This window comes from Rhodanobacter soli, from assembly GCF_040548735.1.
Lineage (GTDB): Bacteria > Pseudomonadota > Gammaproteobacteria > Xanthomonadales > Rhodanobacteraceae > Rhodanobacter > Rhodanobacter soli_A.
The window spans coordinates 341,193-397,697 of record NZ_JBEPSD010000001.1 but is presented as its reverse complement, the minus strand read 5'-3'; the positions used below and the strand labels follow the sequence as shown (position 1 = coordinate 397,697).

At 66.8% G+C, this 56,505-nt stretch carries 53 protein-coding genes, 2 tRNA genes, 1 other RNA gene and 1 pseudogene (1 of these 57 cut by a window edge); 50 read left to right on the top strand and 7 right to left on the bottom strand.

The genetic code is table 11. The features are described 5' to 3' along the window. Positions 1–150: 150 nt before the first annotated feature. The 3 genes from hisS to ABIE04_RS01810 are packed head-to-tail and all read left to right on the top strand — an operon-like array spanning position 151 to position 3,921. Complete coding sequence (gene hisS / locus ABIE04_RS01820) at positions 151–1,524, top strand: histidine--tRNA ligase (protein ID WP_354546873.1); 1,374 nt, start codon at positions 151–153, stop codon at positions 1,522–1,524. 53 nt (positions 1,525–1,577) lie between these two features. Next, complete coding sequence (locus tag ABIE04_RS01815) at positions 1,578–3,494, top strand: HAL/PAL/TAL family ammonia-lyase (RefSeq protein ID WP_354546872.1); 1,917 nt, start codon at positions 1,578–1,580, stop codon at positions 3,492–3,494. Positions 3,495–3,522: 28 nt separating this feature from the next. Continuing rightward, positions 3,523–3,921 (top strand): DUF6165 family protein, encoded by a 399-nt coding sequence (locus ABIE04_RS01810; protein ID WP_354546871.1) that lies wholly within the window; start codon positions 3,523–3,525, stop codon positions 3,919–3,921. Positions 3,922–3,928: 7 nt separating this feature from the next. Here the strand turns inward: ABIE04_RS01810 and ABIE04_RS01805 are convergent, their stop codons facing one another. Then, positions 3,929–4,972, bottom strand: a complete 1,044-nt coding sequence (locus tag ABIE04_RS01805; protein WP_354546870.1) for a glycosyltransferase family 9 protein — start codon at positions 4,970–4,972, stop codon at positions 3,929–3,931. Between the two features lie 35 nt (positions 4,973–5,007). On the opposite strand from ABIE04_RS01805, the gene ABIE04_RS01800 reads away from it, so the two are divergent. The 8 genes from ABIE04_RS01800 (at position 5,008) to ABIE04_RS01765 (ending at position 9,918) form a co-directional block, all read left to right on the top strand. Beyond that, entirely contained in the window at positions 5,008–5,739 is a 732-nt protein-coding gene (locus ABIE04_RS01800; RefSeq protein ID WP_354546869.1) for a 3-deoxy-D-manno-octulosonic acid kinase, read from the top strand. Next, entirely contained in the window at positions 5,736–6,494 is a 759-nt protein-coding gene (locus ABIE04_RS01795; protein ID WP_354546868.1) for an MBL fold metallo-hydrolase, read from the top strand. Before ABIE04_RS01800 ends, ABIE04_RS01795 begins: the two co-directional genes overlap by 4 nt. 92 nt (positions 6,495–6,586) lie before the next feature. Beyond that, positions 6,587–6,676 (top strand) — tRNA-Ser (locus ABIE04_RS01790). Between the two features lie 82 nt (positions 6,677–6,758). After that, positions 6,759–6,855, top strand: an RNA gene (gene ffs, locus ABIE04_RS01785) — signal recognition particle sRNA small type. An 83-nt stretch (positions 6,856–6,938) separates the two neighbouring features. Next, positions 6,939–8,615, top strand: a complete 1,677-nt coding sequence (dnaX, locus tag ABIE04_RS01780; RefSeq protein ID WP_354546867.1) for a DNA polymerase III subunit gamma/tau — start codon at positions 6,939–6,941, stop codon at positions 8,613–8,615. After that, positions 8,615–8,938 (top strand): YbaB/EbfC family nucleoid-associated protein, encoded by a 324-nt coding sequence (locus ABIE04_RS01775; RefSeq protein WP_027485554.1) that lies wholly within the window; start codon positions 8,615–8,617, stop codon positions 8,936–8,938. The genes dnaX and ABIE04_RS01775 overlap by 1 nt, the downstream gene beginning before the upstream one ends. 13 nt (positions 8,939–8,951) lie before the next feature. Then, positions 8,952–9,551: a recombination mediator RecR gene (recR, locus tag ABIE04_RS01770; protein ID WP_354546866.1), complete on the top strand. Its 600-nt coding sequence runs from the start codon at positions 8,952–8,954 to the stop codon at positions 9,549–9,551. A 22-nt stretch (positions 9,552–9,573) separates the two neighbouring features. After that, a complete protein-coding gene (locus tag ABIE04_RS01765) occupies positions 9,574–9,918 on the top strand; it encodes a histidine triad nucleotide-binding protein (protein ID WP_354546865.1) in 345 nt (114 codons plus the stop codon). Between the two features lie 63 nt (positions 9,919–9,981). Here ABIE04_RS01765 and ABIE04_RS01760 read toward each other — a convergent pair whose 3' ends face one another. The 6 genes from ABIE04_RS01760 to ABIE04_RS01735 are packed head-to-tail and all read right to left on the bottom strand — an operon-like array spanning position 9,982 to position 15,594. Beyond that, positions 9,982–10,569, bottom strand: a complete 588-nt coding sequence (locus tag ABIE04_RS01760) for a Slp family lipoprotein (RefSeq protein WP_214554896.1) — start codon at positions 10,567–10,569, stop codon at positions 9,982–9,984. Between the two features lie 48 nt (positions 10,570–10,617). Then, positions 10,618–12,597 (bottom strand): transglutaminase TgpA family protein, encoded by a 1,980-nt coding sequence (locus ABIE04_RS01755; protein WP_354546864.1) that lies wholly within the window; start codon positions 12,595–12,597, stop codon positions 10,618–10,620. Then, positions 12,594–13,547, bottom strand: coding sequence for a DUF58 domain-containing protein (locus ABIE04_RS01750; RefSeq protein WP_354546863.1), 954 nt, complete (start codon positions 13,545–13,547; stop codon positions 12,594–12,596). The genes ABIE04_RS01755 and ABIE04_RS01750 overlap by 4 nt, the downstream gene beginning before the upstream one ends. Beyond that, complete coding sequence (locus ABIE04_RS01745) at positions 13,547–14,488, bottom strand: AAA family ATPase (RefSeq protein WP_354546862.1); 942 nt, start codon at positions 14,486–14,488, stop codon at positions 13,547–13,549. Before ABIE04_RS01745 ends, ABIE04_RS01750 begins: the two co-directional genes overlap by 1 nt. Positions 14,489–14,545: 57 nt before the next feature. Beyond that, complete coding sequence (locus tag ABIE04_RS01740) at positions 14,546–15,142, bottom strand: Maf family protein (protein WP_354546861.1); 597 nt, start codon at positions 15,140–15,142, stop codon at positions 14,546–14,548. After that, positions 15,139–15,594, bottom strand: coding sequence for a hypothetical protein (locus ABIE04_RS01735; RefSeq protein ID WP_354546860.1), 456 nt, complete (start codon positions 15,592–15,594; stop codon positions 15,139–15,141). The genes ABIE04_RS01740 and ABIE04_RS01735 overlap by 4 nt, the downstream gene beginning before the upstream one ends. Positions 15,595–15,779: 185 nt before the next feature. Between ABIE04_RS01735 and ABIE04_RS01730 the strand changes: the two genes are divergently transcribed. The 39 genes and pseudogenes from ABIE04_RS01730 to ABIE04_RS01540 form a co-directional block, all read left to right on the top strand. Continuing rightward, a complete protein-coding gene (locus tag ABIE04_RS01730) occupies positions 15,780–16,253 on the top strand; it encodes a YceD family protein (protein WP_354546859.1) in 474 nt (157 codons plus the stop codon). 69 nt (positions 16,254–16,322) lie between these two features. Continuing rightward, complete coding sequence (gene rpmF / locus ABIE04_RS01725; protein ID WP_149365336.1) at positions 16,323–16,517, top strand: 50S ribosomal protein L32; 195 nt, start codon at positions 16,323–16,325, stop codon at positions 16,515–16,517. A 161-nt stretch (positions 16,518–16,678) separates the two neighbouring features. Continuing rightward, on the top strand, positions 16,679–17,653 hold the full coding sequence (locus ABIE04_RS01720) for a beta-ketoacyl-ACP synthase III (RefSeq protein WP_354546858.1): 975 nt from the start codon (positions 16,679–16,681) through the stop codon (positions 17,651–17,653). A 144-nt stretch (positions 17,654–17,797) separates the two neighbouring features. After that, entirely contained in the window at positions 17,798–18,745 is a 948-nt protein-coding gene (gene fabD / locus ABIE04_RS01715) for an ACP S-malonyltransferase (RefSeq protein ID WP_354546857.1), read from the top strand. Between the two features lie 42 nt (positions 18,746–18,787). After that, positions 18,788–19,531, top strand: a complete 744-nt coding sequence (fabG, locus tag ABIE04_RS01710; protein ID WP_354546856.1) for a 3-oxoacyl-ACP reductase FabG — start codon at positions 18,788–18,790, stop codon at positions 19,529–19,531. Between the two features lie 201 nt (positions 19,532–19,732). After that, a complete protein-coding gene (gene acpP, locus ABIE04_RS01705; RefSeq protein WP_007805185.1) occupies positions 19,733–19,972 on the top strand; it encodes an acyl carrier protein in 240 nt (79 codons plus the stop codon). A gap of 238 nt (positions 19,973–20,210) precedes the next feature. Beyond that, entirely contained in the window at positions 20,211–21,449 is a 1,239-nt protein-coding gene (gene fabF / locus ABIE04_RS01700; protein ID WP_354546855.1) for a beta-ketoacyl-ACP synthase II, read from the top strand. 2 nt (positions 21,450–21,451) lie between these two features. Beyond that, positions 21,452–22,798 carry an aminodeoxychorismate synthase component I gene (locus ABIE04_RS01695; protein ID WP_354546854.1) on the top strand — a complete coding sequence of 449 codons (1,347 nt, stop codon included), beginning with the start codon at positions 21,452–21,454 and terminating at the stop codon, positions 22,796–22,798. Further along, positions 22,798–23,625: an aminodeoxychorismate lyase gene (gene pabC, locus ABIE04_RS01690; protein ID WP_354546853.1), complete on the top strand. Its 828-nt coding sequence runs from the start codon at positions 22,798–22,800 to the stop codon at positions 23,623–23,625. The genes ABIE04_RS01695 and pabC overlap by 1 nt, the downstream gene beginning before the upstream one ends. Continuing rightward, on the top strand, positions 23,622–24,659 hold the full coding sequence (mltG, locus tag ABIE04_RS01685; protein ID WP_354546852.1) for an endolytic transglycosylase MltG: 1,038 nt from the start codon (positions 23,622–23,624) through the stop codon (positions 24,657–24,659). The genes pabC and mltG overlap by 4 nt, the downstream gene beginning before the upstream one ends. Further along, positions 24,656–25,297 carry a dTMP kinase gene (gene tmk / locus ABIE04_RS01680; RefSeq protein ID WP_354546851.1) on the top strand — a complete coding sequence of 214 codons (642 nt, stop codon included), beginning with the start codon at positions 24,656–24,658 and terminating at the stop codon, positions 25,295–25,297. The genes mltG and tmk overlap by 4 nt, the downstream gene beginning before the upstream one ends. Continuing rightward, complete coding sequence (gene holB, locus ABIE04_RS01675; protein ID WP_354546850.1) at positions 25,294–26,229, top strand: DNA polymerase III subunit delta'; 936 nt, start codon at positions 25,294–25,296, stop codon at positions 26,227–26,229. The genes tmk and holB overlap by 4 nt, the downstream gene beginning before the upstream one ends. Then, positions 26,226–27,212 carry a PIG-L deacetylase family protein gene (locus ABIE04_RS01670; RefSeq protein ID WP_354546849.1) on the top strand — a complete coding sequence of 329 codons (987 nt, stop codon included), beginning with the start codon at positions 26,226–26,228 and terminating at the stop codon, positions 27,210–27,212. The genes holB and ABIE04_RS01670 overlap by 4 nt, the downstream gene beginning before the upstream one ends. Before the next feature lie 173 nt (positions 27,213–27,385). Beyond that, positions 27,386–30,235, top strand: a complete 2,850-nt coding sequence (locus tag ABIE04_RS01665) for a bifunctional diguanylate cyclase/phosphodiesterase (protein WP_354546848.1) — start codon at positions 27,386–27,388, stop codon at positions 30,233–30,235. 115 nt (positions 30,236–30,350) lie between these two features. Beyond that, positions 30,351–30,707, top strand: a pseudogene (locus ABIE04_RS01660) (PilZ domain-containing protein); the annotation flags it as partial. A gap of 269 nt (positions 30,708–30,976) precedes the next feature. Beyond that, a complete protein-coding gene (locus tag ABIE04_RS01655; protein ID WP_214554867.1) occupies positions 30,977–31,333 on the top strand; it encodes an NADH-quinone oxidoreductase subunit A in 357 nt (118 codons plus the stop codon). Then, entirely contained in the window at positions 31,324–31,881 is a 558-nt protein-coding gene (locus ABIE04_RS01650) for a NuoB/complex I 20 kDa subunit family protein (RefSeq protein WP_214554866.1), read from the top strand. The genes ABIE04_RS01655 and ABIE04_RS01650 overlap by 10 nt, the downstream gene beginning before the upstream one ends. A 25-nt stretch (positions 31,882–31,906) precedes the next feature. Continuing rightward, positions 31,907–32,641 (top strand): NADH-quinone oxidoreductase subunit C, encoded by a 735-nt coding sequence (locus ABIE04_RS01645; RefSeq protein ID WP_354546847.1) that lies wholly within the window; start codon positions 31,907–31,909, stop codon positions 32,639–32,641. 26 nt (positions 32,642–32,667) lie between these two features. Then, on the top strand, positions 32,668–33,897 hold the full coding sequence (locus ABIE04_RS01640; protein WP_354549750.1) for an NADH-quinone oxidoreductase subunit D: 1,230 nt from the start codon (positions 32,668–32,670) through the stop codon (positions 33,895–33,897). 21 nt (positions 33,898–33,918) lie between these two features. Then, positions 33,919–34,446 carry an NADH-quinone oxidoreductase subunit NuoE gene (gene nuoE, locus ABIE04_RS01635; RefSeq protein WP_354546846.1) on the top strand — a complete coding sequence of 176 codons (528 nt, stop codon included), beginning with the start codon at positions 33,919–33,921 and terminating at the stop codon, positions 34,444–34,446. Positions 34,447–34,450: 4 nt separating this feature from the next. Next, positions 34,451–35,776 (top strand): NADH-quinone oxidoreductase subunit NuoF, encoded by a 1,326-nt coding sequence (nuoF, locus tag ABIE04_RS01630; protein ID WP_354546845.1) that lies wholly within the window; start codon positions 34,451–34,453, stop codon positions 35,774–35,776. Continuing rightward, the gene (gene nuoG / locus ABIE04_RS01625) at positions 35,773–38,097 is read left to right on the top strand and encodes an NADH-quinone oxidoreductase subunit NuoG (protein ID WP_354546844.1); all 2,325 of its coding nucleotides are present in this window, start codon (positions 35,773–35,775) and stop codon (positions 38,095–38,097) included. Before nuoF ends, nuoG begins: the two co-directional genes overlap by 4 nt. Positions 38,098–38,102: 5 nt before the next feature. After that, a complete protein-coding gene (nuoH, locus tag ABIE04_RS01620; protein WP_354546843.1) occupies positions 38,103–39,131 on the top strand; it encodes an NADH-quinone oxidoreductase subunit NuoH in 1,029 nt (342 codons plus the stop codon). A gap of 8 nt (positions 39,132–39,139) precedes the next feature. Next, positions 39,140–39,631 (top strand): NADH-quinone oxidoreductase subunit NuoI, encoded by a 492-nt coding sequence (gene nuoI / locus ABIE04_RS01615; RefSeq protein ID WP_354546842.1) that lies wholly within the window; start codon positions 39,140–39,142, stop codon positions 39,629–39,631. An 8-nt stretch (positions 39,632–39,639) separates the two neighbouring features. Further along, positions 39,640–40,284 carry an NADH-quinone oxidoreductase subunit J gene (locus tag ABIE04_RS01610; RefSeq protein ID WP_354546841.1) on the top strand — a complete coding sequence of 215 codons (645 nt, stop codon included), beginning with the start codon at positions 39,640–39,642 and terminating at the stop codon, positions 40,282–40,284. After that, a complete protein-coding gene (gene nuoK / locus ABIE04_RS01605; protein WP_108471346.1) occupies positions 40,281–40,586 on the top strand; it encodes an NADH-quinone oxidoreductase subunit NuoK in 306 nt (101 codons plus the stop codon). Before ABIE04_RS01610 ends, nuoK begins: the two co-directional genes overlap by 4 nt. A 4-nt stretch (positions 40,587–40,590) precedes the next feature. Beyond that, the gene (nuoL, locus tag ABIE04_RS01600) at positions 40,591–42,633 is read left to right on the top strand and encodes an NADH-quinone oxidoreductase subunit L (RefSeq protein WP_354546840.1); all 2,043 of its coding nucleotides are present in this window, start codon (positions 40,591–40,593) and stop codon (positions 42,631–42,633) included. A 13-nt stretch (positions 42,634–42,646) separates the two neighbouring features. Beyond that, positions 42,647–44,155 (top strand): NADH-quinone oxidoreductase subunit M, encoded by a 1,509-nt coding sequence (locus ABIE04_RS01595; RefSeq protein ID WP_354546839.1) that lies wholly within the window; start codon positions 42,647–42,649, stop codon positions 44,153–44,155. Between the two features lie 12 nt (positions 44,156–44,167). Beyond that, entirely contained in the window at positions 44,168–45,622 is a 1,455-nt protein-coding gene (nuoN, locus tag ABIE04_RS01590; protein WP_354546838.1) for an NADH-quinone oxidoreductase subunit NuoN, read from the top strand. A gap of 94 nt (positions 45,623–45,716) precedes the next feature. After that, a tRNA-Met gene (locus ABIE04_RS01585) sits at positions 45,717–45,793 on the top strand. Positions 45,794–45,995: 202 nt separating this feature from the next. Next, on the top strand, positions 45,996–46,529 hold the full coding sequence (rimP, locus tag ABIE04_RS01580; RefSeq protein ID WP_354546837.1) for a ribosome maturation factor RimP: 534 nt from the start codon (positions 45,996–45,998) through the stop codon (positions 46,527–46,529). A gap of 102 nt (positions 46,530–46,631) precedes the next feature. Continuing rightward, the gene (nusA, locus tag ABIE04_RS01575; protein WP_214554738.1) at positions 46,632–48,137 is read left to right on the top strand and encodes a transcription termination factor NusA; all 1,506 of its coding nucleotides are present in this window, start codon (positions 46,632–46,634) and stop codon (positions 48,135–48,137) included. 132 nt (positions 48,138–48,269) lie between these two features. Then, the gene (infB, locus tag ABIE04_RS01570; protein WP_354546836.1) at positions 48,270–51,086 is read left to right on the top strand and encodes a translation initiation factor IF-2; all 2,817 of its coding nucleotides are present in this window, start codon (positions 48,270–48,272) and stop codon (positions 51,084–51,086) included. Positions 51,087–51,183: 97 nt separating this feature from the next. Continuing rightward, entirely contained in the window at positions 51,184–51,567 is a 384-nt protein-coding gene (gene rbfA, locus ABIE04_RS01565) for a 30S ribosome-binding factor RbfA (protein ID WP_354546835.1), read from the top strand. Between the two features lie 28 nt (positions 51,568–51,595). Then, positions 51,596–52,522 (top strand): tRNA pseudouridine(55) synthase TruB, encoded by a 927-nt coding sequence (truB, locus tag ABIE04_RS01560; RefSeq protein ID WP_354549748.1) that lies wholly within the window; start codon positions 51,596–51,598, stop codon positions 52,520–52,522. 166 nt (positions 52,523–52,688) lie between these two features. Continuing rightward, entirely contained in the window at positions 52,689–52,958 is a 270-nt protein-coding gene (rpsO, locus tag ABIE04_RS01555; protein WP_007513234.1) for a 30S ribosomal protein S15, read from the top strand. Between the two features lie 84 nt (positions 52,959–53,042). After that, the gene (gene pnp / locus ABIE04_RS01550) at positions 53,043–55,148 is read left to right on the top strand and encodes a polyribonucleotide nucleotidyltransferase (RefSeq protein WP_354546834.1); all 2,106 of its coding nucleotides are present in this window, start codon (positions 53,043–53,045) and stop codon (positions 55,146–55,148) included. Between the two features lie 121 nt (positions 55,149–55,269). After that, positions 55,270–56,307, top strand: coding sequence for a poly(R)-hydroxyalkanoic acid synthase subunit PhaE (locus ABIE04_RS01545; protein ID WP_354546833.1), 1,038 nt, complete (start codon positions 55,270–55,272; stop codon positions 56,305–56,307). Between the two features lie 12 nt (positions 56,308–56,319). Next, positions 56,320–56,505: the start of a class III poly(R)-hydroxyalkanoic acid synthase subunit PhaC gene (locus ABIE04_RS01540; RefSeq protein WP_354546832.1), read on the top strand. 882 nt of this gene lie beyond the right edge of the window; 186 of the gene's 1,068 nt are visible here — the first part of the coding sequence; its start codon is at positions 56,320–56,322; its stop codon lies off the right edge, out of view.

Here is a 56,505-nt window from a genome sequence, read left to right as displayed (position 1 = left end):
CTTAATCGTCGATCGGGGGCTTGGCAACAGGTTCGATGCATCCGCCGGACGATCCGCTGGGGAAGGGCGGCGGCGTTCTGTTAATCTTGACGGCTGCCGTCGTGCGGCCTGTTGCGCGACGGAATGTCTCCCATCGTCAGAGAGGATTCCATGGCGCTTACCCCGGCCCGCACCATGCCCGGCGTGCTCGAGCTGCTGCCGCTCGACCAGATCGCGTTCCAGCGCATGCTCGACGTGATCCGCCGCAACTACGAGCGCTTCGGCTTCCTGGCGGTGGAGACGCCGGTGATCGAATACGCCGACGTGCTGCTGACCAAGACGGGCGGCGAGACTGAGCGCCAGGTGTACTTCGTGCAGTCCACCGGCGCGCTGGAGCAGGGCGAGAAGCCGGACCTGGCGTTGCGCTTCGACCTCACCGTGCCGCTGGCGCGCTACGTGGCCGAGCACGAGCGCGACCTCAGCTTCCCGTTCCGCCGCTACCAGATGCAGAAGGTGTACCGCGGCGAACGCGCGCAGCGCGGGCGCTTCCGCGAGTTCTACCAGTGCGACATCGACGTGATCGGCAAGGACACGCTGTCGGTGCGCTACGACGCCGAGGTCCCGGCGGTGATCTACAGCGTGTTCCGCGAGCTGGACATCGGCCCGTTCACGATCCAGCTCAACAACCGCAAGCTGATGCGCGGCTACTTCGAGAGCCTGGGCATCGTCGATGGCGAGCAGCAGATGCTGGTGCTGCGCGAGGTGGACAAGCTGGACAAGCGTGGTGCCGATGCAGTGCAGGCCACGCTGACCGGCGAAGCATTCGGGCTCGCCGCCGACGTGGTGCAGAAGATCCTCGCCTTCGTGCAGGTGCGCTCGACCTCGTTGCAGGACGCGTTCGACAAACTCGATGCGCTCGGCGCCGGCCCGGAAGTGATGGAGCAGGGCCGCAGCGAATTGAAGGAAGTGCTGGGCCTGATCCACGCGTTCGGCGTGCCGCAGACGCACTACGCGCTGAATCTGTCGATCGCCCGCGGCCTCGACTACTACACCGGCACGGTCTACGAGACCACGCTGAACGACCACCCGCAGATCGGCTCGATCTGCTCCGGCGGCCGCTACGAGAACCTGGCCGGCCAGTACACCAAGTCGCACCTGCCCGGCGTCGGCATCTCGATCGGCCTGACCCGGCTGTACTGGCAACTGCGCGATGCCGGCCTGATCGATACGGCAAAGAGCACCGTCGACGTGCTGGTGACCCAGATGGACGAGGCGCAGCTGCCCACCTACCTGGCCCTGGCCAGCGAATTGCGCGGCGCCGGCATCGCCACCGAGGTGGTGCTGGAAGGCGGCAAGCTGGGCAAGCAGTTCAAGTACGCCGACCGCGCCGGCATCCGCTTCGTGGTGGTGCTGGGCGAGGAAGAGATCGCCAAGGGCGTGGTCACGGTGAAGGACCTGCGTCGCGAGGACCAGTTCGAAGTGGCGCGCAGCGAACTGGTCAAGACGCTGCGAGTGGAGCTGGAGCAGGCCGCGGCGATGGGGTGAATGCCACTCCCGGTGATCCACGACAGACGACGCAACCCATCCATGAGGCAGCAGTGAGCACAATCGATACCATCGTCCTCGACGGCAACAGCCTCACCCGCGCCCAGTTGGTGGCGGTGGCGCGTAACGGCAGCAAGGTTTCACTGGCCCCGGCCGGACTCAAGCGCGTGCAGCGCGCCGCCGATTTCCTCGCCGAGAAGGTCAGCTGCGGCGAGCCGACTTACGGCGTCACCACCGGCTTCGGCAGCAACGCCGACAAGCTGCTCGGCGCGCATCGCGTGCGCGACGAGTTGCCGGGCGCGGCCTTGGTCAAGGATGGGCCGCACGCGCCCGAAGGCACGCTGCTGGAGGAACTGCAGCACAACCTGATCATCACCCACGCGGTATGCGTGGGCAAACCGTTCGGCGAGGACGTGGTGCGGGCCATGTTGCTGATCCGCATCAACACGCTGATGCGCGGTCACTCCGGCATCCGCGTGAGCACGCTCGAAGCGCTGGCGGCGATGCTCAACGCCGGCGTGGTGCCGGTGGTGCCGGAGAAGGGCTCGGTCGGCGCCAGTGGCGACCTGGCGCCGCTGTCGCACCTGGCGATCGTGTTGCTCGGCGGCGGCGAGGCGTTCTACCAGGGCGAGCGGATGAGCGGTGCCGAGGCGCTGAAGCGCGCCGGCCTCACGCCGATCCGGCTGTCGTTCAAGGAAGGTCTGGCGCTCAACAACGGCACCGCGCAGATGCTGGCGACCGCCGCGCTGGCGCTGGATGCGCTGGAACACCTGCTGGATACCGCCGACCTCGCCGCGGCCATGACGCTGGACGCCTTCGCCGGCCGCAGTGGCGCCTTGCGGCCTGAAGTGCACGCGTTGCGTCCGCACCCGGGCCAGGTGGAAACCGCCGCGCACGTGCGCAAGCTGCTGGCCGATTCGACCCTGCTCGACATTCCGTACCACCTGGTGCCGCGCTTCAAGCCGTGGCGGGCCGAGGCGTGGAACGAAGCGGACGACCAGGCCCTCAGCTTCGACATCGGCTGGGACTGGGTGCCGGCGAACCAGCGCCACGGCCGCGAGACGTTCTACCGCCGCTTCCTGCCGTTCAAGGGCGGCAAGAAGCACCAGCCGCAGGACGCCTACAGCCTGCGCTGCATGCCGCAGGTGCACGGCGCGGTGCGCGATGCCTGGGCGCAGGCGTGCCGGGTGATCGACATCGAGCTGAATTCGGTCACCGACAACCCGTTGATCTTCCCGGACAACGACGACGCGCAATTCATCGAGGAGCAGGTGATCTCGGCCGGCCACTTCCACGGCATGCCGCTGGCGCTGGCGATGAGCTACGTGAAGGCGGCGATCCCCGTGCTCGCCTCGATCTCCGAGCGCCGGCTCAACAAGCTGGTCGACCCGGCCACCAACGACGGCCTGCCGGCCTTCCTCACCGGCAACGAGGACGGCACCGATTCCGGTTTCATGATCGTGCAGTACACCGCCGCGGCGCTGGTCAACGACCTGGCCACGCGCGCGCATCCGGCCAGCGTGTACTCGGTGCCGACCAGCGCGAACGCCGAGGACCACGTCTCGATGGGCGCCAACGAGGCGCGCCACGTGCTGGAGATGATGGAAGACCTCGGCCACGTGCTGGCGCTGGAGCTGTACACCGCCGCGCAGGCGCTGGACTATCGCCAGGAGATGCTGAACGCGGCGCGCCGGCTGGCTAGCCGCGGCGGCTGGCAGGCGCTGGCGGCGAAGATCGCCAACGCGCCGCGCGAGGGCCAGCCGCACTACGAACAGTTCGTCGCCGAAGTGCAGCAGCTCGCCGCAGCGCTGGCCCATGCCGGCGATTTCCATGCCGGCGCCGCCGTGCGCACCGCCCATGCGGTCCTGCGTCGGCACATCGGTTTCATGCACCGCGACCGCGCGATGGACGGCGACGTGCGCACGGTCTGCGCGCTGGTGCAGCAGGGCGCACTCCGCCCGGCGGCGTGACTCATCCTTTTTGACGGAAGCCAAGACCATGAGCCTGATCCAGACACCGGTGTCCTACGGCGAATTGATCGACAAGATCACCATCCTGGAAATCAAGTCGCGGCGGATCGCCGACGCGGCCAAGCTGGCCAACGTGCGCAACGAGCTGGACCTGCTAAACGCCACTTGGGCCAATGACGCGGCCTCGCGCACCGACATTTCCAGCGAGCGTGCGAGCCTGCTGGCGGTGAACGAACTGCTGTGGGACATCGAAGACCGCATCCGCCTGAAGGAGAAGGCGCAGGCGTTCGACGCCGAGTTCATCGAGCTGGCGCGTTCGGTGTATTTCCGCAACGACGAACGCGCGGCGTTCAAGCGCGAGATCAATCTGAAGCTCGGCTCGCAGCTGGTCGAGGAAAAGTCGTACCAGGATTACCGCGCGGTCTGATGCACATCTACAACAGCCGCATGTCGCGCGCAGCGGCTTCGTAGCGCTCGATCACCTCGTTCACGCCGATCAGGTCCATCACGCCGGGCTTCTCGATCTTGCTGCCCCACGGGATTTCGCTGGCCGGCCTGCCCAGGTATTTGCGCGCGGCCTCGTCGTACTTGTCCACGCACCAGCGGCGGTCGGAGTACGGACCGGAACGGTCCGGGTTGCTCGCCGCGTGCAGGCCGAGCACGCGGGTGCCCACCGCGTTGGCCATGTGCATCGGGCCGGAGTCCGGGGTCAGCAGCAGCTGCGCGCGGCCGAGCAAAGCCAGCAGTTTCTTCAGCGTGTCCTTGCCGGTGAGGTCGAGCGGCGGCGCTTTGCATGCCGCCAGCACGGCGTCGGCCATTTCGCGCTCGAAGGCGGACGGGCCGCCGACCATCGCCACGCGCCAGCCGCGGGAGGCCGCGTGGTCCATCACCGCGGCATAACGCTCCGGCTGCCAGTTGCGCAGCGCATGGCTGGAGGTGGGGCTGACCAGCAGGGTGGGCGTATCGCCGGGCAGTTGTTCGACGGCCCAGGCGTGCGCCTCGTCGGGAACCGGGATGTCCCAGCGTACCTGGGTCTGCTTCAGCCCCAGCGGCTCGCAGAAGCTGCCGATCGCATCCAGCACGTGCTCGCCGCTGCGCGCCGGAATGCGTTCGTTGACCACCAGGCCGTGCAGGTCCTTCGCGCGGGCACGGTCGTAACCGATGCGCCGCTCGGCCTTGATGCCCAGGCTCAGCAGGTTCGAGCGCAGCGCCACCTGCATCTGCAGCAACGCATCGAAACGCCGCCCGCGCAATGCCGCATGCACGGCGCGCATGCCGGCCCAGCCGGCGGCCTTGTCGAAAGTGACGAACTCCACGCCGGGCAGGTCGCCGACCAGCCTGCGCTCCAGCTTGCCGACGATCCAGGTCAACGAAGTTTGCGGCCACGCCTGCTGCAGGGTGCGCAGCAGCGGCACCACGTGGGTGACGTCGCCGATGGCGGAGGTGCGCAGCAGGCAGATCGAGGCAGGGGTTGTCATAAGGCCTGGGTTAGAATCGCGGGCAGTCACTGGGCATGATGATGCAGGAACGAACCCACAAGGATGCCGAAGGCGCGATTCTGTTCGACGCCGAGGTATCGCCACAAGTCGAACACGACTGGTTCGCGCCCGACTACTGGCGCGAACGCGGCGCATTGCGCACGCAGGCGGGCGGTCGCGGCGGCGTCGCGATCGTTGCCACGCCGGTGGGCGAATGCGTGCTGCGGCACTATCGTCGCGGTGGCCTGGTCGCCGCGCTGATGGGAGACCGGTATCTGTGGACCGGTGCCGATCGCACGCGTCCGTTCGCGGAATTTCGCCTGCTCGCCGAGATCGCCCGGCTGGAGTTGCCCGGTCCGGAGGTGGTGGCCGCGCGTTATTGCCGGCATGGACCGTACTACGCCGCCGATCTGATCACCCGCCGCATCGCCGACGCGCAGACCCTGGCCGAGTGCCTGGCGGCAAGGCGGCTGGATGGCGAGTTGGCGGAGGAGGTCGGGGCGCTGGTGGCACGCTTCCATCGCGACGGCGTCTGGCATGCCGACCTGAACGCGCACAACGTGCTGGTGACGCCGGGTGCGCTGTATCTGATCGACTTCGACCGTGGCCGCATGCGCATCCCGGCCACCGCCTGGCAGCGGGCGAACCTGCAGCGTCTGCGCCGGTCGCTGCTCAAGCTTGGCGCAGCCGCCGACGGCGAGGCGGCATTCGAGAAGAACATCTGGCAACCACTGCTGTATCGCTACGGGCGTACGCTGGCCCCATGAACTGGCATCTGCATTTTCTTGGCGTGGGCGCCGCGCACGCGGTGGAGCTGGGCTCGTCGGCCGTGGTGCTGGAACGCGCCGGCGTACCGCTGCTGCTGATCGACTGCGGCCCCGACACGCTCGATCGCTACGTGGCGGCGTACGACGCGTTGCCGCCGGCCGTGTTCATCACGCATACCCACATGGACCACGTGGCCGGGCTGGAGCAGCTGTTCATCCGCCTGTGGTTCGACCCGCGCTTGCGCGGTACCACCCGGGTGTTTGTCCACGCCACACTCATGCCGTGGCTGCAGACGCGCGTCGCCGATTACCCCGGTGCGCTCGCCGAGGGCGGCGCGAATTTCTGGGAGGCGTTCCGGCTGATCCCGTGCACGCGTGGCTTCTGGCTGGACGGGCTGTGGTTCGACGTGTTCGCCACCCGCCATCACGTGCCCGGAACCTCGTATGGCCTCGCCCTGGATGGCAGCTTCGCCTATACCGGCGACACCCGCCCGATTCCCGAGGTACTGGCGCGCCATGCCGGTGGCGGCGGGCTGATCGCACACGATTGCGGCCTGGTGGGCAACCCGTCGCATACGGGCATCGACGACATCGAACGCGAGTATCCCGATGCCTTGCGCGCCCGGCTGCTGCTGTACCACTACGGCAGCGAGGCAGACGGTACGGCGCTGGCCTCGCTCGGCTACCGCGTCGCCAGTCCGGGCGAACGTGTCGCCTTGCACGCCCCGGCGGAGCTCCGGGCCGACGCTGGCTGAATCAGCGCCTGTTCGCTTGCCTGTATGGGGGCCTGCCGCTATTCTTACTGACTCTTTGAAGGACAGGATTGCCGGCAAAGACCGTTTTATGCGGAGAGGTGTCCGAGTGGTTGAAGGAGCACGCCTGGAAAGTGTGTATAGGGTAAAACCTATCGCGGGTTCGAATCCCGCTCTCTCCGCCAGAATTTGAGTCACGCGACGGACTTGCAGGCCGGCGCAGCAGAAAATCAGCAAGCGTGCATCGCTTGACGTCCATGGTGGCCCCGTCGGTCCCCCCGCGACGATAGTTCGCAAACTCCGCCAGGTCCGGAAGGAAGCAACGGTAGCGAATGATTCGGGTGCCGGGGTGTGGCTGGCGGGGCCGCCGCCATTTCCGGACTGCGCTTTTACTGACTTACCCCCTCTGACTTGGCACAATCAGTCTTCGCCCCAAGGTAGTCAGGCATGTCTTATCAGGTACTCGCCCGCAAGTGGCGTCCGCGCAAGTTCGCTGAACTGGTCGGGCAGGAACACGTGGTGCGCGCGCTCACCAATGCGCTCGACACCGGGCGCATGCACCATGCCTACCTGTTCACCGGTACCCGCGGCGTCGGCAAGACCACCATTGCGCGCATCTTCGCCAAGTCACTGAACTGCGAGCGCGGGCAGTCGGCCGACCCCTGCGGCGAGTGCTCGGTGTGCACGGCGGTGGACGAAGGGCGCTTCGTCGATCTGCTGGAGATCGACGCGGCCAGCAACACCGGCGTGGACGACGTGCGCGAGGTGATCGAGAACGCGCAGTACGCGCCGTCGCGCGGCCGTTTCAAGGTGTACCTGGTCGACGAGGTGCACATGCTGTCGAAGAACGCGTTCAACGCGTTGCTGAAGACGTTGGAGGAACCGCCGCCGCACGTGAAGTTCCTGCTCGCCACCACCGACCCGCAGAAGCTGCCGGTGACGGTGCTGTCGCGCTGCCTGAAGTTCAACCTGAAGCGGCTGCTGCCGGAACAGATCTCCGGCCAGATGCGGCACATCCTGGGCGCCGAGAACATCGCCTACGAAGACAGCGCGATCGGCGAACTGGCCCGCGCGGCCGATGGTTCGCTGCGCGACGGCCTGTCGCTGCTGGACCAGGCGATCGCCTACGGCGGTGGCGCGCTGCATGCCGACGACGTGCGCACCATGCTCGGCAGCGTGGCGCGCGGACAGGTGCTCGGCGTGCTCGACGCATTGGCCGCCGGCGACGGCGAACGGCTGCTCGCCGAATGCACGCAGATTGCCTCGTACTCGCCGGACTTCGGCGGCGTGCTGGACGACATCGCCAGCGTGCTGCACCGGCTGCAGCTGATCCAGCTGATTCCCGGCTACCGACCGGACGAGGACGGTGACGACGACGGCGCGGTGGCGGCGCTGGCCGAGCGGATCACCCCGGAAGACGTGCAGCTGTATTACCAGATCGCCACTTCGGGCCGGCGCGACCTGGCGCTGGCGCCGGATGCGCGCACCGGTTTCGAGATGGCGCTGCTGCGCATGCTGGCGTTCCGTCCCGGCGATGGCGCACCCGCCACGCGCACGGAACGACCGACGTCGGCGCCGTCGCGTCCTGCCGCTCCGGCACCGGCGTCGGCACGGCCTGCCGCTGCACCGGAACGTCAGCACGAAGCCCCACCACCGCCGCGCGCGGCACCGGCATCGACGCCAGCCGCTGCCGCTGCCCCGATCACGCGGGACGAGAACGGTTTGCCGGACTGGGAGACGCTGATCGAGCGCGCCGGCCTGCGCGGGCCGTTCGGCCTGCTGGCGCAGAATGCGGTATTGCGCGAGCGCGATGGGCAGACCCTGGTGCTGGCGCTGCAGCCGGCGCACATGAGCCTGGCGGTGGAGCCGATGGTGAGCCAGATGGAGGAACGCATCGGCCAGGCTTTGGGCGAGCGCATCCGCCTGCGTTTCGTCAACAGCAGCCAGACTGCTGCCGCGCAGACCCCGGCGGCGCGTGCCGCGCAGGCGCGCGATGCGGCCCAGGCCGCCGCCGAACAGGCGATCGAGGGCGACCCGCTGGTGCAGTCGCTGAAGCGCGAGTTCGGCGCGCGCGTGGTGCCGCAGTCCATCAAACCTTTTGACAGCGAATCCGGAGCAGTGTGATGAGAGGACAGATCGGCCAGCTGATGCAGCAGGCGCAGCGCATGCAGGAAGACATGAAGCGTGCGCAGGAGGAAATCGCGAAACTCGAAGTCACCGGCAGCGCCGGTGGCGGCCTGGTCAGCGTGGTGATGACCGGTGCGCACGAGGTGCGTCGCGTGCAGATCGACCGGCAGACGTTTGCCGACGATCCCGAGATGGCCGAGGACCTGGTCGCCGCCGCGATCAACGACGCGGTGAACAAGGTGGCCGAAGTCAGCAAGAACAAGCTCGGCGGCGTCACCGCCGGGATGAACCTGCCGGCCGGCTTCAAGATGCCGTTCTGAGGCTCGGCATCGAATGAGCGGTTCCCCCCTCCTCGCCGACCTGATCGAAGCCCTGCGCTGCCTGCCCGGCGTGGGCGGCAAGAGTGCGCAGCGGATGGCCTTCCATCTGCTGGAGCGCGAGCGCGAGCGCGGCCTGAAGCTGGCCGCGGTGATGGAGCAGGCGATGCGGCGTATCGGCCATTGCGAGCGCTGCCGCAACTTCAGCGAGGAGCCGCTGTGTTCGCTGTGTTCCAGCTCCAGCCGCGACCGCCAGGTGCTGTGCGTGGTGGAGTCGCCCACCGACCTGGCGGCGATCGAACAGGCCACCGGCTACCGCGGCCAGTACTTCGTGCTGATGGGCCGATTGTCGCCATTGGATGGGCTGGGCCCGGAAGAACTGGGACTGGCGCAACTGACCCAGCGCCTGGGCGAGGGCGAGATCGAGGAGCTGATCATCGCTACCAATCCCACCGTGGAAGGCGAGGCCACCGCGCATTACCTGGCCCAGCTGGCCCGCGCCGGCGGCGTGCGGCCGACCCGGCTGGCGCACGGCGTGCCGCTGGGCGGTGAACTGGAATACGTCGACCGCAGCACGCTGGCGCATGCGTTCGGCGGGCGGCAACTGCTCGATTGAGCCATCCTTCAGGAAACCGATCATGAGCGACACGATTTTCAGCAAGATTGTCCGCCGCGAGATTCCGGCCGACATCGTCTACGAGGACGACGAGGTGCTGGCGTTCCGCGACCTGAATCCGCAGGCGCCGGTGCATGTGCTGTTCATTCCGAAGCGGCCGCTGGCCACGCTCAACGACGCGACGGTGGGTGACGCCGAGCTGCTCGGCAAGTTGCTGCTGGCCACGGCGGCGTACGCGAAGCAGGAAGGTTTTGCCGAGCAGGGTTACCGCACGGTGATCAACACCAACGAGGATGGCGGGCAGACCGTCTACCACCTGCACGTGCACCTGCTGGCGGGGCGCCGCATGCACTGGCCGCCGGGCTGAGCACGCCGGCGCCGCATCCCGCATATGAAAACGCCGGCTTCGAGCCGGCGTTTTCATATGCGCTTACTTCTTCGGCGGGGGCGGCGGAGGCGGCCGCACCACGATCACGCGGCGCGGATAGTAGCCGCCGTAGTAAGGATAGCCGCCCCAGTACGGGCCGAAGCCCGGACCCCAGAACGGGTCATAGAAGCCCGGCGGGTAATTCACCATGATCGGGCGCTTCGGCCACAGGTAGACCACGTCGGCCTCCACGCGCGGATAGGCGTAGTCGAACTCGCCCACCTTCTGCGACACCGTGCCGTGCAGCGTGCCGGTGACGGTCAGCTCGCGGCCGCGCACGAACACTTCCGGATCGTAGAAGCCGTCACGGCAGGCGACGAAGCGGCCCAGGTTCTCGCCGGTGTTGCCGGCTTTCGGGCGCGCCTGGCTGTCCAGCGGGCGCGACAGCAGGTAGAAGCAAGTCTGCTGCGGACCCGGTTCGGTCTTGATGATCTCGCCACCCCAGCGGACGCGGGTACCGCCCGCACCGCCTTGCTGGGCGCTGGCGGTGGAGACGTCGGTGTAGGTGCCTTCCAGCGGTTTCGGAATCGTCGCGCACCCGGCCAACAGGGCGAGCGCGGCGGCGAGGGTCAATGGGCGGTACAGGGACATGGGGATTTCTCCATACATGGGCGACGGCCTGCGCCGTCGTGTCGGCTCTTATTTGACCACGTTGACGATACGGAAATCCCGCACGGCGTGCAGGAACGCGCGCAATGGTTCAGTCGGCGGTTCGTCATGGGCATAACGCAGTTCCAGGTAACTCCTCATCAGGCTTGCCAGTTCATCGCGTTGGCCTGGCAGCGCACGGGCGGCGCGGCTCAGGTAATGCTGCGGGCCTTCGGCGGGGCGGCGCGCAATGCCCTTGCGCGCCAGCTTCCGCTCCAGCTCGCGCAGCGCGCCGCGCAACGGGTCGCGCGGCTGCCGCCGCAACAATGCCCACGCCAGCCCGATCGCGATGAACAGCACGCTGCTGATCGCCAGCAGCACGCCGAGCGTCGCCGTGTCGGCATCGCGGATGCCGAACGGTGTCAGCAGGCCGCGCTGGCGTAGCGCATCAAAGCCGATAACGCCTTGGTCCCACCAGCGGTTGACGATGTCCCAGCGATTGCGCAGGCCCTGCAGCCAGTCGTTGCGGTACCAGGACAACTGGTCGCCGGCGGCCGCGGCCGCGCCCAGCGAAACGCGCTCCGGGCGTACCGCGCCGGTGGGATCGACGCGCACCCAGCCGCGCCCGGCCAGCCAGACCTCGCTCCACGCATGCGCGTCGGAATAGCGCACCAGCAGGTAGTTGCCGTACTTGTTCCAGTAGCCGCCCTGGTAGCCGGTGACCACCCGTGCCGGGATGCCGGCCGCGCGCATCAGCACGGTGAACGCCGACGAATAGTGCTCGCAGAAACCTTCGTGGGTGTCGAACAGGAAGTCATCCACCGAGTCGCGTCCCAGCGGGGCCGGCGCCAGCGTGTAGCGGAAGCCGCCGTCGTGGAACAGGCCCAGCGCGGCCTGCACGATCGCGGCATCGTCGCCGCCGTAACGCTGCCGCCATTGCGCGGCTAGTGCGTGCGTGCGCGGATTGAAATCCGCCGGCAGGCGCAGGCCGAGGCGGCGCGAGCGCTCGTCCAGGCTGGGTTGCAGCCGGTACTGCAGCGCCGAGCGCGCGGCGTAGTTGAGCTGGTCGTTGACCGGCTTGTCGGCCATCACCTCGTGGTCGGCTTGCAGGGTGGCCTGCGCCGGCGCCTGCAGCGGCACGTCCAGCATCGGCAGCACGCGTCGCCGGGTGGGTTGCAGGCTGATCTGGTAGCGGATCGAGCTGGCGACCTCGAGCGGCGCCGGCTGCCGTGGCGGGGCGTATCGCGGATCGAGCTGGCGCCAGCTGCGGCCGTCGAAATTCCACATTACGTAGGCGCGGAAATAGCGCCGGTCCGGTGGCGGCGGCGCACCGTCGAAACTGACCCGCATCGCCGGATGATCGTCGGTGAGCAGGTCGGTGAAATTGCCCGGCGTCATGCTGTCGCCGAGGCCGGTGCGTGCTTGGTCCTGCGACGGCGCGCCCCACAACGGCGAGCTCAGTCGCGGCACCAGCAGGAAGGCCAGCAGGGCCAGCGGCAAGGCCGCCGCCGACAGCGCCAGGCCGGGCAGCAAGGCGCGCGGCAGGCTGCTCGGCAACTGCCCCGGTTCCAGCGCGCGCAAGGTGGCCAGCGCCGGCAGCAGGCCCAACGCCACCACCACGGTGGCGATCAGGCCCTGGTCGAACAGCAGCGCGGCCATCAGCGCGAAGCAGGCGAAGCTGATGCCCACGCGCACGTCGCGCGCCGTCTCGGTTTCCAGCAGCTTCAGGATCAGCAGGCCGACCGCCAGCGCCGTCCCGGGCTCACGGCCGAAGATGTTGCCGTACTGCACGATCACCGCCAGCGTCAGCAGGACCAGCAACGGCAGCTTGAGCCAGCGCGGCACCCGGCCGGCCTGGCGCCGTCGCTGCCACCAGCGCCAGCCGAGGATCAGCGCCAGCGCGCCGCCGAGCCACCACGGCAGGTGCGGCGAATGCAGGCCCAGCACCAGCGCCATGGTCAGACTGAGCAGGTCGAACGCGCGGGCGTCGATCGGCCGTTCGCGCGGCAGTCTGGCCGGTGGCGACGTCATGGCAGCTGCGCCAGCGCGCTCATGCAATGCGCGTAGTGCAGCGGCCCGCTGCCGCCGGGAATTTCGTTGCCGGGCAGCCACAGGCTGTAATGGCCACGCTGGGCCTGCGCCTCGTTCAACCAGCGCGCCAGCCGGGCGATGCGCGCCTCGTTGTCCAGTCCGCCCAGCCGGCGCCAGTCCAGCTGCCATTGCGGACGGCTTTGCGGCTGCTCGAAATCCTTCACCAGCAGGTTCTCGTGGCGGGCGCTGGCTTTCCAGGCGATATGTCGTTGCGGGTCGCCGGCGCGGTAGTCGCGCAGTGCGGCCAGTTCGTCGCCGCGATGCAGGCGCATGTGGCGGGCGTCGTCGGCGGGAGCGTGCGGCTGCGGCCCGGCGGTTTCCGCGCGCGGCCATACCAGTACCGACTGCTCGGGATGCAGCCAGCTCCATGCGCGGAACAGGCCCAGCGGCCAGCTGGTCCACACCCGCAGGCGCGGCAGCGGCTGCCAGCCGCGCTGCGCGGTAGGCAGGGCCAGCTTCACGTGGGTGCTGGCGCGGCCATTCAGCGCGAAGGCGATGGTGCGGTCATCGAGGTCGACGCGGATGGCGTTGCGTGGGCGGCCGGAGTCGAACGTCAGGGTGAGTTCGAGGGGCTGGCCGGCGACCGCATGGCCGGCGCGGATGTGGCCCAGGCGCAAACCGTCGAGGCTGCGGAACGCCACCAGCATGCTGGCGGCGCTGGCCGCACCGAGCAGGCAGGTGAGCAGCAGGGCGGCGTTGTTGGCATAGTTCAGCGCGCCCACCAGCATCACCAGCAGCAGGACGGAGAAGCCGAGGCCGAAGCCGGTCGGCACGATGTAGATGCGCCGACGATGCAGTTCGATCGGCAGGCTTTCCGGGCGGCGGTAGCGGGTGAGTGCGGGCAGCCGGCGTTCGGCCCATCGTTGCAGGCGCTGCAGCAGATCGCGCATCAATCCACCGCCACCTCGGCCAGCAGCTGCCGCGCCAGCGTGTCGCCGTTGGCACCGCGCGCAGGCAGCAGGCGGTGCGCGGCCAGCGGCACGAACAGCGCCTGGATGTCTTCCGGCAGCACGTGGCCGCGGCCGCTGAGCAGCGCCCACGCGCGCGCCGCGGCGAGCAGCGCCAGGCCGGCGCGCGGCGACAAGCCCACGCGGATGTCGGCGTGGCGCCGGCTGGCGGCGAGCAGGGCCTGCAGGTAGTCGAGCAGGGCGGTGCTGGCGGTGATCGCCTGCGCCTGCCGGTGCAGCGCAAGCAACGCCGCGCCATCGAGTTGCGGCATCAGCTGGGCCAGCAGGTCGCGACGGTCGCTGCCGGTGAGCAGGGCGCGCTCGGCCGCGGCATCCGGGTAGTCCAGGGACAGCCGCAGCATGAAGCGGTCGAGCTGCGAGTCGGGCAACGGGAAGGTGCCGTTGAGATCCAGCGGATTCTGCGTGGCGACCACGAAGAACGGCTGCGCCAGCGCATGCGTCTGGCCGTCCACGGTGACCTGGCCTTCGGCCATCGCCTCCAGCAGCGCGCTTTGCGTCTTCGGGCTGGCGCGGTTGATCTCGTCGGCCAGCAGCAGGCCGGTGAAGATCGGGCCGGGGTGGAAGCGGAACTGGCCGGTCTCGCGCTCGTACACGCTGACCCCGATGATGTCCGACGGCAGCAGGTCGCTGGTGAACTGCACGCGCTGGAACTCCAGCGCGAAGGTGGCCGCCAGCGCATGCGCCAGGGTGGTCTTGCCCACGCCGGGTACGTCTTCCAGCAGCAGGTGGCCGCCGGCGATCAGGCAGGTGAAGGCGAGCTTCACCTGGCGCGGCTTGCCCAGCAGCACGCGGTTGACCTGGGCCATCGCGGCATCCAGTCGCTGCTGCAGCGGTTCGTCGTGGGGCTGGGTGATGGCGGACATGGATGCGGGTTCTTCGCTGGCAAGGTGAGACCGAGGGGCAGTGTAACTGCCGCTTTGCTAGGGCAGGGCGATGCCTGCTTCGCGCAACAGCCGCGCCAGGGCGATCAGCGGCAGGCCGATCAGTGCGCTGGGGTCGGAGTTGTCGATCGCCTCGAACAGGCTGATGCCGAGACCTTCGCACTTGAAGCTGCCGGCGCAGTCCAGCGGCTGTTCGCGTTCCACATAGCGGGCGATTTCCGCCGCGTCCAGCGTGCGGAAGCGCACGCGGGTGTGGTCGACATGGGTATGCCGACGGCCATCGCGCGTATCGAGCAGGCACAGCGCGGTATGGAAGTGCACCTCGCGGCCGGAACCGGCGGCGAGCTGGGCGCGAGCACGTTCGGCGGTGCCGGGCTTGTCGAGGATCAGGCCGTCGAGCTCGGCGACCTGGTCGGAGCCGATCACCAGGGCGCCCGGATAGTCGCGCGCGACCGCTGCGGCCTTGGCGATCGCCAGGCGCAGGGCGCGCGCCGCGGGTGCTTCGTCCGGCAAGGGGGTTTCGTCGGTGCCGGGTGCGGTTTGGTCGAAGTCCGCGAGCAGCCGGCGCAGCAGCTCGGCGCGGTAGCGCGATGTCGAACCCAGCACGATGCGTGGCGGTTGACGGGTCGGGATCATGTGTCCGACTCGCGCCGGATATGTTCGCGCATCGCGCTGTTCAGGTCGGTCTGGGCCTGGTCGAGGGCCTTCAACAAGGGTTGCAGGCGGTCGCGGGCGCTGCGCATCGACGCGGCAGCCTCGTCCAGTTCGTGCTGACTGGCGTTCGGCGAGCGGTCGCGGATCCACAGGCGCTGTTGCAACAGCGCGCGCAGGCCGGCGTCGATCGCGTGTTGGGCGTCCTGTTCGCTGGCGGCGGGAAGGTCGGGATTGAGCGACATCACCGCATGCGCCTGCTGCAGGCGGCTGCGGCAGGTCTTCAGGTCGGTTTCCAGCCGGTCGGCCAGGTCGAGCAGGGTCTTGAGGCTGCTGCCGCGCAGTGTCTGGCGCCGGCGCAACAGCAGGGCCGCGCCCACCAGGGCGATCAGCAGCCCCAGCAACGCAGCGGCACCGAGCGTCAGATAAGAGTTCAAGGGGTAGTGGCTCAGGCGGCAGGGAGATTCAGTCTGCCGCATCGGGGCCGGATCAGGCAAAATAAGCGGCTGCCGGGGCGGTGCAGGGCCGTTCCGGCGCCATGCCAGTTGACTTCGGACGGCTTCGAACCTAACATTTCGCGATTATGTCCGTGACACTGCCAGAGTCCGTGGACGCTTGGCGCATGGTCTCGGCGCGGCGTTCGTTCGAGGGAACGCTACCCATCGCGACCATGTCCCGCCTGTGCGGGATGCTGGCAAGTACCGATGGTCTGCTGCAGTTCGAGCTGGATTTCGGACGCGACGAACTGGGTATCAGCTACGTCGACGTTCGCGCGCGGGCTTCGCTGACGCTGGTCTGCCAACGCACGCTGGAACCGTTTGTACTGCCGGTCGCGGTGGATACCCGGCTCGGCCTGATCAGGCAGGAACGCGATGAGGCCGGCTTGCCGCCTGATTGCGAGCCGCTGCTGGTGGCCGAGGATGGCCGGTTGAATCCGGCGGATGTGATAGAGGACGAATTGCTGTTGGCGCTGCCGCTGATTCCGGTCAATCCGGACAGCAGCCTGCCCGACGAAGTGACAGGCCACGACCCGGACTCTGCCGGCGAGGGGCACTCCGAAAGTCCGTTCGCGGTGTTGCGCGAACTGAAGAAGTAACCGCCGACCCGGATCATCCGACCCGGGTCATGACGCAACAGATCATCAAGTTTCAGTTGGAGAACTACCATGGCAGTTGCCAAGAGCCGCCGTACCCCGTCCACCCGCGGCATGCGTCGTGCGCACGACGCGCTGAAGACCGTGCAGCTGTCCACCGATCCGACCAGTGGCGAAGTGCACCTGCGCCATCACGTCACCAAGGATGGCTACTATCGCGGCAAGAAAGTGATCGAGACCAAGGGCGCGGTGTCGGTCGAGGATTGACCGGTTTCGCGGAATCCCCTGGGGTTCCCGGACTTCGGTCAGGCGAGACGGCGCGGCGACGCGCCGTTTTGCGTTGACGGACATCATGAATGCCGCAGGGGACGGTTGCGTTGACGCCGCCCAGGGCGTTCAATCCTTCGTTTACGTTGATGGACAGCTGAATGGCCCAGATCTACTCCCGCATCATCGCCACCGGCAGTGCGCTGCCGGAGCGCGTGGTAACCAACGCCGACCTGGAAAAGATCGTCGACACCAGTGACGAGTGGATCCGCACCCGCACCGGCATCCGCCAGCGCCATATCGCCGCCGACGGCGAGACCACCGGCGACCTGGCATTTCTTGCCGCGCAGCGTGCGCTGGAAGCAGCTGGCGTCAAGGCGTCCGAACTCGACCTGATCGTGCTCGGCACGACCACGCCGGACATCATCTTCCCGTCCACCGCCTGTCTGGTGCAGCATCGCCTCGGCGCGAACGGCTGCGCCGCGTTTGACGTCAATGCGGCGTGCTCGGGTTTCGTCTATGCGTTGGGCATCGCCGACAAGTTCATCAAGAGCGGGCAGTCGAAGAAGGTGCTGGTGATCGGCGCCGAGACGCTGACCCGGATGGTCGACTGGAGCGAGCGCGAAAGCTGCGTGCTGTTCGGCGACGGCGCCGGCGCGGTGGTGCTGGAGGCATCCGGCGAGCCGGGCATCTACACCACCTGCCTGCATGCCGACGGCGGCTACAAGCACCTGTTGTACAACCCGGTCGGCGTGTCGGTCGGTTTCAAGGACGAACCCAATCACGGCGTGCGCATCAAGATGGCAGGGCGCGAGGTGTTCAAGGTTGCTGTGAAGACGCTCGATTCGCTGGTCGACGAGACCCTGCAGGCGGCCGGCATGGTCGAGTCGGACATCGACTGGCTGATTCCGCACCAGGCCAACCTGCGCATCATCGAGGCGACCGCCAAGCGCCTGAAGATGTCGATGGAGCGGGTCATCGTGACCGTCGACAAGCACGCCAATACCTCGTCCGGTTCGGTGCCGCTGGCACTCGACTACGCGGTGCGCTCGGGCAAGGTGCAGCGCGGCCAGAACCTGCTGCTGGAAGCGTTCGGCGGCGGCTTCACCTGGGCTTCGGCGTTGCTGCGTTACTGAGCCGTCATACGTTCGAAGCCTTCTCCGCGATGCCGCCTGTCCGGGCGGCATCGTGTTTTGTGTCCCGAAAAACGGCGAATACAGCTGCGTATGGGCGGTGATGCTGGCACCATGGCGGTTTTCGTCGGCAGGATTTGCGCATCCATGAGTTCAACCTCCGCTTCGCTCGCTTTCGTTTTCCCCGGCCAGGGCTCGCAGTCGGTCGGCATGCTGGCCGAACTGGCCGCCGCGCATGTCGAGGTGCAGGCCACGTTCGAGGAAGCCTCGCAAGGTGCCGGCGTCGATCTGTGGAAGCTGAGCGCGCAGGGCCCGGAAGACCAGCTCAACCGCACCGAGAACACGCAGCCGGCGCTGCTGGCCGCCAGCGTGGCAGTGTGGCGGGTGTGGCAGAAGCTGGGCGGTGTGCAGCCGGCGCAGTTGTCCGGCCACAGCCTGGGCGAGTACAGCGCGCTGGTCTGCGCCGGCGCGCTGTCGCTGCATGATGCGGCGGCGCTGGTGGCCGAACGCGGCCGGCTGATGCAGGCCGCGGTACCGGCCGGCGTGGGCGCGATGGCGGCGATCCTCGGTGGCGACGACGCGCAGATCGCCGCCGTGTGCGAAGAGGTGGCGCAGGGCCAGGTCGTGGCGCCGGCCAATTTCAATTCGCCGGGGCAACTGGTGATCGCCGGCAACGTCGAGGCGGTCGATCGCGCGCTGGCGAAACTGGCCGAGCTGGGCGTGAAGAAGGCGATCAGGCTCGCCGTGTCGGTGCCGTCGCATTGCGCGCTAATGCGCGGGGCGGCCGACCGGCTGGGCGAACGGATGGCCGCGATCGACTGGCGGCAACCGTCGATTCCGGTGATCCAGAACGCCGAAGCGCGCAGCTATGCGACGATCGAGGATATCCGCGGTGCGCTGCAGCGCCAGCTGTACCTGCCGGTGCGCTGGACCGAGTGCGTGCAGGCGCTGGCCGCTGGTGGCGCCGCGCGCATCGCCGAATGCGGCCCGGGCAAAGTGCTCGCCGGCCTGATCAAGCGCATCGACAAGAACATCGAGGCACGTGCCATCGGCACCCCGGCCGAACTCGACGCCGCCCGCGCCGAGTGGGCGTGAGCGCAGGCCTTCCGATCCCCGATTCAGCAAGGAACGATTCAAATGAGCAAACCACTGCAGGGTGAAATCGCGCTGGTCACCGGCGCCAGCCGCGGCATCGGCGCGGCGATCGCGGACGAGCTGGCGGCGATGGGCGCCACCGTGATCGGCACCGCCACCAGCGAGAACGGCGCCGCCGCGATCGGCGAACGGCTGGCCTCGCATGGTGGCCACGGCCGCGTGCTGAACGTCACCGACGGCGCGGCGGTCGAGGGGCTGATCGACGGCATCGCGAAGGAATTCGGCGCGGTCTCGATCCTGATCAACAACGCCGGCATCACCCGCGACCAGTTGCTGATGCGGATGAAGGACGAGGACTGGCAGGCGATCATCGACACCAACCTCACCTCGGTCTATCGCACTTCCAAGGCGGTGATGCGCGGCATGATGAAGGCGAAGAAGGGCCGCATCATCTCGATCGCCTCGGTGATCGGGCTCACCGGCAACCCGGGGCAATCCAATTACGCCGCGGCCAAGGCCGGCATCATCGCGTTCTCCAAGTCGCTGGCGCGCGAGATCGGCAGCCGCGGGATCACCGTCAACGTGGTGGCGCCGGGCTTCATCGACACCGACATGACTCGCGCCCTGCCGGAAGAATCGAAACAGGCGCTGCTCGGCCAGATCGCGCTGGGGCGGCTGGGCGAGGCTACGGACATCGCCAAGGCGGTGGGCTTCCTGGCCTCGCCGGCCGCGGCCTACATCACCGGGGAAACCCTGCACGTCAACGGCGGCATGTACATGCCGTAGGGCGTGTGGACGCAGTTGTCGCCAGCGGCTCCGTTTTAGGCGACAATTGCGCTTTCGCGCCGGTCATCGGGGGCCGCGCCCTCGTGTTACCGGCGAATCGTGGCGGCCCAGCGGTTTAGCCACTACAATGCGCCGGCCTTTTGCAGGCCTTACGCCGGCACAAACAAACAAATCAATTACTCCTTGAGAGGTATGGGCAACATGAGCACCATCGAAGAGCGCGTCAAGAAAATCGTCATCGAGCAGTTGGGCGTGAAGGAAGATGAAGTCACGGCGAACGCTTCGTTCGTGGACGATCTGGGCGCAGATTCGCTGGACACGGTGGAACTGGTGATGGCGCTCGAGGAAGAGTTCGAGACCGAGATTCCCGACGAAGATGCCGAGAAGATCACCACCGTGCAGCAGGCCGTCGATTACATCAAGGCCCACTCCAAGGATTGATCCATCCGGATTGATCGCCGCGCATTTGGACTGGCACGCGCCCGCTGGCCAGTCCGTCTACACGCGGTGATATCGAACGCTGCGCCATCTTGGCGCAGTTTTCGTTTCTGCAATTTGTAACGTCCGACCCCGTATGGTGGGCAGGATGCCGGCCAGGCGCTACCGGGCGACGTCCGCGACCCGTACGAGGTGGCTGCCGGCAGCGGCAGATCCACGCAATCACGTAAGGAACATCAGCATGAGCAAGCGACGTGTGGTAGTGACCGGCATGGGCATCATCTCGCCGGTCGGCAACGACATCGCCAGCGCCTGGGAGCGTGTCCTCAAGGGCGCCAGCGGCATCGGCCCGGTCACCCATTTCGACACCTCCGCTTATTCCACGCGCATCGCCGGTCAGGTCAGCGGCTTCGATCCGGCCGAGTGGATGCCGGTCAAGGACGTCAAGAAGATGGACCCGTTCATCCACTACGGCGTGGCGGCGGGCACCCAGGCCTTGCGTGATTCCGGGTTGGAAGTGACCGAGGCGAACGCGCCGCGCATCGGCGTGGCGGTCGGCGCCGGCATCGGCGGCCTGTACACGATCGAAGCGACCACGCTGGAACTGGCGGCGAAAGGCCCGCGCCGGGTCTCGCCGTTCTACGTGCCCAGCTCGATCATCAACATGGTCTCGGGCCAGTTATCGATCATGTTCGGCCTGAAGGGCCCGAACATCGCCTGCGTCACCGCCTGCACCACCGGCGCCCACAACATCGGCCTGGCCGCGCGGATGATCCAGTACGGCGATGCCGACGCGATGATCGCCGGCGGCGCCGAGTTCGCCACCACCGGTACCGCGATGGCCGGCTTCTGCTCGGCCAAGGCGATGTCCACGCGCAACGACGAGCCGACCAAGGCTAGCCGTCCGTGGGACAAGGACCGCGACGGCTTCGTGCTGTCCGACGGCGCCGGCGTGCTGATGCTGGAAGAGTACGAGCACGCCAAGGCCCGCGGCGCGCGCATCTACGCCGAGCTGGTCGGCTTCGGCATGAGCGGCGACGCGTTCCACATGACCGCGCCGAGCGAGGGCGGCGAAGGTGCGGCACGCTGCATCCAGACCGCGCTGGACGACGCCGGCCTCAATCCGGCGGACGTGCAGTACATCAATGCGCACGGCACCTCCACGCCACTGGGCGACCTGGGCGAGGTGATGGCGGCGAAGAAGGTGTTCGGCGATCACGCCTACAAGCTGGCGATGAGCTCGACCAAGTCGACGACGGGCCACCTGCTCGGTGCGGCCGGCGGCGTCGAGGCGATCTTCAGCATCCTGGCGCTGCGCGACCAGGTGCTGCCGCCGACGATCAACCTGGACGAGCCTGGCGAAGGCTGCGACCTGGACTTCGTGCCGCACACCGCGCGCGAGGCGAAGGTCGACGTGGCGATCTCCAACTCGTTCGGTTTCGGCGGCACCAACGGCACGCTGGCATTCCGCCGCGTCTGAGCGTGACCTGCCATCGCCGTATCCTGGGCGGCCGGCGCGACTTGCTCGCGCCGGCCGCTGCTTTTCCGCAGCGTTATCCGTGCCTGCTCGAAAGCGTGGTGCACGGTACTGCGCAATCGCGCTACGACATCCTGTTCGCGTTCCCGCGCGAACGGCTGACCCTGCACGCCGACGGCGGCCTGCGCGATGACGCGGGTGTGGTGCGGGAAGGGCACTTCCTCGATGCACTGGATGCTGCCTGGCAGGCCGAGCGCCTGCCGCCGGAGGGCGACGGGCTGCCGTTCCACGGTGGCTGGGTGTTGCTGCTGGCGTACGAACTGGCCGGCGAAATCGAGCCGACGCTGAAACTGCGGCCGCCGTCGACGCTGCCGCTGGCATTGGCCGTGCGTTGCCCGGCCGCGGTGATCGTCGACCATGTACGCGACTGCACGATCCTGGTCGCCGAGGCCGGCCACGAGGATCTGCTCGATGTACTGGAGGCCGATCTCGCGGTCGTGTCGCCGATTCCGCCGCTGGCCGCCCCGATCGGTTGGGACGAGGACGCGCCGCAGCAGTTCCTCGACGGCGTGGCGCGCATCCACGAGCACCTCTATGCCGGCGATATCTTCCAGGTGAACCTGTCGCGCGCCTGGCGCGCGCGTTATGCGCAGCCGCCCGTGCCGGCATCGCTGTATGCGGTGCTGCGCCAGGCCAATCCGGCGCCGTTCGCCGGATTGCTGCAGCAGCCGGGCTGGGCGGTGGCGAGCTCCTCGCCGGAGCGGCTGGTCGAGGTGCGCGGTGGCGTGGCGCAGACCCGGCCGATCGCCGGTACCCGTCCGCGCCTGCCCGGCGATGACGAGCTGGCACGCATCCGCGAACTGAGTGCACATCCGAAGGAGCGCGCCGAGCACGTGATGCTGATCGACCTGGAGCGCAACGATCTCGGCCGCGTCTGCATGCCGGGCTCGGTCGAGGTCGACGAACTGATGGTGGTGGAGAGTTACGCCCACGTTCACCACATCGTCTCCAATGTACGTGGGCGCCTGCGCGCCGACGTGACGCCCGGCGAGGTGATTGCCGCCACCTTCCCGGGCGGCACCATCACCGGCTGTCCCAAGGTGCGCTGCATGGAAATCATTGCCGCGCTGGAAGACGCGCCGCGTGGCGCGTACACCGGCGCGCTGGGTTATCTCGACCGCAACGGTGAGCTCGACTTGAACATCCTGATCCGCACCCTGACCCTGACCGGCGACGAAGTGAGCCTGCGCGCCGGCGCCGGCATCGTCGCCGACTCGGTGGCAGCCAACGAACTGGATGAGACCCGCGCCAAGGCACGCGGCCTGCTGCGCGCGCTGGGAGTGCCGGACTGATGACGGCGCGCATGCTGGTGAACGGCGTGGCGGCGACACAGGTGTCGGCGCTGGATCGTGGCTTGGCCTATGGCGATGGCCTGTTCGAAAGCATCCGCCTGCTCGGCACCGTCGCGCCGTTATGGTCGCGCCATATGCAGCGGCTGACCGAAGGCTGTGCGCGCCTGCAGATACCGGCGCCCGATCCGGCGCAGCTGTGGCGCGAGGCGCTGGAAGTCAGCCGCGGCATGCTGGAATCGGTACTGCGCATCACCGTCACCCGTGGCCTGGGTGAACGCGGCTACGCTTTGCCGGCCTCGCCGCAACCGACGCGAGTGGTGGCTGCGTTCACGCCACCGCCGGTCGCCGCCAAGATCTACGCGCTGGGCGTGCGCATGCGCGTGTGCACCATCCGTCTGGCGGAGCAGCCGCTGCTGGCCGGCATCAAGCACCTGAACCGGCTGGAGCAGGTGCTCGCGCGCGCCGAATGGAATGATCCGGCGATTGCCGAAGGCGTCCTGCTCGATAGCCACGGGCGGGTGATTTCGGCGACCATGGCCAATCTGTTTGCCGTGGTCGACGGCGAACTGCTGACGCCGTCGCTGGACCGCTGCGGGGTGGCCGGAGTAGCCCGTGCCGAGGTGCTCGCAGCGTGTCCGCAGGCACGGGTCGCTGAGCTGACGCTGGATACACTGCTGGATGCCGGCGAGGTCTTCCTCAGTTCGAGCGTGCGCGGCATCTTGCCGGTACGTTCGCTGGATGGCTGCGGCTATGCGCCGGGCACGATGGCACGTCGGTTGCAGCAACATTGGCGGAACTTGGGATTTTCGATGGAGCAGGGCGGATGAGCGACAAACGGATGCGCGGGCGCGCATGGCCACGGCTGCTGTTGCTGATCGCGCTGCTGGTCTCGGTCGGCGCACTGATCTATGGCTGGAACGACTTTGCCCGCTTCGGTATGGCACCGCTGAACGTGGCGACGCAGGGCGACAGCATCGACATCGGCCGCGGCAGCAGCTTCAAGGGTATCGTCGGCGAATTGCGCCAACGTGGGTTCAGCACGGCCAGCCCGCTGTACTGGCGGCTGCTGGCCGAGCAGATGCACGTGGCCGGCAAGCTGCACGCCGGCGAATACGCGCTGGAACCCGGCATCACCCCGCGCCAGTTGCTCGCGAACATGGCGGCCGGCAGGGTGCTGCAACGCAATTTCACCATCGTCGACGGCTGGACCTTCGGCGAGTTGCGCCAGGCGCTGGCTAGGGCCGAGAAGTTGAACCACGACAGCGCCGCGCTGGACGATGCCGCGGTCATGCAGAAGATCGGCGCCGGCGGCGAAGCGCCGGAAGGCCGTTTCCTGCCCGAGACCTACGCCTATGTGAAGGGTGACAGCGACCTGGACATCCTCCGGCGCGCGCATGCCGCGATGGTGAAGACGCTCGACGAGCTCTGGGCGGGACGCGCGCAGGACCTGCCGCTGGCCACGCCGTACGAGGCGCTGATCCTGGCCTCGATCGTGGAGAAGGAAACCGGCATTCCGGCGGAGCGCGCGCAGATCGCCGGGGTGTTCGTGCGGCGCCTCGAGGATCACATGCTGCTGCAGACCGATCCCAGCGTGATCTACGGCATGGGCGCGAACTACGCCGGCAACATCCGCAAGAGCGACCTGACCGCCGACACGCCGTACAACACCTATACCCGGCCTGGCCTGCCGCCGACGCCGATCGCGCTGCCGGGCAAGCCGGCGCTGGTGGCGGCGCTGCACCCGGCCGCCGGCGATGCGCTGTATTTCGTGGCGCGCGGCGACGGCGGCCACGTGTTCGCCCGTACTTTGGAGGAACACAATCGCAACGTCGACTGCTACCAGCGGAAGCGTTGCCGATGACAAACCCGCGCGGAAAATTCATCAGTCTCGAAGGCGGCGAGGGCGCCGGCAAGAGCACCTTGCTGGCCGGCCTGCGCAAGCACATCGAACGGCGCGGCATCGCGCTGGTGCAGACGCGCGAACCCGGCGGCACCGCCGTGGGCGAGGCGGTGCGCGCGATCGTGCTCGATCCGGCCCTGCATGGACTGGCCGCCGAGACCGAGCTGCTGCTGATGTTCGCCTCGCGCGCGCAGCTGGTGCGCGAAGTGATCGAGCCGGCCTTGAGTACGGGCCAGTGGGTGCTGTGCGATCGCTTTGCCGACGCCAGCTATGCCTACCAGGGCGGTGGCCGCGGCCAGCCGACGCCGCGCATCGCGGAACTCGAGCGCTGGGCCTGCGCCGGCGTGAAGCCCGACCTGACCTTGCTGCTCGACCTGCCGGTGGCGACCGGCCGTGCGCGCGCCGCCGGCCGTGGCGACGCCGACCGCATCGAGGTCGAGGCCGATGCCTTTTTCGAACGGGTGCGTGCGAGTTATCGCGAGCGCGCCGCGGCCGAACCGGAGCGTTTCCGGGTGATCGACGCCAGCCAGTCGCCTGCGGCCGTTCTGCAGGCCGCGACGCAGGCGCTGGCGGTATTGCTGGGAGAAGGCCAAGCATGAACGGATTGCCCTGGCATGCCGAACATTGGACGCGGCTGCAGGCGCGCCGGCAGCGCGACGCGCTGCCGCATGCCTTGCTGTTGTGCGGCGCCGCCGGCCTGGGCAAGCGCGCGTTCGCACAGCGTTTCGTGCAGGGGCTGCTGTGTGCCGAGCCGATCGGCGGCGATGCCTGCGGGCATTGCCGCAGTTGCCTGCTGCTCGCCGCCGGCTCGCACCCGGATGTGGTCACGCTGGGCTTCGGCTTGCGCAAGGACGGCGTGCAACGCAGCGAGATCGTGGTCGACCAGATCCGCGAGCTGTCGGCGCGGCTGGCCATGAACAGCCAGTTCGGCGGCTGGCAGGTGGCCAGCATCGACCCGGCTGACGCGATGAATCCCGCCGCCGCCAACGCGTTGCTGAAGACGCTGGAGGAACCGGCCGCGCAGACCATGCTGATCCTGCTGGCCGACGCCCCGTGGCGCCTGCCGCCAACCATCCGCAGCCGCTGCCAGCGGATCGAGTTCCACCTGCCGGCCACGGCCGACGCGCTGGCCTGGCTGCAGGCCGAAGGCGTGCGCGATGCGGCGGGTGCGCTCGCCGCGGCCGGCGGCAATCCCGGTCTGGCCAGAGCCTGGGCCGGGGAAGGCGCGCTGGAGCGGCGGCAGGAAGTGCGCAAGGACCTGGCCGCGCTGGCCGCCGGCCGCGGCCAGCCGACCGAAGTGGTCAAGCGCTGGCTGGACAGCGAACCGGCGCAGCGGCTGTGGTTTGCCGCCCAGGCCACCGCCGACGAGATCAAGGCGCGCTCGGCGGCTGGCCACGGCCCGCTGGCCAGCGCGATGGACGTCGAGGCGCTGGGCCACTGGTACGACGCGACCAATCGCACCCGCGAGGGTTTGCGTGGCCCGTTGCGCGCCGACCTGCTGCTGCTGGAACTGCTGGCGCAGTGGCGATGAGCGGGACCGGTGCCCGCTCATCGCCGTCCACGGCGAACGGGTTGCCGGTATTTTCCGCGCAGACCCGCCTGCTGGTGGTGGCGCCGCACCCGGATGACGAGACCATCGCGACCGGCCTGCTGATCCAGCAGGTGCGGGCGGCCGGCGGCGAGGTGCGGATCCTGCTGCTGACCGAGGGCGACAACAACCCGTGGCCGCAGCGCTGGCTGGAACGGCGCCTGCGCATCCGTCTTGCCGACCGCCAGCGCTGGGGTCACCGCCGCCACGCGGAGATGCTGCAGGCGCTGCAGTGTCTGGGCGTGCCGGCGCAGGCGCTGCAGCCGTTGGGCTGGCCGGACATGGGCGTCACCGATAGGCTGCTGCAGTCGTGTAGCGCCTCGGTATCGACGCTGGCCGCGGCGATCGGCCAGTTCGCCCCCAGCCTGGTGGTGGCGCCGGCGCTGGCCGACCGCCATCCCGACCACGGCGCGGCGCATGTGCTGGTGCGCCTGGCGCTGGCGCAACAGGTCAATCCACCGCCACTGTTGAACTACCTCGTGCATGGTCGCGCCGGGGACGGCGATTCCCGGGAAATCCATGGCACGGCTGCGCAATCGGCGTGCAAGCGCGCCGCGCTGGCTGAACATCGCAGCCAGATGGCGTTGAGCGGCAAGCGCATGCTGCACCTGGCCGCCCGCCCCGAACGTCCTTCCGGACTGGCGTCGCCGCTGGCCGCCCTGCCGTGGCGGCCGCCGGTCTGGCTGCGGCCCTGGTTGCGGCTCAGCGTGGCCAGTCCGGCGGGCACGCAAAGCTGGCGTTGGCGCGACGCGCCGCTGCAGCGCGACCAGGCCGGCCGGTTGCACTTGTCGGTGCCGGTGGGGAGTCCATGTTTCGTGCGACTGGCGCTGACCTTGCGTTCACCGTGGATTTTCGACCACTGGGGCTGGTGCGAGCTGGCGGGCCATTCCGGCGGCGTCGCGGTGGGTCTTGCGCAGGCCGATTGACCGGACTAGCTTCGCGCCAGGGGAAATGGCTGCGACACGGCATGTCGTCGCGGCTTGCCGTGCTCGACACCGGCCGGCACCAGCTGATCCAAGGCTCGTCTGAAGCAAGGCAGTAGCGGCTGAATCCGTCCATCTGGCTGACCACGCGAATGCATACACCGGATCAGAATTCGATGCAGGTCGATACAGGGGCGACGGCGGCGTCCAGCGAGAGCTTTTATGCCGCGTTGTCCGAGATCGGCCAGCTGCTGGTGCGTTCGCTGGAGCCGCCGGTGCTGTACGAGGCGGTGATCGAGGTGCTCGAGCGGCGGATCGGTGCGCGGCTGGTGATGGTGGGGGAGCTGGACCGAGCCAGCGGATGGCTGCGGCGGATCGCGCCTGCGCAGGTGGCGCCCGACATGGCCGACATCTACCCCGAACGCATTCCGTTTTCGCTGGCGCGGCCGGCGTTCTGGCGGGGCGAGCCGCAACTGGAGGCCGATGTCCACCATGCCGAGGGCCTGGAGATGTTCCGGCCGGCCTATGTGAGGCATGGCGTGCACGCGGTGGTCGCGGTACCGGTGCTGAAGTTCGGCGAGGTATGCGCGGCACTGGTGATACGCGCTTCCCGGGCCGGCTTTTTCACGGCGCGGATGATCGAACTGCTGCAACAGGCTGCGGCGAGCATCGGGCTGGGGCTGGAGGCGCATGCACAGCGCGCGCGGCTGCTGCAATCGGTGCAGGACGAGGCGCGCCAGCGTCATGCACTGCGCTTGCTCAGCGAGATGATCAAGCTGGTCACCCACAGTGCGGACGAACAGGCACTGCTGGCCGGGGCCTGTCGCGTGGCGCGCTGCATCGGCGGCTATCGGGTCGCCTGGATCGGCTTGCTCGATGAAGATGATCCGGCAAGCCTGCGGGTGCGGGCGCAGGAAGGCCTGGCCGACGGCATCGCGGCGGATTTCCGTTTTACCCGGGACGGCAGCACGCATGCCGGGGACGCCGTGGCGCGCGCGCTGTCGAGCGGCCAGGCGCAGATCAGCCATCCGGCGGCGGACCACCTGGACTGGGCGCCCGGCGCCGGCATGCCCGGTGTGCGTGCGCTGCTGGCGCTGCCGCTGCGGATGGACGGGGCGGTCGTGGGCTGCTTCGTCATCGGCGCGGAAGAGGTCGACGCGTTCAGCGCGATCGAAGTCCAGGTCTTTGCGGAAATGGCGATCGAGCTGGGCCTGGGCATCCAGATGCAGTGCGCACAGGCGGCCCGTCTGACGGCGGAGCAGGATCTGCGCTTCAACCTGCAGCATTTCCACACCATCCTGTCCAAGCAGTACGCGGGCATCCTGGTGATGTCCGAAGAACATCGGGTGAGCTTCGCCAACGAGGCGTTCTGTACGCTGTTCGGCCTGTCCGAGACGCCGGCGGAACTGGAAGGCAAGTCGATAGAAGCGCTGTACGCGCTTCTGCAGCCGGCGTACCAGGACCCCGAGCGCGAATGGCGCAGGATCCAGGAGATCATGGCCGCCGACGAGCCGGTCAAGGGCGACGAGGTGGCGATGAAGGGTGGGCGCACCTTCCTGCGCGATTTCACCCCGATCCGGATCGATGGCGTGCCGCAGGGACGGCTGTGGCACCAGCGCGACATCACCGAGCAGAAGATGCACGAGGCACGGGTCGAGCGGCTGGCCTTCTACGACGTGGTCACCGGCTTGCCGAACCGGCGGCTGCTGTTCGAATTGCTGGAGCAGGCACGTGCGCAGGCCACGAAACAGGGCACGCTGCTGGCGGTTGGCGTACTCGATCTCGACCGCTTCAAGAGCGTGAACGACACGATCGGCCATGGCGGCGGCGACCACGTGCTGGCGGAAGCCTCGGCGCGGATCCTGGGCATATTGCGCGAGGCCGATGTGCTGGCCCGTTTCGGCGGCGACGAATTTGCGCTGGTGATCTCCGGCCTGGACAGCCGCGAGCAGCTGGACGTGATCAGCCGCTGCATCCTGCAGGCGCTGCGGGCGCCGCTCAACCTGATGGGCGAGCAGCTGTACCTGTCCGCCAGCGTGGGCTGGACCCTGTACCCGCTGGACGAGTCGGATGCGGAAGGCCTGGTGCGGCACGCCGACCTCGCGATGTACGCGGCAAAGGAGGAGGGCAAGGATCGCGGCTTGCTGTACGAGCCGGCCATGGAACTGGAGCAGGTGCGGCTGCAGGCGATGCGCGAGCGGATCGCCCAGGCGTTGCAGCAGTCGCGTCTGCAGTTGCTGTTCCAGCCCATCGTGTACATCGACGGTTTGCCGGGCCTGCACGGCGTCGCCGGGATGGAGGCGCTGCTGCGCCTGGACGACACCCATGAGCTGATCGAGCCCGCGAAGTTCATGCATGTGCTGGACGACCCGCAACTGGCCCGGCCGATCGGCCGTTACGTGCTGGACGAGGCGCTGCGTTGCTGCCAGTCGTGGATGCGATCGGGCATTTCGATCCCGGTATCGATCAACATCAGCACCCGCCACCTGCTGCACCCGGCGTTCTTCACCGACATCGACGCGGTACTCGACAACTACCCGGACGTGATGGACGTGGGTTTCGGCGTCGAAGTGACCGAAACCGGCCCGTCGATGGACCACGCCCGCGCCAAGATCGTCATCGAGGAGTGCCGCCGGCGCGGCATCCGCGTGGGCCTGGACGATTTCGGCACCGGCAGCGCCTCGCTGAGCCATATCCAGAAGCTCGACATCGAGCACATCAAGCTCGACCAGAGTTTCGTGCGCGACATCCTCAGCGACGAGCGCAACATGGCGATCGCGGCGGGAGTGATCACCACCGCGCGCATGCTGGCCAAGACGGTGATCGCCGAAGGCGTCGAGACGGCGGAGCAGGGCGACCTGCTGGCTTCGCTGGGGTGCCATCAGCTGCAAGGTTTTTCGATCTCCCGGCCGATGCCGGCCGAAGCGGTGCCGGGGTGGGTCGCCGGCTGGGTGCCGCCGGCGTCGTGGGGCAGTCTCGTCAACGAACGCCAGTCACTGCTGGCCAACCAGACGGACGGAGCCTGAAGGTGTCGTGCGTCATGGCTGCGGCAAGGCGGATGCCGCAACAGTGGTGCGGGCGGATTACAACATCTAAGATCCGGGTCATCGATCGGGCGGTTCGGACGTCCGGCAGGAGCCCCGCATGAAACCCATGGCTGCCCGTCAGGGCATCATTTCATTGAAAATCAAGGATGCGGCCTCGCTGTACAACGCCTACATGCCGTTCCTCAAGCATGGGGGCCTGTTCGCGGCGACGGCGCAATCCTATTCGCTGGGCGACGAGGTGGTGTTGCTGGTGACCCTGGCCGAAGAGACCGAGCGCCTGTCGGTGGTCGGCAAGGTGGTCTGGATCAGTCCGGTCGGCGCGCAGGGCAACCGTACCGCCGGCATCGGCATCCACTTCAACGAGTCGGGCGATGCCGAAGCCGCCCGCAGCCGGATCGAGAATATCCTGGCCGGCACGCTGAACTCCGAGCGTCCCACCCACACGATGTGATGCCGTGTCACGCAGGCATCACGAATTTGCGGCGTTAATCCGCACGCGATCGGCCGTCAAGGCTTGTTGTACCCCCGCGCACTGATACAATGGGGAGATCGCGAATTCACCTCGCGAACGTCGGACGCGCGCGGCTGCCATGCCTGTGCGCGGGGTTGAGCAGCCCATGGCCGTGCTGGCCCTGCCGAATCGAAATCGCCGGACCGTGAATTGCTGAATTCAAATCCCCACGGTCACTGATGCGCCCTGGCGCGGAGGTAAGTTGCATCGTGCTTGCCGAATACTGGCCCGTCCTGTTGTTCATCGGCGTTGCTGCCGGGCTTGGCCTGGTACTGCTGGCCATCGGCCTGCTGGCCGGCCCGCGTCGCCCCGAAGCCGACAAGCTTTCGCCCTACGAGTGCGGTTTCGAGGCGTTCGAAGACGCCCGCATGCGCTTCGACGTGCGTTACTACCTGCTCGCCATCCTGTTCATCATCTTCGATCTGGAGATCGCCTTCCTGTTTCCGTGGGCGGTGGTGTTCCAGCAGATCGGACTCATCGCGTTGATCGAGATGGGCCTGTTCCTGCTGCTGCTGGTCGTCGGTTTCGCCTACGTGTGGAAGAAGGGAGCACTCGAATGGGAGTGATCGATTCCGTCAGCCGGGTGATGCACAACCCGGAGCCGCTGAACCTGGTCGACGACATCCTGCTGCCGGCCGGCAACAATCCGGTGGTGCAGCGCGGCTTCGCCACCACCAGCGTCGATGCGTTGATGAACTGGGCGCGTACCGGCTCGATGTGGCCGATGACGTTCGGCCTGGCCTGCTGCGCGGTGGAGATGATGCACGCCGGCATGTCGCGGCTGGACCTGGACCGCTACGGCGTGATCTTCCGTCCCAGCCCGCGCCAGTCCGACGTGATGATTGTGGCCGGCACCCTGGTCAACAAGATGGCCCCCGCGCTGCGCAAGGTCTACGACCAGATGCCCGAGCCGAAGTGGGTGATCTCGATGGGCAGCTGCGCCAACGGCGGCGGCTACTACCACTATTCCTACTCCGTGGTGCGCGGTTGCGATCGCATTGTGCCGGTGGACATCTACGTGCCGGGTTGCCCGCCCACGGCCGAAGCGCTGATCCACGGCATCCTGCAGTTGCAGAAGAAAATCCGCCGCACCAGCACCATCGCGCGCTCTTGAACGGCACACTCTGAAGGCGCAGTCCATGACTGACATCCAAAAGACCTCGCTGGCCGGGCAGCTTGCTGCGCGATTCGGCGATACGCTGACCATCACCACGGTGCGCAACGAGACCGTCGCCGAACTGGCCCCCGCCGATCTGGTCGCCGTGACAACGGCGCTGCGCGACGAGCCGGCGTTCCGTTTCAGCGAATTGATCGACCTGTGCGGCATCGACTACCTCGGCTACGGCCAGACCGAGTGGGATACCGAGACCGTCTCCAGCACCGGTTTTTCGCGCGGCGTGGAAGGCCAGGCGCAAGGGCGTTTCGACTGGGCCGGGCGCCCGCGCGGCAACGGCGAGAACCAGCCGCGCCGCTTCGCCGCGGTGATCCAGCTGCTTTCGATCGAACACAACCGCCGCCTGCGCCTGCGCGTTTTCTGCGAGGACGACAGCCTGCCGGTGGTGCCGTCGCTGACCCTGGTGTGGCCGGGCGTGAACTGGTTCGAGCGCGAGGCGTTCGACCTCTACGGCATCATCTTCGACGGCCATCCCGACCTGCGCCGCATCCTTACCGACTACGGTTTCGTCGGCCACCCGTTCCGCAAGGACTTTCCGCTGATCGGCAACGTCGAGGTGCGCTACGACCCCGAGCAGAAGCGGGTGATCTACGAGCCGGTGTCGATCGAGCCGCGCGTGCTGGTGCCGCGGACCATCCGCGACGACGCCGACCTGATGCAGGCCAGGGCCGAAGCCGCCGACGACTGGCAGAGGAACTGAGCGTGCAAGAGATCCGCAACTACACGATGAATTTCGGCCCGCAGCATCCGGCCGCGCACGGCGTGCTGCGCCTGATCATGGAGATGGACGGCGAGACCATCATCCGCGCCGATCCGCACGTGGGCCTGCTGCATCGCGGTACCGAGAAGCTGGCCGAGTCCAAGCCGTTCAACCAGTCGATCGGCTACATGGACCGGCTCGACTACGTGTCGATGATGTGCAACGAGCATGCCTACGTGCGCGCGATCGAGACCCTGCTGGGGATCGAGGCGCCGGAGCGCGCGCAGTACATCCGCACCATGTTCGACGAGATCACCCGCATCCTGAACCACCTGATGTGGATCGGCTCGAACGCGCTCGACCTGGGTGCGATGGCGGTGATCCTGTATGCGTTCCGCGAGCGCGAGGAACTGATGGACGTCTACGAGGCGGTGTCGGGCGCGCGCATGCACGCCACGTACTACCGCCCGGGCGGCGTCTACCGCGACCTGCCGGCGCAGATGTCGAAGTACCGCGAGTCGCCGTGGCACAAGGGCGCCGACCTGAAGCGCATCAACAGCTGGCGCGAAGGCTCGATGCTCGACTTCCTCGACGCGTTCACCGCCGATTTCCCGTCGAAGGTGGACGAGTACGAGGAACTGCTCACCACCAACCGCATCTGGAAGCAGCGCACCGTCGGCATCGGCGTGGTCAGCCCGGAGCTGGCCCAGCAGTGGGGCATGACCGGCGCGATGCTGCGCGGCTCGGGGGTCGAGTGGGACCTGCGCAAGAAGCAGCCGTACGCGAAGTACGCCGAGATGGATTTCGACATCCCGGTCGGCGTCAACGGCGACTGCTACGACCGCTACCTGGTGCGCGTGGAAGAGATGCGCCAGTCCAACCGCATCATCCGGCAGTGCGTGGAGTGGCTGCGCGCCAACCCGGGCCCGGTGATGGTGCAGAACTTCAAGGTGGCGCCGCCGTCGCGGGTCGAGATGAAGGAGAGCATGGAAGCGCTCATCCACCACTTCAAGCTGTTCACCGAGGGCTACTGCGTGCCGGCCGGCGAAACCTATTGCGCGGTCGAGGCGCCGAAGGGCGAGTTCGGCTGCTACCTGGTTTCCGACGGCGCCAACAAGCCGTTCCGCGTGCACTTGCGCGCCCCGGGCTTTGCCCACCTGTCATCCATGGACACCATCGTGCGCGGCCACATGCTCGCCGACGTGGTGGCCATGATCGGTACCTATGACCTCGTGTTCGGCGAAGTGGACCGCTGAGCCGGCACGACGGAGAAACGCATGAAAGCCACCGGACATTTCGAGCAGGTCAGGAACGTCGACCCCCTCGCCGTACTCACCGAGCACACCCGCCATCACATCGATGCCTGGGTGGCCAAATTCCCGCCGGACCGCAAGCGCTCGGCGCTGATCCAGGCGCTGTTCGGCGCGCAGGAGCAGAACAACGGCTTCCTCACCGACGAGCTGATCACCGCGGTCGCGAAGTATCTCGACCTGCCCGCGGTGTGGGCGTACGAGGTGGCCAGCTTCTACTCGATGCTGGAGACCAAGCCGGTCGGCCGCAACAACGTGGCGATCTGCACCAACATCTCGTGCTGGCTCAACGGCGCCGAGGGCCTGGTGCGCCATTGCGAGAAGAAGCTGGGCATCAAGGTGGGCGAGAGCACACCCGATGGCCGCGTCTACCTGAAGCAGGAAGAAGAGTGCATCGCGGCCTGCGTGTACGCGCCGGCGGCGACGGTGAACGGGCATTACCACGAGCATCTCACTCCCGAGAAGCTCGACGAAATCCTGGACGGGCTGGAGTAAGCGCATGGCAGTCGGACCCGCCCCCCAGGACCACCAGGTCGTCTACACCACGCTGCATTTCGACACGCCGTGGTCGATGGACAGCTATCTCCAGGTCGATGGCTACAAGGCGTGGAGGAAGATCCTCGCCGAGAAGCCCGATCCGGCGTCGCTGATCGACGAAATCAAGAAGAGCAGCCTGCGCGGCCGTGGCGGCGCCGGTTTCCCGACCGGCCTGAAGTGGTCCTTCATGCCGAAGGGCGACATGCAGAAGTACATCCTGTGCAACTCGGACGAATCCGAGCCGGGTACGGCCAAGGACCGCGACATCCTGCGCTACAACCCGCATGCGGTGATCGAGGGCCTGGCCATCGCGTGCTACTGCACCGGTTCGACCGTGGCCTACAACTACCTGCGCGGCGAATTCCATCACGAGCCGTACGAGCATTTCGAGGCGGCGTTGAAGGAAGCCTACGCGGCCGGCCTGCTCGGCAAGAACGTGCAGGGCACCGGGCTGGACGTGGACATCTACGCCGCGCTCGGCGCCGGCGCGTACATCTGCGGCGAAGAAACCGCGCTGATGGAGTCGCTGGAAGGCAAGAAGGGCCAGCCGCGCTTCAAGCCGCCGTTTCCGGCCAACTTCGGCCTGTACGGCAAGCCGACCACGATCAACAACACCGAGACCTACGCCTCGGTGCCGGCGATCCTGCGCAACGGCGCCGACTGGTTCCTCAACCTGGGCAAGCCGAACAATGGCGGCCCGAAGATCTTCTCGGTGTCCGGTCACGTCAACAACCCGGGCAACTTCGAAATTCGCCTGGGCACGCCGTTCACGGAACTGCTGGCGATGGCCGGCGGCGTGCGCAACGGCCACAAGCTGAAGGCGGTGATCCCCGGCGGCTCCTCGATGAAGGTGCTGCCGGCCGACATCATGCTCGAGAGCACGATGGACTACGACTGCCTGCAGAAGGCCGGCTCGGGCCTGGGCTCCGGCGCGGTGATCGTGATGGACGAAACCACCTGCATGGTGCGCGCCTGCCACCGCATCGCGCGCTTCTACATGGCGGAGTCCTGCGGCCAGTGCACGCCGTGCCGCGAAGGCACCGGCTGGATGTACCGCGTGCTCGACCGCATCGTCGCGGGCAAGGGCACCGGGGATGACCTGCATCGCCTCAAGGCGGTCGCCGGCCAGATCGAAGGCCACACGATCTGCGCCTTCGGCGAAGCCGCCGCCTGGCCGGTGCAGGGCTTCCTGGCGCGTTTCTGGAACGAATTCGAATACTTCGTGCAGCACGGTCGCTCGATGGTCGAGGACAAGCTTGCCGAAACCAACCGTGGAGTTGCTGCATGAGTGCGCAGCCAACCAGCACCGCACCCGATCTGGTCAGCATCGAGGTCGACGGCAAGCCGACGCAGATCCGCAAGGGCGCGATGATCATCGAGGCGGCCGACGCGATCGGCGTCGCGATCCCGCGTTTCTGCTACCACCGCAAGCTGCCGATCGCCGCGAACTGCCGCATGTGCCTGGTCGACGTGGAGATGGGCGGCAAGCTGATGCCCAAGCCGCAGCCGGCTTGCGCCACGCCGGTGGCCGAAGGCATGAAGGTGATGACGCGCTCGGACAAGGCGCTGAAGTTCCAGAAAGACGTGATGGAGTTCCTGCTGATCAACCATCCGCTGGACTGCCCGATCTGCGACCAGGGCGGCGAGTGCGAACTGCAGGACGTGGCGCTGGGCTATGGCCGCAGCGTTTCGCGCTTCACCGAGCGCAAGCGCACCGTGGCCGACGAGAACATCGGGCCGCTGGTCGCGACCGAGATGACCCGCTGCATCCAGTGCACCCGTTGCGTGCGCTTCACCAGCGAGATCGCCGGCACCTACGAGCTGGGTGGCATGAGCCGCGGCGAGAACCTGCAGATCGGCACCTACATCGGCAAGACGATCGAGACCGAGTTGTCCGGCAACATCATCGACGTCTGCCCGGTCGGCGCGCTCACCAACAAGCCGTTCCAGTTCAAGGCACGCGCCTGGGAGCTGATCGCCAAGCCGTCGATCGGCTACCACGATGCGCTCGGCTCCAACCTGTGGCTGCACACGCGCCGCGGCGAAGTGCTGCGCACGGTGCCGCGCGACAACGAGGCGGTCAACGAGTGCTGGTTGTCCGATCGCGACCGCTACAGCCACCAGGGCATGTACGCCGCCGATCGCATCGGCGCGCCGGAAGTGAAACGCCATGGCCAGTGGCAGGCGACCACCTGGGAAGATGCCTTGCAGTTTGCCGGCGAAGCATTGAAGAAGGCACCGGGCAGCGAGTTGGGCATCCTGGTGCACCCGGCCACCTCGAACGAGGAGGGCGATCTGCTGGTGCGGCTGGCCCGTGGCCTGGGCAGCGCGCACGTCGATCATCGCCTGCGCCAGCTCGATTTCGCCGACAACGCCGTGGCGCAGCCGTTCGCGTTGCCGGTGGCGGAGGTCGAACAGGTCCGGGCCGCCTTGCTGGTGGGCTCCGACCTGCGCCACGAGATGCCGCTGCTGAATCATCGCGTGCACCAGGCGACCAAGAAGGGCGCGAGGGTCTACGCGGTCAACCCCGCGCATTTCGATTTCAACTACAAGCTGGCCGGTGAGGCGATCGTGGCGCCGCAGGCGCTGGTCGATGCGCTGCTGGCGCTGGCCAAGGCCGCCGTGGCCGCGGGCGTGACCGCACCGGTGGCACTGGCCGACGCGATCGCTGCGGCGCAGAGCGACCAGGGCGACAGCGACGCGATCGCCGCGCTGAAGTCGGGCAAGGCCGTGGTGATCCTCGGCGAAGCCGCGGTGACCCATCCGCAGGCGTCCTGGCTGCGCGCGATCGCCCATTTCATCGCCGACGCTACCGGTGCCGGTTACGATGAACTGCCGGTCGGTGCGAATGGCGTCGGCCTGGCGCGGCTCGGCGTGGTGCCGGGCAACGGCGGGCTGGATGCGCAGGCGATGCTGGCGCAGCCGCGCAAGAGCTATCTGCTGTACGGGGTCGAGCCGCCGCACGATTTTGCCGATGGCGGCGCGGCCTTGAAGGCACTGCGTGGCGCGGACCAGGTGGTGGCGTTCAGTGCCTATGCCAGCCCTGCGCTGCGCGAGGTGGCCGACGTGATCCTGCCGATCGCGCTGCTGCCGGAGAACGATGCCACCCTGGTCAACGTCGATGGGCTGGCCCAGGGCGTGATGGCCGGCGCGAAGGCGCCCGGCCAGGCCCGGCCGGGCTGGAAGGTATTGCGTGCGTTGGGCGGCGCCCTGCAACTGGCCGGCTTCGAATTCGACGACCTCGCCGGCCTGCGTGACGGTATTGCCGAGCGTGCGGCGGCTCCGCGGAATGGCTTGGCCGAGCGTACGGCTGTCAGCGGCCTGACCCGCCTGGCGACCTGGCCGATCTACCGTACCGATGCAGTGCTCCGTCGTGCGACGGCGCTGAATGCGCATCCGCTCAATCGTGCCCCGGCGGTGCGTTTGAATGCGGATGAGGCACAGCGACTCGGCCTTTCCGCCGGTGGCCAGGTGCGCATTGCGGACGTGTCGCTGCCGTTGGCGATCGATGCGGCCGTGCCGGATGGCGCGGCGTGGATCGAGGCTGCACAGGATCTCACCGCCACGCTGCCGCCGTATGGCGCGTCCATCACCCTGAGCAAGGCTTAAAGCAGATGCTTGATCAACTCATCCATCAGCTCGTCGTGCCGGTTCTTTACATCCTGGCGATCGTGCTGCCGCTGGTGCTTGCCGTGGCGATGTTCGTGTACTGGGAGCGCAAGGTGCTCGGCTGGATGCACGTGCGCATGGGGCCGAACAAGATCGGCCCGTTCGGCCTGCTGCAGGCCTTCGCCGATGTGACCAAGCTGCTGATCAAGGAAGTGATCCTGCCGACCAAGGCGAACCGCTTCCTGTACTACATGGCGCCGATGATCGCGTTGATCCCCGCGCTGGCGGTGTGGGCCGTGGTTCCGTTCAGCAGCACGATGGTGCTGTCGAACGCCAACGCCGGCGTGCTGTACCTGCTGGCGATGACCTCGATGGGCGTGTACGGCATCATCATCGCCGGCTGGGCGTCCAACTCGCGCTATGCGCTGCTCGGCGCGATGCGCTCGGCGGCGCAGGTGATCTCCTATGAGCTGGCGATGGGCCTGTGCCTGGTCTGCGTGCTGGTGCTGGCCGGGTCGCTGAATCTCACCGAGATCGTCAACGCGCAAGCCGGCAACAAGGGCATCTTCGACTGGTTCTGGCTGCCGTTGCTGCCGGTGTTCGTGATCTATTTCATCTCCGGCGTGGCCGAGACCAACCGCGCGCCGTTCGACATGGCCGAGGGCGAGTCGGAGATCGTGGCCGGCTTCCATGTGGAATATTCCGGCTCGGCGTTCGCGCTGTTCTTCCTGGCCGAATACGCGAACATGATCCTGGTCAGCTTCCTGGCCGCGGTGCTGTTCATGGGCGGCTGGCTGTCGCCGTTCCCGGCGTCGTGGGGTTTCATCGGCCACGGCGGCTTCCCCTGGCTGCTGATCAAGGCGTTCCTGTTCTCGTTCATGTTCCTGTGGTTCCGCGCCACGTTCCCGCGCTATCGCTATGACCAGATCATGCGGCTGGGCTGGAAGGTGTTCATTCCCATCGCCATCGCATGGGTTTTCGTGGCTGGCCTGCTGAAGTACTACGGCCTGGTCAGCATTGGCACGGGGGCTTGAGGCATCCGATGAATCGCATTACCGCCTATTTCAAGAGTCTGCTCCTGGTCGAGCTGTTCCAGGGCATGGGCCTGACCCTGCGCTACCTGTTCAAGCCGAAGTACACGATGCGCTACCCGATGGAGCACATCCCGAAGTCGAACCGCTTCCGCGGCCTGCATGCGCTGCGTCGCTACGCGAACGGCGAGGAACGCTGCATCGCCTGCAAGCTGTGCGAAGCGGTATGCCCGGCGCTGGCGATCACGATCGACTCGGCGCCACGCGCGAGCGACGGCCAGCGCCGCACCACGCGCTACGAGATCGACCTATTCAAGTGCATCTACTGCGGTTTCTGCGAGGAGAGCTGCCCGGTCGATTCGATCGTCGAGACGTCGATCCACGAGTATCACTTCGAGAATCGCGGCGAGAACGTGGTGGACAAGCAGAAACTGCTCGCCATCGGCGATCGCTTCGAACAGCAGATCGCCGCCGACCGCGCGCAAGACGCGGCGTACCGCTGAGGCCAACGATGAATCCCCAACTGCTCCAACTCATCTGTTTCTATGCCTTCGGCTTCGTCACCGTCGCTGCCGCGCTGTCGGTGATCACGCTGAAGAACTCCGTGCACGCGGTGCTGGCGCTGGTGCTGACCTTCTTCAGCGCGGCCTGCCTGTGGATCCTGCTCGAAGCCGAGTTCCTTGCGCTGGCGCTGGTCGTGGTCTACGTCGGTGCGGTGATGGTGCTGTTCCTGTTCGTGGTGATGATGCTCGACATCGACCAGGAAAAAATGCGCGAGGGCTTCGTGAAGTTCCTGCCGGTCGGCCTGATCGTGGCCGCGGTGATGCTGGTGGAAATGCTCGGCCTGATCGGCGTGCGCGCGATGCAGACGCACGTCATGGGCGCCGATCCCGCCACCGCCGCGGGCATGTCCAACACCGCGTGGCTTGGGCATGCGCTGTACACGACGTTCCTGCTGCCCTTCGAGATTGCCGCGCTGATCCTTACCGTGGGCATCGTGGCGGCGGTGGCGCTGACCCTGCGCGAGCGCCGCGCCGCGCGCTACGAGTCGGCCAGCCAGCAGGTCAAGGTCAATCCGAGCGACCGCGTGCGCATCGTGAAGATGGCTGCCGTCCGTCCCGATGAACCGATCGCCCCACAGGAGCCGCAGCCATGATTTCGCTCGCGCACTACATCGTGCTCGGCGCGGTGCTGTTCTGCATCGCCGTCGCCGGCATGTTCATCAACCGCAAGAACGTGATCGTGCTGCTGATGTCGATCGAGCTGATGCTGCTCGCCGTGAACATGAACTTCGTGGCGTTCTCGCGTTTCCTCGGCGACGTCTCCGGGCAGGTGTTCGTGTTCTTCATCCTCACCGTGGCCGCGGCGGAAGCCGCCATCGGCCTGGCGATCCTGGTGCTGCTGTTCCGTACGCGCAGCACGATCAATATCGCCGACATCGACAGCATGAAGGGTTGACCCGATGCAGCTTTCGACTTCCATTCTGCTGACGATCGCGCTGGCGCCGCTGGTCGGTTGCGTGCTGGCCGGCTTCCTGGGCAAGTTCCTGGGGCGCGCCGGTTCGCACAGCATCACCATCCTCGGCGTGGCGGTATCGTGCGCGCTGTCGTTCTACGTGCTGTACCAGCTCACCGTAGGCGGTGCGGCCGAGTACAACCAGAACATCTACACCTGGTTCCAGATCGGCCCGTTCAACGCCAGCGTCGGCTTCATGGTCGATCGGTTGACCGCGATGATGCTGGTGGTGGTGAGCTTTGTGTCGCTGCTGGTGCACGTCTACACCATCGGCTACATGGCCGACGACGACGGCTACACGCGCTTCTTCAGCTACATCTCGCTGTTCACCTTCTCGATGTTCATGCTGGTCATGAGCAACAACTTCATGCAGCTGTTCTTCGGCTGGGAAGCGGTGGGCCTGGTGTCGTACCTGCTGATCGGCTTCTGGTACAAGCGGCCGACCGCGATCTTCGCCAACCTGAAGGCATTCCTGGTCAACCGCGTGGGCGACTTCGGCTTCCTGCTCGGCATCGCGGCGGTGCTGTATTTCCTCGGCACGCTGGACTATGCCACCGCGTTCGCCGCAGCGCCCGGCCTGTCCGGCAAGATCCTGCAAATCACCGCGGGCACGCAGTGGGACGCGGCTACGGTGATCTGCATCCTGCTGTTCGTCGGCGCGATGGGCAAATCGGCGCAGGTGCCGTTGCACGTGTGGCTGCCCGACTCGATGGAAGGCCCGACCCCGATCTCCGCGCTGATCCATGCCGCGACGATGGTCACCGCCGGCATCTTCATGGTGGCGCGCATGTCGCCGCTGTTCGAAATGTCTTCCACCGCGCTCAGCTTCGTGCTGGTGATCGGTGCGACCACGGCGCTGTTCACCGGCTTGATCGGCATCGTGCAGAACGACATCAAGCGGGTGATCGCGTACTCCACGCTGTCGCAGCTGGGCTACATGACGGTGGCGCTGGGCGTGTCGATGTACAGCGGCGCGGTGTTCCACCTGATGACGCACGCGTTCTTCAAGGCGCTGCTGTTCCTCGGCGCCGGTTCGGTGATCATCGCGATGCACCACGAGCAGGACATGCGCTACATGGGCGGCCTGCGCAAGTACATGCCGGTCACCTGGTTGACCATGTGGGCCGGCTCGGTGGCGCTGGTGGCGGTGCCGTTCACTTCCGGCTTCTATTCGAAGGACGCGATCATCGAGGCGGTCGGCGAGTCGCATCGCTGGGGCGCGCACTACGCCTATTTCTGCGTGATGGCCGGCGTGCTGGTGACAGGGCTGTACACGTTCCGCCAGATGTACCTGACCTTCCACGGCAAGGAGCGCTTCACCGTGGTCGAGCAGCATGGCCACGGTCATGACGGACATGACGATCACCGCCACCACGAGCCGGGCGTGCTGGCGCATGCGCCGAAGGAGTCGCCGTGGGTGGTGACGGTGCCGCTGGTGCTGCTGGCGATCCCGTCGCTGCTGGTCGGCTTCTTCACCGTCGGGCCGACGCTGTTCGGCAACTGGTTCGGCAAGGCGATCCATGTGGAAGAGGCGAACAACGTGCTGGCCGAGATGGGACAGCATTTCCACGGTGCGGCGGCGATGGCGCTGCACGGGTTCACCCAGTTGCCGTTCCTGCTGGTGCTCGTCGCCTTCGTGACCACCACCTACATCTACCTGTTCAACCCGGCGCTGGCGGGCAGGATCAAGTCCGCGCTGAAGCCGCTGTGGACGGTGCTCGATCGCAAGTATTGGGTCGACGACGTGTACTTTGCGCTGTTTGCCCGTGGCGGCGTGCTGTTGGGCCGCGGGTTCTGGAAGGCCAGCGAGACGGCGGTGATCGACGGTGCGATGGTCAACGGCTCGGTGAACGTGATTCATCGCATCGCCGCGCTGATGCGTCGCCTGCAGTCGGGTTATCTCTATCACTACGCCTTCGCGATGATTCTCGGCTTGATCCTGCTGCTTGGCGGGTACTGGCTCATCGGTTCAGGGCCGGTCGGGCAATAAGGGAAACAGATCCATGTTCAATCACTTGCTCAGCCTGCTGATCTGGCTACCCGTCGTCGGGGCCATCCCGGTGCTGCTTGCCGGTTCGGCCCGACCCAACCTGGCGCGCTGGCTGTCGCTGCTGGTGGCGGTGCTCGCCTTCGTGGCCAGCCTGTTCCTGCTGGTGCAGTACAACCCCGGCGGCGCCGCGATGCAGCTGGTCGAAAGCCACCTGTGGATCGCCTCGTGGGGCGTCCATTACGGACTGGCGGTCGACGGCATCTCGGTGGCGCTGATCGTGATGACCACCTTCGTCGGCATCCTGGTGATCGCCGGTGCATGGGAAGTCATCCAGGACAAGCCGCACCAGTACATGGCCGCGATGCTGATCCTCGAAGGCCTGCTGATCGGCGTGTTCTGCGCTACCGACGCGCTGCTGTTCTACGCGCTGTTCGAGGCGATCCTGATCCCGATGTTCATCCTGATCGGCATCTGGGGCGGTCCGCGCCGCGTGTACGCGACGCTGAAGTTCTTCATCTACACGTTCTTCGGCTCGGTCTTCATGCTGATCGCGCTGCTGTACCTGTACCAGAAGGCGGGTACGTTCGACATCGCCACGCTGGCCGCGCTGCCGCTGACGATGAAGGAGCAGAGCTGGGTGTTCTTCGCGTTCCTGATCGCGTTCGCGATCAAGGTGCCGATGGTGCCGGTGCACACCTGGTTGCCGGATGCCCACGTCGAGGCGCCGACCGGCGGTTCGGTGGTGCTGGCGGCGGTGATGCTGAAGGTCGGCACCTACGGAATGCTGCGCTTCATCCTGCCGATCGTGCCGGATGCGGGCGCGCATTTCGCCTGGCTGATCATCGTGCTGAGCCTGATCGCGATCGTCTATATCGGCTATGTCGCATTGGTGCAGGAGGACATGAAGAAGCTGGTGGCGTATTCGTCGGTGGCCCACATGGGCTTCGTCACGCTGGGCATCTTCATCGCCTTCATGCTGGTGCGCGAGCAGGGCAATACCGACATGGCGCTGCTGGGCATGCAGGGTGCGATGATCCAGATGATCTCGCACGGCTTCGTCTCCGGCGCGATGTTCACCTGCATCGGCGTGATGTACGACCGCCTGCACACGCGCCAGATCAAGGATTACGGCGGCCTCATCAACGTGATGCCGTGGTTCGGCTTCTTCTACGTGCTGTTCGCGATGGCCAATTGCGGATTGCCGGGCACCAGCGGTTTCGTGGGCGAGTTCATGGTGATCCTGTCCAGCTTCAGCGCCAATCCATGGATCGCGCTGTTCGCCGCGTTCACCCTGATCATCGGCGCGGGCTACACGCTGTGGCTGGTGAAGCGCGTGCTGTGGGGCGAGATCACCAACCCGCACGTGGCCGAGATGAAGGAAATCAACGCGCGCGAGACATTCGTGCTGGGCGCCTTCGCCGCCGCCGTGCTGGCACTGGGCATCTGGCCGCAGCCACTGGTCCACTTGATGGACGGTTCGGTGGCGCAGCTGGTGCAGCAGCTTGCCATTCACAAGATTTGATCGGGACCCGACATGCCGACTTTCAATGACATCCTGATCCTGCTGCCGGAGTTCTATTTGGTGGGGGCCGCGTGCCTGCTGTTGCTCGCTGACGCCTTCATGAGGCCGGCGCAGCGCCCCTGGCTGCACTGGATCTCGATCGCCGTGCTGCTGGTGGCGATCTACCTGGTGGTCGCCGGCCAGCCGCCGCAGGCGGTGACCGCGTTCGGCAGCATGTTCGTGCGCGACGACGTTGCCGAGATCCTCAAGGTGTTCGCGCTGGGCACCACCGCCATGGTGTTCGTCTACGCGCGCCCGTACCTGATCGACCGCAAGCTGCTCGGCGGCGAGTTCTACACGCTGATGATCTTTGCGGTGATCGGCATCATGCTGCTGGTCTCGGCCGGCAACCTGGTGACCGTGTACCTGGGGCTGGAGCTGCTGTCGCTGTCGTCGTACGCGCTGGTTGCGCTGAATCGCGATGCGAAACTGCCGCCGGAAGCGGCGATCAAGTACTTCGTGCTGGGTGCGCTGGCCTCGGGCATGCTGCTGTACGGCATGTCGATGGTCTACGGCGCTTCCGGCATGGGCGGCACGCCGTCCCTGGACCTGGCGCAGTTGCACAACGTGATGAGTTACACCACGGCGCCGACCCTGCTGCTGTTCGGCCTGATCTTCATGATCGTGGGCATCGGCTTCAAGCTGGGCGCGGCACCGTTCCACATGTGGATTCCCGACGTCTACCAAGGCGCGCCCACCCCGGTCACCACCTTCATTGCCTCGGGTTCGAAGCTGGCGGCGTTCGGCATGGCCTATCGCCTGCTCGATGCCGGCATGGGCGACCTGTCGCAGCATTGGCAGCTGATGCTGGCGGTGCTGGCGGTGGCTTCGCTGGCGATCGGCAACCTGGTCGCGATCGTGCAGACCAACCTCAAGCGCATGCTGGCGTATTCGACCATCTCGCACATGGGCTACCTGCTGCTCGGCCTTTCCGCCGCCGGCCCGGAAGGTTATGCCGCGGCGATGTTCTACGCGATCTGCTACGCGCTGATGGGCGTGGCCGCGTTCGGCGTGATGCTGGCGCTGAGCCGGGCGGGTTTCGAGTGCGAGGAAATCGCCGACCTGAAGGGGCTCAACCAGAAGTCGCCGTGGATGGCGTTCCTGATGCTGCTGGCGATGTTCTCGCTGGCCGGCGTGCCGCCGCTGTTCGGTTTCTGGGCCAAGGTGCTGGTGCTGGAGGCGGCGATCCACGCGGACATGCTGTGGCTGGCCATCGTCGGCATCGTGTTCGCCATCATCGGGCTGTACTACTACCTGTACGTGGTCAAGGTGATGTATTTCGACAAGCCGGTCGAAGGCAGCGTGCTGCAGGTGCAGTCGGATCGGCCGCTGCGCGTGGTGCTGTCGCTGAACGCATTGTCGCTGCTGGTGCTGGGCCTGTACTGGGGCCCGCTGCTGGGCTGGTGCCGGCGTGCGTTCGGGCTATAGATCGGTGCCTGGTGCCGAATGCGTTCACGTTCAACGGAAACTTAGCTGACGCTTGCAAGAAACCGGCCACCTAGGTAAACTCTTCAGACTCTGATGCGGGGTGGAGCAGTCTGGCAGCTCGTCGGGCTCATAACCCGAAGGTCGCAGGTTCGAATCCTGCCCCCGCTACCAGATCTTTCTTGATGCAAGAAAGCCTCCTCGTGAGGCTTTTTTGTTGGGCGCAAGGATGCGTCGTGCCGGGCTGCCGTTGGTGGCTGCGCGCGCCGGAAAGAGCTGCTTGAGGAGGAGGAACATCGGCGAGATAGGGAAATGGGCCGTTGGAGCCCATTTTTTGTTTCTGCTGTTCTGAAAGAGTGATCTGGGAAGGCTACCCATGGATACACAGGCACTGGCACAACGCTTCAGCGAGGTACTGGCCGATCTGGGCCTGGAATGCCTCGGCGTGGAGTTCACCCCGTCGCACGGGCAGAGTACCCTGCGCGTCTACCTGGATTTGCTGGACAAGGAAACGGGCGACGGCGAACGTCGCGAGGTCGGCATCGAGGATTGCGAAGCCGCCAGCCGCGAACTGTCCGCCTTGCTGGACGTCGAGGATCCGATCCCCGGCCATTACGTGCTGGAAGTTTCCTCGCCGGGCCTGGATCGGCCGCTGTTCACCGCCGCACAGTTTGCGCGGGCCAGCGGGCAGGAAGTGAAATTGTTGCTGAAGGCGCCGCTGGAAGGTCGCCGTCGCCTGCGCGGCAAGCTGGTCTCGGCGGAAGGCGGGCGCATCGTGCTGGAAGCCGAAGGCAAGACATTCGAATTCGATCACGCGCTGGTGGAAAGTGCGCGTGTGGTGCCGGACTGGGTGGCGCTCGGTTACGCGCCGCAGCCCAAGCGCGGCGGCAAGACGCCCGGCAAGAAGTAATCAGTGCGGCCATCCATGGCCGTGTTCCAAATTTTGTGTTCCGGGATGAACGCAACAATTTAACCATCGGTATCCGGACGGGATACCTACGGAGTTGCAGCAATGAGCAAAGAACTTTTGCTGGTCGTCGACGCGGTTGCCAATGAAAAGGGCGTGCCGCTGGAAGTGATTTTCGAGGCGATGGAGGCCGCGCTGGCCTCGGCCGCGAAGAAGCGCTACCCGGACGAGGAGCCCGACATCCGCGTGTCGATCGACCACAACACCGGCGAGTACGAGACGTTCCGTCGCTGGGAAATCATCGCCGACGACGGCGAGATGGAGTCGCCGTCGTACCAGTTGCGCCTGATGGACGCGCTGGACGAGCGCGCCGACGCCAAGGTGGGCGAGTACATCGAGCAGCAGATCGAGAACGCCGAATTCGGCCGCATCGCCGCGCAGGCCGCCAAGCAGGTGATCGTGCAGCGCGTGCGCGAGGCAGAGCGCCAGCAGGTGGTCGACGCGTTCGCCGACCGCGTGGGCGAGCTGGTCACCGGCATCGTCAAGCGCGTCGAGCGCGGCAACATCTACCTCGACCTGGGCAGCAACGCCGAAGCGTTCATCCCCCGCGACAAGACGATTCCGCGCGAATCGGCCCGCGTCGGCGACCGCGTGCGCGGCTACCTCTACGAAGTGCGTTCCGAGGCTCGCGGCCCGCAGCTGTTCGTGTCGCGCGCCGCGCCGGAATTCATGATCGAACTGTTCAAGCTGGAAGTGCCGGAAGTCGGCCAGGGCCTGGTCGAGATCAAGGGCTGCGCCCGCGATCCGGGTGATCGTGCCAAGATCGCCGTGCTGGCCCATGACAGCCGCACCGATCCGATCGGCGCCTGCATCGGCATGCGCGGTTCGCGCGTGCAGGCGGTCTCCAACGATCTCAACGGCGAGCGCGTCGACATCATCCTGTGGCATGAGAACCAGGCGCAGTACGTCATCAACGCGATGGCGCCGGCGGAAGTGCAGTCCATCATCATGGACGAGGAAAAGCACTCGATGGACATCGCGGTGGCCGAGGACAAGCTGTCCCAGGCGATCGGCCGGGGCGGCCAGAACGTGCGCCTTGCCAGCAAGCTGACCGGCTGGCAGCTCAACGTGATGACCCAGGACCAGGTCACCGCCAAGAGCGAGTCCGAGCAGGAGGCCGCGCGCCAACTGTTCATGGACAAGCTGGAGGTGGATCAGGAGATTGCCGTTATCCTCGTGCAGGAAGGCTTCTCCAGCATCGAGGAAATCGCCTATGTGCCCAGCGCCGAACTGCTGGCGGTGGAGGGCTTCGACGAGGACATCGTCGAGGAACTGCGCGCCCGTGCCCGCGACGCGCTGCTGACCGAGGCACTGGCGGTGGAGGAGGGCGTCGACGACCATCAGCCTTCCGAAGAGCTGCTGGCGCTGGAAGGCATGGACGAGGCGACGGCCTATGTATTGGCCGCGCGCGCGGTGACCACGGTCGACGACCTGGCCGACCTGGCAGTGGACGACCTGATCGATATCGAGGGCATGGACGAAGAACGTGCCGCAGCACTGATCATGGCCGCGCGTGCACCGATGATCGCGCGACTGGAGAAAGGCGGCTAACCGCGGACGGCGGCACCCTGGAAGGGTGTGCCGAGAAAGGCTTCCGGGAAGCCTTTCACCACGGATGGAGGTGGCGGCGCAGATAACGCCGCACAAGATGATAAGCGCGGGAACGGCGGAGCAAAGAACACGATGTCGGACGTCACAATCAAACAACTCGCCCAGGTACTGGGCCTGCCGGTCGACAAGCTGCTGACGCAGCTTGGCGAAGCGGGCATGAAATTCTCCGACCAGGAGCAGGTCATCAGCAGCACCGAGAAGGTGAAGCTGCTTGGCTTCCTGCGCCGCACGCACGGCAAGAGCGAGGCTGCTGCCGAGGTAGAGGACAGCGCGCCACGCCAGATCACCTTGAAGCGCCGCACGGTCGGTGAACTGAAGGTGGCCGCGCCGGGTGGCCGCGGCGCCACGGGGGCGGCCAAGACGGTCAATGTCGAGGTGCGCGCCAAGCGCACCTACGTCAAGCGCAGCGTGATCGCCGAGGAAGCCAGCGCCGAGCCCGAGCGCGAGGATGCCGTGCGTAAGCTGCAGGAATCGCAGCAGCAACGCGAGCAGGAAGAGCGCGAGCGGGTCGAGGCCGAGCAGCGCCGCCAGGCGGAAGCGCAGCAGCGCGCCCTGGACGAGCAGCAGCAGAAGGCCGAAAAGGAACAGCGTGAGGTCGAAGTGGCCGGTCCCGCCGGGCCAGCCGCGGCCGAGCACGTCGAGGCGACGCCGGAATCGGCGGACGACGCGATATCCGGGGCTGCCAGCGATGACGCAGCAGGAACCGTACAGCGCATGGACCAGCGCGACCTGGGCATGATCCTGCCGCGCATCCATGAGCCGCGCAAACGTGAAAAGCTGGTCAAGCCGGCACCGGCTCCCGCTCCCGCTCCGGCTGCCGCTCCGGCGGCCCGTGTTGCGGTGGCCGGCGCCCCGGCCGCCCCGGCTGCCGCTGGCGACGCCAGCCGCGGCAAGCCCAAGCATTCCCGTGAACGCAACGACAGCGTCGGCGGCAAGGAAGACCGCGACAGCGCCGGCAAGCGTTTCGCCGGTGGCCAGATGCACCTGAGCGAGGCCGACCGGGCCCGCCGCTCCTCCAGCAGCAGCAAGCGCAGCAAGCCGGGCCGCAGTGGCGGTCGCGAGCTGTCGCGCGGCGGCAGCAGCGCGCCGACCGGTCCGCATGGTTTCTCGCGGCCTACCGCGCCGGTGGTGCGCGAAGTGGTCGTGGGCGACACCAACGTCGTCGCCGAGCTGGCCCAGAAGATGGCGGTCAAGGGCTCCGAGGTGGTCAAGGCACTGTTCAAGATGGGCGTGATGGCGACCATCAACCAGACCGTCGATCATGACACCGCGGTGCTGGTGGTCGAGGAACTCGGCCACACGCCGATCGCCGACAACCAGAACAACGCCGAGGAAACGCTGGCGGCACACACCCAGAACGTCGAACTGGAGGGCGAGAAGGTCACGCGTCCGCCGGTGGTGACGATCATGGGTCACGTCGATCACGGCAAGACCTCGCTGCTCGACTACATCCGCCGTACCAAGGTCGCTTCCGGCGAAGCCGGCGGCATCACCCAGCATATCGGCGCGTACCACGTGCAGACGTCGAAGGGCGTGATCACGTTCCTGGATACGCCAGGCCACGCGGCATTCACCTCGATGCGTGCCCGTGGCGCGCAGTCGACCGACATCGTGATCCTGGTGGTGGCCGCCGATGACGGCGTGATGCCGCAGACGGTGGAGGCGGTGAAACATGCGCGTGCCGCCAAGGTGCCGCTGATCGTCGCGGTCAACAAGATGGACAAGGACGGCGCCAACCCGGACAACGTCAAGCAGGGTCTGGTGCAGTACGAAGTGGTGCCGGAAGACTGGGGCGGCGACGTCCAGTTCATCCCGGTGTCGGCCAAGACCGGCGCGGGCATCGAGGATCTGCTCGATGCGATCTCCGTGCAGGCCGAAGTCATGGAATTGAAGGCGGTGGCCGATGGCCGCGCCTCCGGCGTGGTGATCGAATCCAGCCTGGATCGTGGTCGCGGCCCGGTGGCCACCGTCCTGGTGCAGCAGGGCACGCTGCGCAAGGGCGACTTCGTGGTCTGCGGTGTCGAATACGGCCGCATGCGCGCGTTGATCGACGAAACCGGCAAGCAGGTGACCGAAGCCGGCCCGTCGATTCCGGTGCAGGTGCTCGGCTTGTCCGGCGTGCCGGAGACCGGCGATGACTTCGTCTGCGTCGAGGACGAGCGCCTGGCCCGCGAGGTGGCGCAGGAGCGTGAGCTCAAGCGCCGCGAAACGCGCATGGTCAGCAAGAGCAACCGGCTCGAGGACATCATCGCCAAGATGGGTCAGGGCGTGGAGCAGCAGACGCTCAACATCCTGGTCAAGGGCGACGTGCAGGGTTCGGTCGAGGCGCTGCGCGAGTCGCTGACCCAGATCGGCAACGAGCGGGTCCGTGTCAACGTGGTCTCGTCCGGCGTCGGCGGCATCAACGAATCCGACGCCACCCTGGCGGCGGCCTCGAAGGCGCTGATCATCGGCTTCAACGTGCGCGCCGATGCCTCGGCGCGCAAGGTGATCGAGACGAATGGCCTGGACGTGCGCTACTTCTCGATCATCTACGACGTGATCGATCAGGTTACCCAGGCGGCCACCGGCCTGCTCGGCATGGAAGTGCGCGAGGACATCATCGGCACTGCCGAAGTGCGCGACGTGTTCCGCAGCTCGAAGTTCGGTGCCGTGGCCGGTTGCATGGTCACCGAAGGCGTGGTCAAGCGCAGCAAGCCGATCCGCGTGCTGCGCGACCACGTGGTGATCTTCGAAGGCGAGCTGGAGTCGCTGCGTCGCTTCAAGGACCTCGTCGACGAAGTGCGCAACGGCATGGAATGCGGCATCGCCGTGAAGCAGTACAACGACGTCAAGCCGGGCGACCAGATCGAGTGCTTCGAACGCACCGAAGTGGCGCGCACGCTGTAAAGCAGAAACGAGTGTGCAGGAGTGAGAAATGAGAAAAGCGCAAACGCGCGCTCTCTTTTCTCACTCCTCTTCACTCACTACTCAGGTTTTTTTCCCCATGCCCTCCCGTGATTTCAAACGTACTGACCGCATCGGTGCCGAGCTGCGCCGCGAGCTTGGCTTGCTGGTGCATGCGGCGGTGCGCGATCACGGCCTGCCGTCGGTCAGCGTGTCGGACGTGGAGATCACCCGTGACCTGGATTGGGCCACGGTGTGGGTCACTGCGCTGATGCCCGAGCAGGGGCTTCCCGCGGTGAAGGCGTTGAACGAGATGGGCCACGAGATCCGCCATGCGCTGGCGCACAGCGGCATGCGCATGCGCCGGGTGCCGGAGCTGAAGTTCAAGTACGACGACTCGGTCGACAAGGGCGAGCGCATCGAATCGCTGCTGCGCCAGCAGACGCGCGACCTGACGCCGCCGGATGGCGACAAGCAGGATTGAACCGCAAGCCTTGGGCGCCACCGACCCGATGAATCGTCCGCCGCGCATCCAGTTCCGTGACCTGCACGGCATCGTGTTGCTCGACAAGCCGCCGGGCCTGAGTTCCAACCAGGCGCTGCAGGCCGTGCGCCAGTTGCTGCGCGCGTCCAAGGGCGGCCATACCGGGGCGCTCGATCCGCTGGCTACCGGCCTGCTGCCGTTGTGTTTCGGCGAAGCGACCAAGCTGGCCGGCAGCCTGCTGGGCGCACGCAAGGCCTACCTGGCCGAATGCCGGCTCGGCATCACCACCGATACCGCCGACAGCGAGGGCGTGGTCGTTCAGCAACGCCCGGTGCCGAGGCTCGACGATGCCGCGATCGAGACGGCTCTGGCCAAATTGCGCGGCCGCATCCTGCAGGTGCCGCCGATGTATTCCGCGCTGAAGCAGGGCGGCGAACGGTTGTATGCCAAGGCGCGCCGTGGCGAAATCGTGGAGGTGCCGCCGCGCGAAGTGGAGGTGTATCGGTTCGAGCTGCTGGCGCGCGCCGGCGACACGCTGCAGTTGCTGGTGGAATGCGGCTCCGGCACCTACGTCCGTTCGCTGGCGGTGGATCTGGGCGAGGATCTCGGTTGCGGCGCCCACCTGACCGCACTGCGCCGGATCTGGGTGGAGCCGTTCCGCGAGCCGCAAATGGTGACTCTGGAACAGCTGCAGCAGGCGGCGGAGCAGGGTGACGAGGCGCTGCTGGCGTGGTTGCTGCCGGTATCGGCCGGATTGTCCGATCTTCCGGTATTGCGGCTCGATGAGACGCAGAGCAGGGCCATTTCGCGCGGCCAGCAGATTGACTTGCCGGGTTTGCGGGAGGCAGGGCGCTGCGCGGCGTATGCCAGCGATGGCGCGTTGCTGGCGCTGCTGGAACCGGATGCCGAAGGACGCGCGCGCATCCTGCGTGGCTTCAACCTGCCGCCGGACTGACCGATTTGCCCGGAACGCCGTTCCGCTCTTGTTGAAACACCGCTCCCATCAGTAGAATAGACAAGTTATTTCAAAGCTTTCACTCAACTAGGCGAAGCTTGCGCTTGCGTCATCACGATGATGCAAGCGCAAGCTTCGCATCGCCTTTCAAGGAAACGTATACCTCATGTCTCTTACCGCAGAACAAACCGGCAAGATCATCGCTGATTTCGGCCGCGTGCCGAACGATACCGGTTCGACCGAAGTCCAGGTGGCGTTGCTGTCCGCCCGCATCGACCACCTCACCGGCCACTTCAAGGAACACAAGCAGGACCACCACTCCCGTCGTGGCCTGCTGAAGCTGGTCAACCAGCGCAAGCGCCTGCTCAGCTATCTGAAGGATCGCGATCTTGCGCGTTACCAGACCCTGATCGAACGCCTCGGCCTGCGTCGGTAATTCGCGTGCGTTCGTCCATGAACGCAAAGATCAAGAGGCGCCCATCCGTGGGCGCACTTCTCAATCAGAGCAGGAATTAAGCACGTGGCAAAAGTAACCAAGTCATTCCAGTACGGTAATCACGAAGTCACACTGGAGACGGGCGAAATTGCCCGCCAGGCATCCGGTGCGGTCATGGCCAGCATGGGCGGCACCGTGGTGCTGGTCACCGCCGTCGCCGCGACCAAGCAGAAGGAAGGCCAGGATTTCTTCCCGCTCACGGTCGACTACGTCGAGAAGTTCTACTCCGCCGGCCGCATCCCGGGTGGCTTCTTCAAGCGCGAAGGCCGTCCGACCGAGAAGGAGACGCTGACCTCGCGCCTGATCGATCGCCCGGTGCGCCCGCTGTTCCCGGACGACTTCAAGAACGAAGTGCAGGTCATCGCCCAGGTCGTTTCGCTGAACCCCGAGGTTGACGGCGACATCGTGGCACTGCTCGGCGCCTCCGCCGCGTTGAGCCTGGCCGGTATCCCGTTCAAGGGTCCGATCGGCGCCGCCCGCGTCGGTTACGCCAACGGCAAGTACCTGTTGAACCCGTCGGCCACCGAACTGAAGACCTCCCAGCTGGACCTGGTCGTTGCCGGTACCGCCGGCGCGGTGCTGATGGTGGAATCCGAAGCGCAGCTGCTGTCCGAGGACGTGATGCTCGGCGCGGTGATGTTCGGCCACCAGCAGATGCAGACCGCGATCCGCGCGATCGCCGAACTGGCCACCGAGGCCGGCAAGCCGTCGTGGGACTGGAAGGCACCGGCCCGCAACGAGTCGCTGGTCGCTGCCGTCAAGGGCGCGGTCGGCGATCAGCTGGCAGCCGCGTTCCAGGTGCGCGACAAGCTGGAGCGTCGCGACGCGATCTCCGCGATCAAGGCCGACGTGCTCGCCGGGCTCAAGGCGCAGGCCGAAGAGAACGGCTGGTCGTCCGCCGCGATGGCCAAGGAATTCGAGGAACTCGAATACCACACCATGCGCGACAGCGTGCTGAAGACCAAGGTGCGCATCGACGGCCGCCAGCTGGACGACGTGCGCGCGATCACCGCCCGCGTCGGCGTGCTGCCGCGTACCCACGGGTCGGCGCTGTTCACCCGCGGCGAGACGCAGGCCCTGGTCGTCGTCACGCTGGGCACCACGCGCGACGCGCAGATCATCGACGCGCCCGGTGGCGAGTCGAAGGATCCGTTCCTGTTCCACTACAACTTCCCGCCGTTCTCGGTGGGCGAGGCCGGCCGTTTCGGCGCGCCGAAGCGTCGCGAGATCGGCCACGGCCGCCTCGCCAAGCGCGGCGTGCAGGCGGTCAAGCCGACGATCGAGGAATTCCCGTACGTGCTGCGCGTGGTCTCGGAAATCACCGAGTCCAACGGCTCCTCGTCGATGGCTTCGGTGTGCGGTTCCTCGTTGGCGATGATGGATGCCGGCGTACCGCTGAAGGCGCCGGTGGCCGGCATCGCGATGGGCCTGGTCAAGGAAGGCAGCGACTTCGTCGTGCTGTCCGACATCCTGGGCGACGAGGATCACCTCGGCGACATGGATTTCAAGGTGGCCGGTAGCGCCGACGGCATCTCCGCGCTGCAGATGGACATCAAGATCGACGGCATCACCGAAGAGATCATGAAGGTGGCGCTGGAGCAGGCCAAGCGTGGCCGCCTGCACATCCTCGGCGAGATGAACAAGGCGCTGTCCACGGCCCGCTCGGAAATGAGCGAGTACGCCCCGCGCCTGATCACCATCAAGATCCACCCGGACAAGATCCGCGAAGTGATCGGCAAGGGCGGCGCCACGATCCGCTCGATCACCGAAGAGACCGGCACCACGATCGACATCAGCGACGACGGCACCATCATCGTCGGCTCGGTCAATCGCGAGGCGGGCGAGGCGGCGAAGAAGCGCATCGAGCAGATCGTTTCCGACGTCGAGCCGGGCCGCATCTACGAGGGCAAGGTCGCCAAGCTGATGGACTTCGGCGCGTTCGTCACGATCATGCCGGGCAAGGATGGTCTGGTGCACGTGTCGCAGATCTCCGACGAGCGCGTCGAGAAGGTCTCCGACAAGCTGAAGGAAGGCGACATCGTCAAGGTCAAGGTGCTCGAAGTGGACAAGCAGGGCCGTATCCGCCTGTCGATGAAGGCCGTGACCGAGGAAGAGCGCGCCGGCGTCTGAGTTTCCGGACAAGGCGATTCCACAAGGCCCGGCCCATGCCGGGCCTTGTGCGTTCCGGCGCCGGCGATTTTGTGCAACACGCTTTTGCTAGGATGGATGGACCTTGCACGAGGATGCACCGATGGCCGACCCGGCAAATGATTTCATCAGGGATTACCAGGCGCTGGCACAGCAGTCGTGGGATGCCTGGGCGCGCCAGTTCCAGCAGCAACCCGCGGCGAATCCGTTCGCACCACCACCGGCGCCAGCCGCGGGCAACGACACGCTGGAACGCACGCTGGCAGGCTTGAAGGGGTACTTCGACTGGATGCAGGCGGCCGCCGCTGGCGGCGCAGCCCAACAGCCGGCCGCCGACTGGCGCCAGCAGTTGCAGCAGATGTTCGGCGGCGCCAGCCAGCCGTTTGCGCAGGCGTTTGGCGGGATCGACAGTGCCGGTGCGGAAGGCTTCGCGCGGCAATGGCAATCGTGGATGCAGGCAGCCCAGCACAGCGGTTTCGGTGACCTGCCGGGCACGCACGGGCCGACGCCGGCGTTTGGCCTGAACCGCGAGCAGCAGATGCAGCAGCAGGCCCTGGCCACGGCGTTGCTGGAGGCGATGCAGGCATCCGCGCGCTACCAGGAACTGATCCAGCGCGCCAACACGCAGGGCATGCAGCGCCTGCAGGACAAACTGGCCCAGCATGCCGAACCGGGCCGCCAGATCGATTCGCTGAAGGGGCTGTACGACCTGTGGGTGGACGCCTCGGAGGAAGCCTATGCCGAGATCGCGCTGTCCGACGAGTTCCGCGAGGTCTACGGCGAGATGGTCAATACGCAGATGCGCGTGCGCCAGTTGCAGCAACAGCAGACCGAACAGCTTTGCCAGCAACTGGGCGTGCCGACGCGCAGCGAAGTGTCGAGTCTCGGCGAACGGCTGCAGGCCCTGCGCCGCGAATTCCGTGCCAGCCGGGCCGGCGCCTCCGCCGATCATGCCGACGAGATCATGGCGTTGCGCCATGAGCTGGCTGCGTTGAAACGCCAGCTGGCCAATGGCCCGGCGGCGAAGAAGGCGGCTCCGGCCAAGCCTTCGGCTGTCGTCGCAAAGAAGAAGGCGACGGCGAAGGCGGCACGCAAACCCGTCGCATCCAGGTCCAGCTCCAGCCCACGCAAGCGCAAGTAAGGAGACCAAGCCATGCAAACGCCATTGCGCATCGACCCGGCCAGGGCGCTGGGCGACATCGCCACGTTCCAGCGCAAGCTCGCCGCCGGCATGGGTCACCTGCGCGGCATGCGCGAGCCCGAGTACGCGAACACGCCGCGCGAGCTGGTCTACAGCGAGGACAAGCTGAAGGTGTGGCATTTCACCGGCCACGGCAGG

What these genes read in the sequence shown, in the direction of transcription:
- hisS (WP_354546873.1), top strand. Translation starts at nt 151, where the DNA reads ATGGCGCTTACCCCGGCCCGCACCATGCCCGGCGTGCTCGAGCTGCTG.
- ABIE04_RS01810 (WP_354546871.1), top strand. Translation starts at nt 3,523, where the DNA reads ATGAGCCTGATCCAGACACCGGTGTCCTACGGCGAATTGATCGACAAG.
- ABIE04_RS01805 (WP_354546870.1), bottom strand. Translation starts at nt 4,972, where the DNA reads ATGACAACCCCTGCCTCGATCTGCCTGCTGCGCACCTCCGCCATCGGC.
- ABIE04_RS01800 (WP_354546869.1), top strand. Translation starts at nt 5,008, where the DNA reads ATGATGATGCAGGAACGAACCCACAAGGATGCCGAAGGCGCGATTCTG.
- ABIE04_RS01795 (WP_354546868.1), top strand. Translation starts at nt 5,736, where the DNA reads ATGAACTGGCATCTGCATTTTCTTGGCGTGGGCGCCGCGCACGCGGTG.
- dnaX (WP_354546867.1), top strand. Translation starts at nt 6,939, where the DNA reads ATGTCTTATCAGGTACTCGCCCGCAAGTGGCGTCCGCGCAAGTTCGCT.
- ABIE04_RS01775 (WP_027485554.1), top strand. Translation starts at nt 8,615, where the DNA reads ATGAGAGGACAGATCGGCCAGCTGATGCAGCAGGCGCAGCGCATGCAG.
- recR (WP_354546866.1), top strand. Translation starts at nt 8,952, where the DNA reads ATGAGCGGTTCCCCCCTCCTCGCCGACCTGATCGAAGCCCTGCGCTGC.
- ABIE04_RS01765 (WP_354546865.1), top strand. Translation starts at nt 9,574, where the DNA reads ATGAGCGACACGATTTTCAGCAAGATTGTCCGCCGCGAGATTCCGGCC.
- ABIE04_RS01760 (WP_214554896.1), bottom strand. Translation starts at nt 10,569, where the DNA reads ATGTCCCTGTACCGCCCATTGACCCTCGCCGCCGCGCTCGCCCTGTTG.
- ABIE04_RS01755 (WP_354546864.1), bottom strand. Translation starts at nt 12,597, where the DNA reads ATGACGTCGCCACCGGCCAGACTGCCGCGCGAACGGCCGATCGACGCC.
- ABIE04_RS01750 (WP_354546863.1), bottom strand. Translation starts at nt 13,547, where the DNA reads ATGCGCGATCTGCTGCAGCGCCTGCAACGATGGGCCGAACGCCGGCTG.
- ABIE04_RS01745 (WP_354546862.1), bottom strand. Translation starts at nt 14,488, where the DNA reads ATGTCCGCCATCACCCAGCCCCACGACGAACCGCTGCAGCAGCGACTG.
- ABIE04_RS01740 (WP_354546861.1), bottom strand. Translation starts at nt 15,142, where the DNA reads ATGATCCCGACCCGTCAACCGCCACGCATCGTGCTGGGTTCGACATCG.
- ABIE04_RS01730 (WP_354546859.1), top strand. Translation starts at nt 15,780, where the DNA reads ATGGTCTCGGCGCGGCGTTCGTTCGAGGGAACGCTACCCATCGCGACC.
- rpmF (WP_149365336.1), top strand. Translation starts at nt 16,323, where the DNA reads ATGGCAGTTGCCAAGAGCCGCCGTACCCCGTCCACCCGCGGCATGCGT.
- ABIE04_RS01720 (WP_354546858.1), top strand. Translation starts at nt 16,679, where the DNA reads ATGGCCCAGATCTACTCCCGCATCATCGCCACCGGCAGTGCGCTGCCG.
- fabD (WP_354546857.1), top strand. Translation starts at nt 17,798, where the DNA reads ATGAGTTCAACCTCCGCTTCGCTCGCTTTCGTTTTCCCCGGCCAGGGC.
- fabG (WP_354546856.1), top strand. Translation starts at nt 18,788, where the DNA reads ATGAGCAAACCACTGCAGGGTGAAATCGCGCTGGTCACCGGCGCCAGC.
- acpP (WP_007805185.1), top strand. Translation starts at nt 19,733, where the DNA reads ATGAGCACCATCGAAGAGCGCGTCAAGAAAATCGTCATCGAGCAGTTG.
- fabF (WP_354546855.1), top strand. Translation starts at nt 20,211, where the DNA reads ATGAGCAAGCGACGTGTGGTAGTGACCGGCATGGGCATCATCTCGCCG.
- pabC (WP_354546853.1), top strand. Translation starts at nt 22,798, where the DNA reads ATGACGGCGCGCATGCTGGTGAACGGCGTGGCGGCGACACAGGTGTCG.
- mltG (WP_354546852.1), top strand. Translation starts at nt 23,622, where the DNA reads ATGAGCGACAAACGGATGCGCGGGCGCGCATGGCCACGGCTGCTGTTG.
- tmk (WP_354546851.1), top strand. Translation starts at nt 24,656, where the DNA reads ATGACAAACCCGCGCGGAAAATTCATCAGTCTCGAAGGCGGCGAGGGC.
- holB (WP_354546850.1), top strand. Translation starts at nt 25,294, where the DNA reads ATGAACGGATTGCCCTGGCATGCCGAACATTGGACGCGGCTGCAGGCG.
- ABIE04_RS01670 (WP_354546849.1), top strand. Translation starts at nt 26,226, where the DNA reads ATGAGCGGGACCGGTGCCCGCTCATCGCCGTCCACGGCGAACGGGTTG.
- ABIE04_RS01665 (WP_354546848.1), top strand. Translation starts at nt 27,386, where the DNA reads ATGCAGGTCGATACAGGGGCGACGGCGGCGTCCAGCGAGAGCTTTTAT.
- ABIE04_RS01650 (WP_214554866.1), top strand. Translation starts at nt 31,324, where the DNA reads ATGGGAGTGATCGATTCCGTCAGCCGGGTGATGCACAACCCGGAGCCG.
- ABIE04_RS01645 (WP_354546847.1), top strand. Translation starts at nt 31,907, where the DNA reads ATGACTGACATCCAAAAGACCTCGCTGGCCGGGCAGCTTGCTGCGCGA.
- ABIE04_RS01640 (WP_354549750.1), top strand. Translation starts at nt 32,668, where the DNA reads ATGAATTTCGGCCCGCAGCATCCGGCCGCGCACGGCGTGCTGCGCCTG.
- nuoE (WP_354546846.1), top strand. Translation starts at nt 33,919, where the DNA reads ATGAAAGCCACCGGACATTTCGAGCAGGTCAGGAACGTCGACCCCCTC.
- nuoF (WP_354546845.1), top strand. Translation starts at nt 34,451, where the DNA reads ATGGCAGTCGGACCCGCCCCCCAGGACCACCAGGTCGTCTACACCACG.
- nuoG (WP_354546844.1), top strand. Translation starts at nt 35,773, where the DNA reads ATGAGTGCGCAGCCAACCAGCACCGCACCCGATCTGGTCAGCATCGAG.
- nuoH (WP_354546843.1), top strand. Translation starts at nt 38,103, where the DNA reads ATGCTTGATCAACTCATCCATCAGCTCGTCGTGCCGGTTCTTTACATC.
- nuoI (WP_354546842.1), top strand. Translation starts at nt 39,140, where the DNA reads ATGAATCGCATTACCGCCTATTTCAAGAGTCTGCTCCTGGTCGAGCTG.
- ABIE04_RS01610 (WP_354546841.1), top strand. Translation starts at nt 39,640, where the DNA reads ATGAATCCCCAACTGCTCCAACTCATCTGTTTCTATGCCTTCGGCTTC.
- nuoK (WP_108471346.1), top strand. Translation starts at nt 40,281, where the DNA reads ATGATTTCGCTCGCGCACTACATCGTGCTCGGCGCGGTGCTGTTCTGC.
- nuoL (WP_354546840.1), top strand. Translation starts at nt 40,591, where the DNA reads ATGCAGCTTTCGACTTCCATTCTGCTGACGATCGCGCTGGCGCCGCTG.
- ABIE04_RS01595 (WP_354546839.1), top strand. Translation starts at nt 42,647, where the DNA reads ATGTTCAATCACTTGCTCAGCCTGCTGATCTGGCTACCCGTCGTCGGG.
- nuoN (WP_354546838.1), top strand. Translation starts at nt 44,168, where the DNA reads ATGCCGACTTTCAATGACATCCTGATCCTGCTGCCGGAGTTCTATTTG.
- rimP (WP_354546837.1), top strand. Translation starts at nt 45,996, where the DNA reads ATGGATACACAGGCACTGGCACAACGCTTCAGCGAGGTACTGGCCGAT.
- nusA (WP_214554738.1), top strand. Translation starts at nt 46,632, where the DNA reads ATGAGCAAAGAACTTTTGCTGGTCGTCGACGCGGTTGCCAATGAAAAG.
- infB (WP_354546836.1), top strand. Translation starts at nt 48,270, where the DNA reads ATGTCGGACGTCACAATCAAACAACTCGCCCAGGTACTGGGCCTGCCG.
- rbfA (WP_354546835.1), top strand. Translation starts at nt 51,184, where the DNA reads ATGCCCTCCCGTGATTTCAAACGTACTGACCGCATCGGTGCCGAGCTG.
- truB (WP_354549748.1), top strand. Translation starts at nt 51,596, where the DNA reads ATGAATCGTCCGCCGCGCATCCAGTTCCGTGACCTGCACGGCATCGTG.
- rpsO (WP_007513234.1), top strand. Translation starts at nt 52,689, where the DNA reads ATGTCTCTTACCGCAGAACAAACCGGCAAGATCATCGCTGATTTCGGC.
- ABIE04_RS01545 (WP_354546833.1), top strand. Translation starts at nt 55,270, where the DNA reads ATGGCCGACCCGGCAAATGATTTCATCAGGGATTACCAGGCGCTGGCA.